This window comes from Paenibacillus campinasensis, assembly GCF_002272015.1.
Taxonomy (GTDB): domain Bacteria; phylum Bacillota; class Bacilli; order Paenibacillales; family Paenibacillaceae; genus Paenibacillus_AQ; species Paenibacillus_AQ campinasensis.
The window spans coordinates 1-45,356 of the sequence record NZ_NPBY01000034.1; the positions used below are offsets into that span (position 1 = coordinate 1).

The window sequence follows — 45,356 nt, forward strand, 5'->3', positions numbered from 1 at the left end:
AAACCATCGGGATCATCTCATCGCACTAGGCTCACTCTCTTCACCGATAGGATAGTGATGCAAGCGGCTCGCACCCTTACGCCATCCACATACTGTACGCAAGGTATCCTGCCGTCCCCCACATCACGATGGCCGAGACACGGTTCAGCAGAGATAGCACTTTTCCCGAGCGATCCAGTCTTCCGGCAGCTCTTCCGGCCAGCCCGAGCCCGATGAACCACAACCAGGAAATCGTAATGCACGCCAATGCAAAAGCGGTCTTGTCCGCTCCCGAATACGTCAGTGAGCTTGTCCCGATAACACCGATGGTGTCGAGTATCGCGTGCGGGTTCAGCAGAGACACCGACATCGCGAACGCCACCTGCTTGCCTGGGGAGAGGGATTCGCGCTTCTCCTCTCCGATGGACGACGGCTTGCTGCGCCACGTTGTTACTCCCATATAGATCAGAAATAAGATGCCGAACAAAAACAGCATCACCCGCAGCCCTTCCAGTTCCAGCACGACAACGGATACGCCCATAATCGCCAGCGTAATCAACAGGGTATCACACAGCGCAGCTGTCAGAATCACCGGCAGCGCCTTGCTGAATTTGGGCTGCACAGCCCCCTGGTTAAACACAAACACATTCTGTACCCCGAGGGGTAGGATAAGTCCGAAAGCCAGAATCAGCCCATGAATCATTGCTTGTAGCATCCTCAATTCCTCCTGCATCATTTGGCTTCATTGTAATGAATCCACTTCACCAAGTCTCCAACCAATTGGTTGACATCCATCCCAACCAATTCGATATAATGGACCCATACGAAGCAGGAAGGGGACTGACTATGCGCTCACCATCCGAATGGGACACATCCTCCCGAATTCCTCTCTATCAACAAATCTATGAAGATATGAAAGACAAAATCATGAGCGGGGAATGGCCGGTCGGGACCCGCATCCCCTCCCAGCGGCAGCTCGCCGCCCAATTTGCTGTCAACCGGAGCACGGTTATCTATGCCCTCGACGAGCTGATTGCGGACGGATTGCTAGAGGCCCGGGTCGGTAAAGGTACCGTCGTTGTGAATAATACCTGGAATGCGCTAGCAGCCGAGCCGCCGCCCGATTGGAACCACTACGTACAGTCTGGCTCCTATCAGCCGAATATTCAAATCATTCAGCAGATTAACGACGCCGAGACGAATGACCGTATGATCCGCCTCGGAACAGGAGAGCTCTCCCCCGAGTTGCTGCCCGCGCAGAAAATGAAGGAGATATTTAGCGAAACCGAGGCAGACGAGCCGTTCACGCTTGGCTACTCGGAGCCGAAAGGCAGCCTCCGCCTGCGGGAGGTCCTAAGCGAGCATCTTCGCGCCAGAGGAATTGAGACGTCTCCGGCCGGCATTATGATTGTATCTGGCGGGCTTCAGGCGCTGCAGCTCATTTCGCTCGGATTGCTTCACCGTGGCTCCACCGTTCTGTTGGAAACCCCATCCTATTTGAACTCGGTCCATGTCTTTCAATCGGCTGGCATGAGCCTTCAAGGGGTTCCGATGGACGATCACGGCATCCGCACAGATACCCTCGCCCGGCTCAAGCGCCAGCATAACGCCGCACTGCTGTATACCATTCCGTCATTTCATAATCCGACGGGTATTCTGATGACGGCAGAACGACGCAAGGCGCTGCTGCAAGTATGCACGCAGGAACGTCTTCCGATTATCGAGGACGATGTGTACCGGGATTTGTGGTTTGATGAAGCGCCTCCCCCGCCTTTGAAAGCACTGGACCGCCAAGGGATGGTTCTTCACATCGGCAGCATGTCCAAGACGCTTGGACCGGGGCTTCGCATCGGCTGGATTGCCGGACCTGAGCCGGTCATCAACCGGCTGGCAGATATCAAGATGCAGACCGATTACGGCTCCAGCTCCCTGTCCCAGTTTGCCGTTGCCCGCTGGCTGGCTACCGGGCAATATGAACAGCATCTGATCGAGATTCGGGCTGCCTTGAAGCAGCGCCGGGACCTCGTTCTTAACCTGTTGGAACAGCATTTTCAAGGGCTCGCCTCCTGGACTGTACCGCAAGGCGGGTTTTACATTTGGCTTCACCTTATGAAGAAGACGCCCATCCGCCACTTATTCGAACAGGCTCTGAAAGAAGGACTTCTTCTCAACCCCGGTCAAGTATATGACCGCCAGGATCGTCAGCATCTTCGGCTGTCCTATGCCTATGCCTCCCTGGAGCAGCTGGAGTTCGGGCTGCAACGCTTGGCTGATCTGATCCAGAAATATTAATCAGGCCATTTCAACTTATAGCCCATCCATCGGATTCATCCCGATGCCCTTGCCGGGAATCCCGCGCGAACCCCCTCCCGGCATCGGGGAGCGATGGAGCCGCATTTTAAGTGAACGACCTTCCATTTTTTATGTGAAAAAAATCTCATATCGCGCTGAATCGCTTGCTGGCAAGGGCTTTCTCCCGCTTCTCCCCCGCCATTCACCCCCGTTTCCGATGCGAAAACGAGTCTGAAATTGTGACGATCCTGGGAACTCTCGTGAAATTTTGAACAAACAATGAACAGTCGGAAAACCGCGCCATAACAATGATTTCTTTCATATCCCTGCTGTTTTGTAACAATTTGAACACATAATCTTAAACACATCGCCACGAATATGGATTTTATTGTTATTTTTTCTATTTTATATGTTTTGCAAAGAAATTTATTACTTCCTAGTATAAGGGTAATCAAACTATTGAATCGAATGAAGCCGTTTCAAGGAAAGGGGTACATCATGAAGAAAAGAGGACCGTTACTTGCATTGTTTTTGAGCGTTGTTTTGCTCTTATCGGGATGCAGCTCGCTTACGGTTCTGGATCCGAAAGGACCCGCTGCCAGAACACTATCGGATACGATCATATTTTCGATTCTGATGATGATCGGGGTCTTGGTCGTCGTTTACGTGCTCTACATTTATATGCTGACGAAATACCGGGCCAGAAAATCTAACGAAGGATATGAGCCCCCTCACGAGGAGGGAAATATCTGGCTGGAAATTACCTGGACTGCGATTCCGATTATTATCGTTGCCATTCTATCTGTTGTTACTGTTAAAACAACCGTTGCTGTAGAGAATGTGCCAGAAGGCTACGAGAGCCAGAAACCGCTGGTTATCTATGCCTCTTCCTCCAACTGGAAATGGCATTTCAGCTATCCTGAGGAAGGCATTGAAACTGTGAACTATGTCAACATTCCTACACATCGCCCGATTGAGTTCAGACTGTATTCCTTCGGTACGATCACCAGCTTCTGGATTCCACAGCTTCATGGTCAGAAGTATGCGATGAGCGATATGATCACCAAGCTGAACATGGTTGCGGAAGAGCCGGGCTCCATGATGGGCCGGAACGCTAACTTTAACGGCGAAGGCTTTGCCCATATGGAGTTTGAGGCGCTGGCCATGTCGGCTCCTGAATATGAGAAATGGGTCGATGACGTAAAAGCGACCGCACCGGAGCTGACCGAGGACGAGTTCAACAAACTGCTGAACACCGCCCATGTCGGCAGAATGACATTTTCATCGACTCATCTTGAGTTTAGCCCTCCGCCAGAAGAAGGCCATCATCATGGCAGCGGCGGCGACCATTCTTCCGACGAAAGCCCGGATACTGAGCATGACGGGCATCATGGACAGGATGAACACGACAACCATGACGAGCAAGATAGTCATGACGGGCACTAAATCCGGCTTGCCGAGGCAAGCCCGGTTCACTTCATACATCCAGAAAGGAGCAAGACCCTTATGAAATGGGACGAATTTTTCGTTACCGGAGATCCGTTAATATACGGGGCCATGGTGAGCATCGTTCTCGTCTCGCTGGCGATCCTATTCGGTTTAACCTATTACAAGAAATGGGGATACCTGTGGCGGGAATGGCTGACAACCGTAGACCATAAGAAAATCGGTGTCATGTACATCATCTGCGCCCTTCTCATGCTGTTCCGGGGCGGCGTTGACGCCCTTCTGATGCGTGCTCAAACCGCAGCGCCAGAAATGAAGTTTCTGGACGCACAGCACTATAACGAGATTTTCACGACGCATGGCGTCATTATGATTCTGTTCATGGCGATGCCTTTCATTTTCGGCTTGATGAACGTGATCGTTCCGCTGCAGATCGGCGCGCGTGACGTTGCCTTCCCTAAGCTGAACGCCATCAGCTTCTGGCTGTTCTTTGCCGGCGCGATGCTGTTCAACATCTCCTTCATTATCGGAGGCTCGCCGGACGCAGGCTGGTCCGCTTATTTCCCGCTAGCCAGCATTGAATTCAGTCCGACGGTCGGCAACAACTATTATTCCTTGTCCCTGCAAATATCAGGGATCGGTACGCTGTTAACCGGCGTCAACTTTATCGTTACGATTCTGAAAATGCGCGCTCCGGGAATGACACTGATGCGCATGCCGATGTTCACCTGGTCGGTGCTAATCACCTGTCTCATTATCATCTTCGCTTTCCCGGTGCTTACGATCGCGCTGCTGCTCATGATGTTTGACCGTTTGTTCGGCTCTCAGTTCTTTACGATGGCCAATGGCGGCATGGATATGCTCTGGGCGAACCTGTTCTGGGTATGGGGACACCCTGAGGTATATATCGTTATTCTTCCTGCATTCGGTATTTTCAGTGAGATTATCTCTACGTTTGCAAGAAAGAATCTGTACGGCTATACCTCGATGGTTATGAGTATGGTTGTCATTTCCGCCCTGTCCTTCCTTGTGTGGGCCCACCATTTCTATACAATGGGTCAAGGCGCAATGGTCAACGGATTCTTCTCCATTACAACGATGGCGATTGCCGTTCCGACAGGGGTCAAAATATTCAACTGGCTCTTCACGCTCCATAAGGGCCGAATCAGTTTCACGACACCTATGCTGTATTCCCTGGCCTTCATCCCGATCTTTACGATCGGCGGCGTGACCGGTGTCATGCTGGCCATGGCCAGTGCGGACTATCAGTACCATAACACGATGTTCCTGGTTGCCCACTTCCACTATGTGCTCATTCCAGGTGCGGTGTTTGCCGTTATTGCCGGCTTCCATTACTGGTTCCCGAAAGTGTTCGGCTTCCGTCTGAACGAACGTCTTGGCAAGATGGCATTCTGGTTTATCGCCATTTCGTTTAACGTCACCTTCTTCCCGATGTTCTTCCTGGGACTGCAAGGGATGACACGCCGGACTTACACCTACTCGGAAGAAACCGGGTTCGGTCCGCTGAACCTGCTGTCCATGATCGGTGCGATCGGTTTGGCGATCGGGTTCATTCTTCTTGTGTACAACATCTACTGGAGTACACGTTACCAGCCACGCGACAAAACGGGCGATCCTTGGGATGCACGCGCGCTAGAATGGTCAACGCCAAGTCCGGTGCCGGTATACAATTTTGCGGTTACGCCTAAAGTGAAAGGCCGCGATGCGTTCTGGTTTGCGAAGAAGAATAATGAACCGCTCTCGGATGAGAAGATTACGAAAATTCATATGCCAAGCAATACCGGAAAACCGTTTGTACTCGGTGTCGCCTTCTTCTTCCTGGGCTTCTTCCTGGTATTCAGCTGGTGGACACCGTCCATCATCGCCGGGATCGCCGTGTTGATCATTCTGGCTACCATGTCCTTTGAACGTGATCATGGCTATTACATTCCGGCTGAAGAAATTGTTCAAACCGAACAGAAACTGCGGGGTGATACGGTATGAAAATAGATGCCACTCAGCCGCTTGAATACGGAACGGAAGAGAATCGAAACCGAATCTTTGGATTCTGGCTGTTCCTTGGAGCTGAAATTGCGCTTTTTGCCACCTTGTTTACCGTCTACTTCGTTCTGGTGAACCGCTATGCCAGCGGTCCTAGCGGAGCAGAAATTTTTGAACTGACACCGGTGCTGCTGGAGACCTTCCTGCTCTTGACAAGCAGCTTCACCATCGGGCTTGCGATCCATGCGATGCGGCTCGGCCTGAAGAAGCAGACCATGATGTTCATCGTTATTACCCTGCTTCTCGGCGCCGCGTTCCTGGGCATTGAGATTTATGAGTTCTTCACCTACGTGCATGAAGGATTGACGCTCTCTACCAGCGCCTTTGCTTCCAGCTTGTTCACCTTGCTCGGCACACACGGTGCTCACGTGGCCTTCGGTCTCTTGTGGGGAAGCGTCATTCTGATCCAGCTCAAGAAGCACGGCCTGGATCACTCGACAGCGAACAAATCGTTTATATTCTCGCTGTACTGGCACTTCCTGGACGTTGTATGGATCTTTATCTTCAGCTTTGTATACCTGAAAGGACTGATGTAATATGTTGAAACAGCTGTTTCCAATCAAGCATGTTGCGGGTTACATTTCTTCCCTCGTCCTTTCGGCGGTAGCGCTGGTCGTTCTGCTCGATATGCCGTTTGCTTCGAAAATGGCCATCCTGGTAGTAACGGCCGTCCTGCAGGCTTCCGTACAGCTCGTGCTGTTCATGCATGCAGGCGAGAGCGAAGATAAAAAATCCGTGTATATCAACATTGCCTACGCTCTGTTTGTCGGATTGGTGACCATCTTCGGCACCCTGTTCATCTTCGTATGGGGCTGGTACTCGTGATCACTGCCCGATCAAATCACTAATCAAGTTAATAAGAAAACGGACCGCGCGAGGCTTGCCTCACGCAGTCCGTTTTTTTGTTGTGCCAGTAGTGCCGGGGGTACGGTCTTACCCGCTCCAAGCACGCACCTCACCTGCTGCGCCCGCGGCGACACGGGCTCCACGCACGGGCTGCACGCTCGCGCAACAGGCGCGGCTAACCATCCTCAAGCGTCTTCTCATCATCCCGATCCGAAGTTAGCGAGAGCCGCTCCAGCTCCCTGCTCGTTCGGGTGTTGATCAGCTGATCCTTCAGCATCTGCACATACACGTCGTCCCGGGCGAGCCATGCTCCATACTGGCGCTTCATATGCCGCTCGGCATCGTGAAACGTAGAGAAACGAAACGGCAGTGACTCCCCGTTCCATTCGATCACCCATTCGCCTGCCTGTGCGTAGACGAACAGCAGGTCCTCCCCCCAGCTTTCGTACAACACGCCGGACTCTGCGCCCTTGACATTGAACTGGTTCCGGACGGCATCGAACCGAATCGGCTCCAGTTCAAACGGCTCCGCCGCATACAAGCGGTAGACTTCCTCCGTTATGGTACAGCCTGCAGCCTTGGCATGTCCACCGCCTCCGTAACGCATGGCCACCTCCGAGACGTCAACATGATCATGAATCGTTCGCAGACTCATTTTACGGCCGCCCATGTTCAGAATTGAGATGTAATCCAGATGCGGGTGGAGATTGCCAAGCTCATTTGCAAGCTCGGAATGATACGATTCGGCATACACAATGCCAACGCAGTATTCATCCACGTACGTCTGAATCATCTCCCGCTGCTTGCGCTGGATATAACGCTCGATTTTCCCTTCTTCCATCTCCAGAATCTTCTCTTCAAATTCGTCAAAATAGAAACCCTGACCCTGGCGCAGGCGCTCCACCATCTTGACCTCAAATTCGTCAATGGACAACATATAGAACAGATCATTGAGCCGCCTGGCCTCCACCCGGTTCACTTCCTCCCACTCCCAGGTATCATACAGCCGAACCAGCTCTACAAACTGGTCCATCGTCTCCGTTGAAGCAATATGTCCGTGTTGAATCAAATATTCGTAGAACAGGGAAGTTGCCGATGCGAGCCGGCCGTCCCGGTGATGGACTTCAACAAGCCCCCATTCATATTGGTTAAAATGCAATGCCGTTTTATGGTGATCAATGAGCTGAACATGACCGCCCTCATCAACAAACACATGCAGTCGCTTCTCGACCTCGGGATTCACCGATAAATCCGTAATGAACAGCATGTCATACGGATGATCCGGAATGGACATTCTGTCCAGATACCGTTCTACCTGCAGGTTTAATCCGTTGACCGAATTATAGCGGACATTGGTCTGGTCACCGAAAGCGCATTTGGCTATAATGCCGCATCCGACACCGTCCAGATCATTGTGCGTGTACAAATGGTACATCCATGCCAACTCCTCGTAATGACGTTCATCCCACAAGATTCCCTCTTATGCCGTCTTTTATCCAAAGGCAGGGGTGGCCCGCTTTAACCGGTATTAACCGGTATTAACCGGCTTTACGTCCCTTCCCTGTCTAGCCTCCAGATCCTTATATCCTACTCTGACTTCTATCAACGGCTGGCACAACAGCGACGCCGGGTTTGTCTTCCTTCCTGCTGCTTCGGTTTGACTTCCATTCAGACCGGACAGAATGGGGTAATGAATTCTATCCACCCGCTTGAACGATGAACCAAGCAGATCATCCAAAGGAGTATGCCCATGCAAAAAAATGCAAAGCGAAGCCTGTGGTCCGGCATATTGTTTGGCCTCGGGTTCGTCGCCTTTATTGACGAATTTGTCTTTCACCAGCTGCTACATTGGCATCATTTCTACGACCGTTCAACGACCAGTGTCGGTCTCGTCACAGACGGACTGTTCCATGCGTTCAGCTGGTTTGCAACGATCGCCTCCCTGTTCATGTATGCCGATCTTCGCAGACGTCAAGCGCTGCACAGCATGCGCTGGATCGGTGGCGCCCTTGCCGGTGCCGGAGGCTTCCAGCTGTATGATGGCATCATTCAGCACAAGCTGATGCGGCTGCACCAGATCCGGTATGAGGTCGATGTCTTGCCCTACGACCTTACCTGGAACATCCTTGCAGCGATCGTTCTCACAGCAGGGCTGTTTCTCATCCGCCGCACCAGAACGTGACGAGAAAGCCGTGCAGCCCCACTCATTATCGCGGAGGTTATAATTATGCATCATGTACATAATGCCCACTCATTGGATTATCACATCCCGGGCACACTCGTGCTTGTCATAGGTGCAGCCCTGCTCGTGGCCTATATTGCAGCTGCGCGGGCCACCGGCCGGCATCTTAAGCGCTGGCCGGTGCTCCGCTCTATCTGCTGGGCGCTGGGCTTGGCCAGCCTTGCCGCATCGCTCATCGGACCAGTGGCTAAGGAGGCTCACCATCAGTTTACCGCTCATATGACCGTACATCTGCTGCTCGGCATGATCGGGCCGCTGTTCATCGCCTTCTCCCGCCCGGTGACCTTGCTCCTGCGCACGCTCCGCACAAGCTCCGCACGGCGGCTAACCCGTCTGTTAAAAAGCCGTTATGTGCAAATCATAAGTCATCCCGTCATGGCGGCTTTGCTGAATATCGGCGGCCTGTGGGTTCTCTACACGACCGATTTATATGCGGCCATGCACGAATCGCGCTTCCTATATACTCTGATTCATATTCATGTGTTTCTGGCAGGGTATCTGTTCACCGCCTCCATCCTTGCCAATGAGCCGGCTCCCCACCGGTACCGGCTCCCGCTTCGGGTCATTGTGCTCATTCTCGCAGCGGCCGCACACAACATTTTGTCCAAGCACCTTTATGCCCACCCGCCTGTAGGTGTGCCTCTAGCTCAGGCAGAGACCGGCAGCATGCTGATGTATTATGGCGGAGATGCCGTGGACATTATGATGATGATCGCCCTCGGGTACCAGTGGTTCCGATCAGTTAGCAGGGAAAGCCCCGGCGGCAATCTCAAGCCGGCAGCCTGAGTATCGGGATGGCTTCCAGCCTGAGTATCGGGATGGCTTCCAGCCTGCCTATTCCGGATAGCCTTGTCCTAGTGCTTATGCCGGTTAAGCCTCTAATTAATCGACCTCTTAATCGACCTCGGTCACAATCGGAATCCGGACGGTAAATGTTGTGCCCGTCCCCACTTCACTATCAACCATAATTCTCCCGCCATGATCCTCCACAATTTTTTGGCATACGGATAACCCAAGACCGGTGCCCTCTTCTTTAGTTGTATAGAAAGGCTCGAAAATTTGGGGCAGATCAGACGGGGGAATGCCCTTCCCCGTATCCGTTACCTGAATGACCGCCACCCTGCTCTCTTCTGTTAAAGAAAACGAAACATGCCCCGTCTTCTCCATCGCCTGGAACGCATTGCGAATCAAATTGATCAATAACTGAATAATTTTGTCCCGGTCCATGTTGGCTTTAATCTCCTGATCCGGCAAATCCAGTGAGAACGTATGCCCATAGGAGGCTGCCTCGGACTCGCACAAGGAGTATACCCGAATCATGCATCCGGACAACGATTCCAGCTTCATGTTGCTGGCATGCGGCTTCGAGAACTGCAGGAATTCAGCCGTCAGTTCCCCAACGCGGGTAATCTCTCCCATAATGACATCGTACCAGGGCTTGATGTTGTAATTTTGAATTTTGGACAGCTGGATAAAGCCTTTGATGGAGGTGAGCGGATTGCGAATCTCGTGCGCCATGCCTGCCGCCAGCTCTCCGATCATCTTCATTTTTTCCGTACGGAACAGCTCGTCCTGCTCTCTTAGCCACACATTCCGACGCATCTGAAAAATCCGGTCCTCCGCCATCGTAATCAGCCCCTGGAACGTTGAAGCTTCATGCGGATAACAGGTAATGCTGTAACATACTTTGACCCCGATCGCGTCAAACTTAAACTTCTCGTCATCGATCACCGCCTGCTCGGTTAATAGAATCGCAAAGCGATCACCCGCATATCTTGAAGCGCCGATTAGATGCTCATCAAATCTGAGCTGAATGGCTTTGGCCATGCTGATCAGAATTTCGTTAGCGGTGGATATATCTTTGCCATTCAATGACTTGAAATTGTTAATGTCAAGCAGAACCAGCTGAAATGGCGTGCGGTACTCTACCAGTTCCTGAACCTTGTTCATATACCCATCATAATTCAGCAGTCCGGTCAAGACATCGTGGAAGGTGAGGAATTGCTTTTCTTTCCATAGCTTGCTCTTCTCATACTCGAGCCGGTGAACGAAGTGGTAGGAGAACACAACGACGAGTGAGGAAATAAAGTCAAATACCGTTACGAGCAGGTTATAGCTGGTTGGCGGCATGTACACCTGCCGGATCAGCGAATATTGAAGCACAAGCAGAACGCTGATCGGCAGCGTTTCCTTTAAGCTCGCTTTTCGGTGGATCAGATGAATAATCAGGATGTAGTACAGCAGCACACACCAGTTCAGCTGGGTGGATAAATGAAACGCTCCCAAGAACAGAAACTGCCCATAACGGAGCCATTTGTACTTCCGGTCCAGAACCATGCTGCCATAGAGAAGGATCGCCGTGAGGACCATGACGGGAATGTTGGAGCTATATCCGAGATATACAGAGGAGATCATAATAAATACCGAAATAACCGGAACAAATAGGAGCTTCATGATATTAAATGACAACAGCACCACTCCTAATTCATCTATCCGCTAGGGAATTGCGCGCTTTCGTTCGATTTCCATTTCCATTGAGAGGAATCTTTCACCAAATATGGTACACTATCTCCTCGGCTCTGAACAGATATAATTCGCAATCCAAGCGAAGATTTTAGGTATACCGACCTATAAAACTAGCAATATCCAAAACACCAATCTCCGTACGTGCCTCCCGCTATCCATCTCCCCCTCTTCCCCGGCTTTTCATCTTCACGAGCCCCACCCATCATTTGGGAAAAAAAATATGAAACTCCGCATACTTAGACAATCATATAGCATCCGGGGTGATCATGATGGGCATCTTAACATCCATGCTGCGCAAAGTGCTGTTCAATCCGTTAAACGAGACGAACAAGGATCAGGACCATAACCATAACGAGGATAAGCCGGAACAGAACGCCTCCGCCGATCTCCAGCACATTCTGGATCAATTCAAGCGAAGTGCCGATCTGATCCATCATCGATACCCGCGTGAAGGCCTGGATGTCATATATTTCAGTCATATGATCAATGAGGACAAGCTTCAACGGGACCTGCTCCCTCCTCTGCTTGCTGCACCGGCGGCCGATATCATACTGAATGAACAATCTCAATTCCAACAGGTGCAAAATGCGAAGGATTGTGTCACAGGAATTCTATCCGGCAACGCCGCCATCTTCTATAACAACGTGGCTTATTTGGCAGATGTTACGCTCCCTGCCTCCCGATCCGTGGAGGAATCCGAGAGCGAGTCCATCATCAATGGTCCCCATGAAGCTTTTAACGAGAATGCGCTCACCAATCTGTCATTAATCCGCAAGCGAGTGCGCAGCTCTCATCTGAAGGTGATTCATTTATCCGTCGGGGAGATAAGCAAGACCGATTGTTATGTCCTGTATATGGAAGATATCGCGAATGAAGATTATTTGTCCGAGCTGATCAGACGAATCAAAAATGTGGAAATCGATGCGATCCATGATACGAACATGCTGCTGCAATGCATCGATGACAATCCCTATTCGATGTTTCCCCAGTATATGACTACCGAGCGGCCGGACACCATCGCTTCCAAGCTCGTATCGGGAAAAATCGTCTGCTTGGTTGACGGAAGTCCGTCTCTGCTCAGCGCGCCATCATCTTTCTTTGAGTTTTTTGCTTCGGCCGACGATTACTATCAACGCTGGGCTATCGGGACGGCTACCCTGTTCTTGCGGTTTATGGCGCTCGTCATTACCGTAACATTTACCGCGCTGTATGTGTCGATTACGTCGTTTCATTACGAGATGATCCCGGAGAATCTTATCCTGACGCTGACCACATCCAGAAGCAGGGTACCTTTCCCCCCTATTATCGAGGCGCTCCTGATGGAGACAACCATTGAGCTCCTCCGGGAAGCAGGCGCCCGGCTGCCGACCAAGATCGGCCAGACGATCGGTATCGTAGGCGGTATTGTCATCGGTCAGGCCGCTGTGCAGGCGGGGCTGACCAGCAATGTTCTGATCATATCCGTCGCCTCCTCGGCGATCGCTTCCTTTGTCATTCCAAGCTACATTATGAGCGCTGCCTTTCGCCTGTTTCGCTTTGGTCTGATTTGTCTGGCCGGTCTCTGGGGGAACCTGGGTCTTGTGATCGGTATCGCCTATATGGTCATCCATCTAAGCGGCTTGACTAGCCTTGGCAGCTCCTATTTGACGCCGGTGGCACCGTTTCAGCCCTACGATTGGAGAGATGTATTCTTCCGGTTCCCATTCCGCCTGCTGAACCGGCGGCCAACGCAGAACCGGGCACAGAATAAGACAAGACAAAAAATGAAAAGGTGACCAAGTTGAAGGAAAAACTCTCCTTTTTTCACGTGATGATCCTGACTTATATGATCCAGACCGGTGTCGTGGTCTTCAGCATCACTCATCTGGAGGCGCTGCATTTTGGAACGAATGGCTGGCTTATGGCGCTGTTTACCTCGCTTGTCGTTCTCGTGAACCTGATGCTGATCGCCATCGTGCACCGGATGTCGAATGGAAGATCCATCTTTGAAATATTGGAGAAGAGCATTCCGAAGTTCATCCTGTTCCCTATTTATTTGGGTCTGGCGGCTCTGTGGTCGATGATCGGCTGTCTCGTAGCCAAAGAGTACGTGCTTATTTTTCAAATGTATGCTTTCCCTACAACCAGTCCGATGGTATTCAAGGTCGCGATTGATATCCTTGCCTTTCTATTAGTGATCAAAGGCGTCTATAACATTTCCAAAGCTTCAACCGTTTTCTTCTTCTCTACAATCTGGATGAATCTGCTCGTGTTCAAAGCGCTGGACGATATTAAACTGGAGCGGCTGACCACCTTTCTCTTTAAAGAGGGCGGGGATATGTTCACCGGCTTTTTGAACATTTATATCGCGTATATCGGCTATGAGCTTAGCCTTCTTCTGTTCCCGTACGTGAACAAAAAAACAAAGCTGATGAAGGCTGTCATGTACGGCCATCTGATTCGAACCTTTTTCTATTTGATGCTCGGGATCGTTTCTTATGGGATTGCGGGCCATAATTTGCTCAAGAAAATGCTGTTTCCCTTACTTGATCTGCTGGCGTATATCAAGCTGCCCTTTATCGAACGGGTCGAGAATCTATTCTATGGGTTCTTCCTGTTCACGACGCTGATCACGCTGGTTATGTACTATTGGGCGGCAGGCGAGAGCACCTTGAGAATTTTTCCGAAACTGAAAAGCAGTGTGCATTATTTTGTGATTATCCTCTGCTCCCTCATCGTCTCGACAGTCCCTGTCGCCCTCGATCAGGTTCTTCGAGTTCTCTATCTGCTCGGATGCGCCCAGATCGTCATTGCTTTCCTGTTGCCGGTTATCCTTATTCTGCTGCTCCTTATCCAACGAAGAAAGGTGGTGAAGCACGGATGAAGAAGGCGATCCTGTGTGTTATTCTGTGTTTCAGCTTGACGGCATCTGGCTGTGCGGCTGACTCGCGTATATTGGAGGATCTCGGCATGGTTCAGACCACGAGCTATGACCTGCTGCCAGACGGCATGCTGAGCATCACCGCCTCTATTCCGATGGCTGACCCCGAAGCCTCTGCCAAGCGGGAAGTCTTGACGGTGGTTGCTGAGAACACCAAGAATGGCCGGATTAAAATGTCCCGAGAAACCCAGCTCATATTGGTCAGCGGACAGATACGGAACGCGCTGTACGGATTGTCGATGGCAAAAAAAGGGATCTACCGCTATATGGATACACTCATTAGAGACCCTTCCATATCGCCGGAGTTAAAGATCAGTATCGTAGAAGGCAATGCCGGGGAGCTTCTGAGGAAGGACTATGACCAGCACCCGAGAACCGGGAAATATATCGACCACCTGCTGGAGAAGGAATCCTCGTGGCAGACCATTCCCCGGGTGACCATCCTTAGCTTCCTGCGGGACTTGTTTGACGATGGCATCGACCCGATCACCCCTATTATCAAAGATATGGGGAACAGCATTAAGATCAACGGCATCGCCCTGTTCCAGGACGATCGCTATGTTGCCAAGATCCCTGCAGATGATACGATGATTTTTGCGTTTCTGAAAGGCAGTTTTAAGGAAGGCGAGATCAATGTAGATCTTTCGGAGAACGGAGACAAGAAGGAATACGCCATGCTCAGCTCGCTTGTCAGCGGAAGAAAGCTAAAGGTGAGTTACCATAATCAGCAGATTAAAGTCCGCTGTGAGATCAAAATTATGTGCTCCATTCTGGAATTTCTCGGTGATCTGGAGATTAGCAATGAACAGGATCGGAATAAGCTGGAGCGCCGCATCTCCGACAAGCTTACCCGTAAAGCGGACAGCATGATCGCGCTGCTAAAGCAGCACAAAGTGGACAGCCTCGGCCTCGGATCGGCTGTGCGCAATAAGATCGGTTACGCCAACTGGAAGAAGATGAATTGGCGCGAAGAATTTCCTCATGTTGAAGTGGAGAATAAGATTAAAGTGGTCATTAAGGATTTCGGGGAAGTTCGTTAGGCTGCGTGAAGAGCGGCAACGCCTCTGCCTTGTGTTCATTACAGGTGCCCCGAATGGATCGTTTGCTGCCGGGACACCTGCGATATCTAGCTGGATTTAGGCTTATCCAGATGGTCGGACAGACGCATCACAGCTTCCTGCAAAGACGCCTGCTGCCTGGCATACATCCGCTCCAGGTCCTGCATCTTCTTCAACTGCTCGGTAAATTCATCGATGTTGGCATGGCAGTCATCCGGCAGCAGCCGGTACAGGCTTGAAGGATCCAGCTGCTCCAGCTCCTGGAGCAGCCTCCGCTCGTGATCCCTGCTCTCCGCCAGCTCGATGGCGGCTGTTCGAAGCGTGGCACAATGCCGGATGCGCGGCTCATCATCTGGAATGGCGGCGAGCGCAGCATCGGAGAGCGAGATGCTGTAATGGCGCATCGCGTCCAGATGGCCGGTATACCGGAATTTCCCCTGCCGGATCAATTGCCGTACCCGGTAGGCAATGAACGTATCAGAAATGTATTGATCGGCCTTTCCGATCACCTCCCCGATCACCCGTGCCGATTTAAGGAACCTGCCGTCCCTGGCTCCGATGGCATCCGCACACGCAAGTATGAAAGCATCATAATGGGACTCCTCGACCGTACACAGCTGTCCGTCCAGAACAATGCGAAGGCAGCCATCTTCAAGCAGCAGGCGCTCCCAGTCTGCACGAAGGTCCGACTTCGCCTGCAGCGTCAGCTTCACAGGTCCGTCTTCTAGGAGCGGCTCAAGCTTATCCGGCACGATCTCACCGGTCCGCCTGTAATCGATCTGCGGGTACAGATCGGACAACATACGCCCGGGATTCACAACGAAGACCTCGGCCTCATCCGGAAGCAGTGTCATTAGACGTCGCAACCCCAGCTGTTCGGAAGCGGAGTCGCTGGCCCAGATGACGCATTCGGTATCCTTCCATTGATCGGGCCAGGTTAGCCAGGCTGCTGTCGAATCAATCAGCATCAACCTCGTCCCATCATGTTCCTCCTCCGATACGGCGAAGCGGGACAGCAGCCAATGATGACGCTCCTGGAGTTCCGTTCCCTCACGCCCTCTCGGCAGCGGGCCCACCATGAAATCATCCGGCAGGGCAATCACCATTTCCCCCTGACGGTTCCGATTCCGCAGAGCCAGCCGCAGCGATCCGGCTGCCGATTCATCAAACGTTACATGAACCCGGGCTATCGCGCTCCGATGAAGCGGGGATTCCAGCAGATAGCGCTCATTGCCGAAGCCCCATTCCTTATCAAACCCGTTCAGAAACAGCTCCATCAGCTGATGCCTGCCCGCAGCCAGCATGCGTCCGGTATCCGTATTCATGCGATCTTTAAGCTTTAGGAGCTTCTCACTGAAATGATTGATGGCTGTACTCTTCTCATGCCGATATTGATCCCGGGTCATCCCTTCTCTTACCGGTATAGCCGGATCGTATATCCCCTGTCCTTTCCATCCCGAATATGCAAAGGTTCTCGCGATCCCGATAACGCCCAGCGCATCCAGTCGGTCCGCATCCTGCACAATGGCGCCCTCCAGCGTCTTCATCGCCTGCCCTGAACCCCCGGCAAACGACATCGTCCCGATAATGTCCAGCACATGCTCCCGGTCCGCTGGTGCTGTTCCCGCTTCTTCAAGCCAGCGCTGGACTCGGTGTAATCCTACCTCCTTCGAAGCATTCAGCTTCTCATCCGCCACATCATGCAGCAGCGAGGCCAGCTCGCATAGGTAGGCATCTGCCCCCTCCATCACCGAGAGCAATCGTGAAAGACGGGTGACGCGCATAACATGCCACCAGTCATGACCGCTGCTGTCCTGTTCATGTACAGCCCGGGCAAAACGTGCCGCCTCCCGAATGATTCGTTCCTGGTTTGCGTTTCGCACGTGGCAACCTCCCTTCTTCTCCATCAAGCGAATCATCATTCTGTCATACCTAATCCATCACTGTTCTGAACCGGATCAATTCCCGCCTGCCTCCCTGGACAGCATCAGATCAAGGGACAATCCCTGTAAGCCATACAAGTAATCCTGCTCCCAATCGCTAAGTATGAATGCCGGAAGATGCTCACGCGGAATATAGGCCTGGCTTGCAGCCTCCAATTGCGCCAGCAGCCCTTCATTCGCCTCATGTCTGGACAAAATGACCCCGTGCGGATTCAGCACAGCCGCAAAAACCGCAATCAGGCGTGCAACAGCATCCACCGACAGATCTCCGTCCGGGAAGCGCGGGTGAGGATGGGACGCCCGCATCGCTTCCCCGAAGTTATATTGATCGTATAGAGGCACAAATGACACTTCCCCGGAGAAAAAAGAGCTGCCGCGCATGATGTTCCCGTCCAGCATAATCCCCGAGCCCGGCCCGTTCTGACCGAAATACAGATACACCAGCGACGGCTGGAGCTCGCTTCGCTGATGTCTCGCCATATAGTAGCCGTATACGGCTGCGTTCATATCGTTCTCGATGACGGTAGGCAGCTGGAAGCGCTGCTCGCAGTGTGCTTTCAGATCCAAATCATGAAATTGTTCATATTCCGGAATATAAATTAGCCGTCCATTGTTCACTGCAGCAGGCACGCCGACGGAAACCGCTGATATTTGGGGATGTTTGTTCACCAAAGCTGCAATCAGGGCATCAAAGTCTGTAATATCCGCTGTCAGCACACTCGCAGCATGACCTTGATCCTTCACCTCGCCGGCACAATTAAAGACGATATAACTCGTTTCCGTTCGCTCCAGGAACAGAGCCAGACCAAGCATAACCTCCGGATTGTAACTGTACCGGTTCGCTCTTCTGCCGCCGCTTGAGTCATCCAGTTGCACCGGGAGGAGCTCACCCGCCTTCTCCATCTGCCCGAGAAACTTGCTGACCGTCGGGAAGCTGACCCCGAGCCTGTCGCTGAGCTCCGCCTTTGTAGCGCTTCCAAGCTCGAGCAGCGCGGACCGCAAATTTCTCAGAATCGTTCTTCTAACTGCCTTCGGGTCTGCGATAGATCCGTTCAACACTTGTCCCCCTCCAACATATTAAATCCGTTTAATAAGGTGAGCCGAGTGTATCATATCGTTCTTGCTCCGTGCAAGTAAGCAGGGGCTGTCTCCATGAATACCGGTATCATCCTTGAAGCCCCTTCGAAACTTGCTTGCACCTTCCCTGACACAGCTTAGAGCATACCTGGGTGCCAGCTGACTGGCACCGCTAAGCAAGGCATGTGATCTCCGCTGTGACGGGACGTGATAGACGATGTCCGTTATGGCTGTTGAGCTAACCTGCTTAGGCAGCCGACGAGATTGGCAGCCGTTTCCTCATATTGGACGAGCAGACGCTCCTTGGGCCATATCGCCTCATCCCGCTTCAGATCACCTGAGATCAACAGCAGCATCCACAGTGAGAATATCACGGAGAAACGGCAGTAGTCCCGGATAAATGTCTCCAGCTCCCAGCTGCGGCCATACGGTATTGAAAAGCTGACATACACGCTTAGCAGCGTCTCGCGCTCCGCAGGCGTCACCGATTTCGGAAACATCGGATGTGTCATATCGATCAGATGGTAGAGATCCCAGAATGGCGAGTTCAGATGCGCGTGCTCCCAGTCGATAATGTACAGACGCCCGTTCTCGCCCTTCGCATAATTGCCCAGATGCAAATCGCCGTGAGACAATACCCTGATTGATGACAACGCCTGACCGGACACATAACCATCGATCCAATCATCGAGCGTCCACGCCCATCCGAGCTCTGCAAGCAAAGAAGCGGCCTTCTCCCGCTTCAGCAGAAGATCAGACGCCATGCTGGCAATCGACGGCTTGGGCCCTTGGCTGTTTAACCCGCTCCAATGCTGTTCCGGGAAGGAATGCCACCAAGCCATTTGCTGCACGACCTCGGTCGCCAGCTCCACACTATACTCATGCCGCAGCAGTCCAAGATCCTCGAATATTGTCCAGCCGTCTTCCCCGGCCCCTTCCCCCGATGAGGCCAGCAGCAGCGGGAAAATCGAGGGAAAAGAACTCAATACATGCCGATATATCCACGCCTCCCTGTCGATGCTCTCCCGATTGGTGAGCGGTTTGAAGACGTAGCTCTGCTCTGGCCCTGGATAGAAACGCTCTACCCATCGGCCATTCATTCCTTGATATAACGGCTCCCTCTTCCACAACCCTTGCCCGTTTAGCGTTCCATCCGGAAGGACGTAACTGCTCAGGTCTTCCATAATCCCCTCTCCCAACCTTACAACGTGCTTACACCAACCGTCTTGTTCCGCGACCCTGGATACACCGGTGCTTACGCCTGAACCGGCTTCTCATAAATGTTGAACTCCCCATTCGTCCCAACAAAGCGATACCCGTTCCCACTGTAAAATGCATTCAGCGTTGGATTGTTAGCAATACAGTCCAGCCTTACCCGATCCTTACCCTCAAAACGGATGCCGGCGTCGCACCAGCGGAGGATCGCTTCGCCAAGTCCGGAATTCGCATACTGGCGATTGATGGCCAGCCTGTGCAAGTACAGGGCCCGATCTTCGGGATGCGCCTTGTCGCCCCACAGGGAGTAATCCCACTGGCTTGGCTGTTTCATCAGAATGACCATGCCGGCAACCTGTTCCCCGTCCATCGCCACAAATACCTCGCCGCGCTCGATTGCGCTGGGGGTATCATGGGAGTCCTTGCCTTCAAGCAGTCCGCTCCATTGATCGGAGCCTTTGCTTTTCAGCCAGCGGGCCGTTTCCAGCAGCAGGCCCATGACCGCCTCCGTATGCTCCGGCTGTGCCTGCCGCATCGTCAATGAATGATGAATGTTCGTCTCTTGTATCGTAAATGATATCTTCATTCGATTGTGTTCACTTCCATCTCGTCAAGAATATGTCCATCCAATTTGAAATTCGTCGATTTTAAATATATACCGATTATCATGGAATTGATTTCCGTGGTCAAGCTCTGCCAGGAGAGACAACCTGTTTATTTACTGTTGACTGTATATTGGACTGATCTTATGTTCTATTATAAGAAGATATATACTATGCGCTACCCCCGCCGGGGCCAATACAATAAGGAAAGTGGGCCCTTAGTAACTTCTAATGAGGATTCATGAAAGGAGCACAGATCTACAATGTTGGCTGTTGATATGGAAACGATACGCAAGCAGTTGCCTGTCTGGGTGGAGGTCAGCAGGCCTCATGCAGCACATGGAAAGGTAGCCTCGTATATCCCTGAACTGTCCAAAGCACCTGCAGACGCGCTTGGAGTCACCATTCTAACGAAGGACGGGGAGTCTGCGAGCGCGGGCGACTGCGGCATGCGCTTTACGCTCCAGAGCATTTCCAAAGTGTTCACGCTCATTCTGGCTCTCATGGATCACGGGGAAGATGAGGTGTTCAGCAAAGTCGGCATGGAGCCGACCGGCGACAACTTCAACTCCATGCTGAAGCTCGAGCTGGTGCGTCCAGGCATTCCCTTCAATCCGCTGATTAACGCCGGGGCCATTACCGTCTCCTCTTTCATTCGAGGCAGAGACCCCAAGGAGAAATCCGAACGAATCCTTCAGTTTTTCAAGGATCTGACCGGCAACCCTGGCCTCGATTACGATCTTCAGGTGTATCGCTCCGAATCCGAGACCGGAAATCTGAACCGCTCCATTGCCTACTTCCTGAAGGAGAACGGCGTTCTGAATGGGGATGTTGAAGAGGTGCTGGACGTCTATTTCCGCCACTGCGCCATCCTTGCAGATTGCTCCGATCTTGCCCGAATGGGCCTCGTGCTTGCGCACAACGGGGTTGACCCGATGACGGGCCAAACGCTCATTCCCCGCAGATATGTGCAAATCGCCAAAACCTTTATGACGACCTGCGGCATGTACAATGCATCCGGAGAATTCGCCATCCAGGTCGGCCTCCCTGCTAAAAGCGGGGTGTCCGGCGGCATCCTGTCACTTGTTCCCGGATACTGCGGCATCGGCGTTGTCGGACCTGCGCTGAACGACAAAGGCAACAGCCAAGCTGGTGTACATCTTATGGAGCATATGTCACGTGAGCTGGACTGGAGCATGTTCTAGGATGGTTCAGGTTATATCACAATAAAAGGTCCGGGAAACAGCGCTCCTACATGAGCCTGTTCCCGGACCTTTGTACACATCCTACCAACCCCGCGCTATTATAATGACATTCTGCTCAATAGAGGATTACCTGATGCTTTCCCCAAGCTGCACTTCTCCGGTTTCCTGGTTCCAATAGAGAGGGATACCGAGCTTCTCGCAGATCAGTTCCAGCGGATACATCGTGGAATTGGCCAGATACGGAAGTTCAAGCTTCTCTTTGGTCGCTTTCCCGTTCACTAGCAGTACCGGCGGATTGCTTTTCTTAACCGCAATGGTCTTTCCCTTATAAGAAAAAGAGATCACCGGATACCTCTGATTGTTGGCCTTCGGATCCGGATTTGACTGCCCAATTTTCGTGGTGACGCCCAGCGACTGAAATACACTGGTAAACGGTACGTACAGCTCTCCGTCAATGACGGCAGATGATGCATAGAACCGGACGTTCTCCCCGTTCACCTTCCAGGTCATGGCTGGGAGCACCTGGGCTGCGCTGTTGCCTTTGAGCTGCTGTGATCCGGCGACAGTTCCCATTCCCGAATAGTAACCGTCGCCCCATGCGAGCAGCTTTCCATCCTCGCTGACCGCGTAGCCGGTTTGGCTTGCCGAGCCCTCGATGGCCTTGATACCGGTGAGTCCTTTGACCTGAAACGGCTTCGCTGTAGGTACCGTGTTGTAGTTCCACTGCCAGACGGTCCCGTCGCTTTTCAGCATATACAGACGTTGGTAGCCTGTCTTGATCTCTTTAATCTGTTTCATGCCGATCACATCTTTCACAGCTGCAGGCGGCTTGTTGCTATCAGCGTTCCAGTGAAGAACGGTACCATTGCTATGGAGGAGGAACACATCTGAATATGACACTGCTATTCTTTCAATTGAAGAAGCTAGAGGTTTTACTTCCCTCAGCTCATTCTCTGTACGATATCTGTCATAAAAGCTGTTGTACATATTCAGTGTCCCTACGTTCCCGTCCTCATCCAGCACAACCGCTTCATATCTGGCCATCACGGCCTCCCGAACATCTGAGAAGCCCTTAAGGCGAGTGAGCCGGATATCGAAGGCTTGGTGATCCCGGAACGACGGATACCACAGCGTCGCTGTGCCGTCCTTATGAATGACAATGGAGCCGAATGCCTCGGAATAAGCAAGCCGCTTAACATTGTGCAGCTGCGTTAATTGAATCGGATCTCCCCGTTTTTGAAACGGCAGGTGTGCGTCACCGTTCATATAAGGTGTATAGAAATCTCCCCATGCCCACACCTCACCGTCCTTGTTTAGAGCAAATGAAGTGCTGCCTCCGGCCTGAACCTGAATAATGTCCGACAATCCTTCCACGGTCTTGGGAACGAATTGATGAATGGCCGTCCCATCCCCAACCTGTCCGAATTTGTTGTAACCCCAAGCGGTGACAGAGCCGTCACTCCAAGCGGCAACGCCATGACCATTTCCGCCAGCAGCACTTACAGGCTGTACGGTTGGAGCGGCTTGCGCATGGGTCTTCCAGCCGATAGAACCTACCGTCACCGCAAGCAGAACCGCCAGAACACCTTTCGCCCAATGTTTTGCAGTTTTCAAATATAACAATCCTCCATTCCGCCATTAACTTGTACTCTCGTTCTACCAAACGATGAAAAAGGGAAAATGTTTCATTCCTTCGTCATTTTTCCTAATCGATGATCATTCTTTATGCCCGTGCGATTGGCACTAAAATCCTCGCAATGCCTTAATATTCCATATCATGGAAAGTAATAATGAAGCAAAAATAGTTCCATGTGAGCAGGCCGTGCCAGCCGCGGCTGAAGCGCTTCAGACACCTAAGAACTTGGCCTCATCTCTTTTTCTATGTTCGATGCTATAATAAGCCCGGTTAAATCCATAAAGAGAAAGGTTCTCGCAAAAGAATGGAGGGAAATGGATGAATGTGAAAAAACGTCAAATGCTCATAGTCCTGCTGACTGCTCTTCTTTTGGCCGGATTTCAGGCTCCTGCACATGGAGAAGCGACCGGAGTTCGGGCAACCTGGGTGTGGCAGACAGAATTCATTGCAGATCGCGGAGAGCAGCTTATTGCATTTGCAAAAGATGAAGGAATCAACCTCATTTATTTACAAATTCAGCGCCAGCTTCCAAAACCAATGTACGAACACTTTATCCAGCAGGCTCACGAGAACGGAATTGCCGTCCATGCCCTGGGAGGAGATCCTAGATGGGCGCTTGCGGAGTATCGTAACGATATGCTGGACTTTGCCGATTGGGTTACCAGCTACAATAGGGAGGCAGCTGCCCGATTTGACGGTATCCACCTCGATATCGAACCCTATGTGCTTGATCAATGGGAAGATCAGCATCCGTCGATCATCGAATCCTGGCAGCGCAATTTGACCGCATTTCTGAACACCATATCCGATGCCGGACTGGAAACGGGAATAGACATCCCATTCTGGTTTGACTCTTTCACCCTGGCGGATGGGACCGGACTAAACGAATCGCTGATGAACGATTTTGACTACGTTACGGTGATGGCTTACCGGAATCAGCTCGATTCAGCGAACGGAATCATATCTCTGGTTCAATCTGAGCTGGAGCTTGCCAGTCGGCTAGGACATCGGGTGATCGTTGCCGTCAATACCAAAGAGATGCCGAAGGAGCCTCATACCTCCTTCTATGGACTCGGGAAAACGTATATGAATCAGACGCTGCTCGAACTGCAGCATGAGCTCAGCTCTTTCCCTTCCTTCGCTGGGCTGGCGATCCATGACTACCGCAGCTGGGAGAGTATGCCCCATTCAGAGGATAGTGGACCGAATCAGCCGCCTGATAATGAAGCGCCTGCTCCTATTCCAGATCCTGTTCCAGAACCGGCCCCTGATCCGGGAACCGGGGAACCTGTTCCAGCCCCTGACCCCATCGAGCATGCTGGGCCGATAAGAGGGACTTATATATGGGAAGCAGAACAGGCGGTACATGAGAGCCAGGAAATTCTTGAATTCGCCCGTGAGAAGAATCTGAATTTAATGTACGTCCGGCTGGACCTTGAACAGCCGTTCAGCGCTTATTCTTCGTTTGTCCGAGATGCGGCCGAGGCCGGAATTGAAGTTCACGCCTTGGGCGGTCATCCGCTATGGGCGCTTGAAGAGAACCGGGACAGAATGATGCGGCTTGTCCATTACGTCAAGGACTATAACCGGAATGTGGACAGCCTTTCCCGCTTCCACGGCATTCATCTGGATATCGAGCCTTATGTGCTTCCTGGCTGGAGCAGCCATACGCCGGATATCATTTCCCAGTGGACATCCAATATCGATGCTTTTGTCCGCGAAATGAGGCGTGACTCGGAGTTGAAGTCCAGCATGGACATGGCCGCATGGCTGGACAAACACGCGGTACCCGGCGAGAACCTGTCCCTGGCCAAATGGATGATCAGCCGGATGGATCATGTATCCGTCATGGCCTTCCGCGATACGGCCGAAGGCTCGAACGGGATCGTCAGCATCGCCCGGGAAGAAATTGCATATGCAGATGAGCTGGGAAAGTCCATTCTCCTTTCGGTCGAAATGAAGGAAAGTCATGAAGGCAATCATATTACGTTCTATGAAGAAGGCGCTGCCTATATGGAAGAGGAGCTTGCCAAGCTGCCCGGACTTTTGCAGCACTCGTCCTCTTATTCAGGCATCGTCGTTCATGCCTATGATTACTGGAAGAATGCGAGACCCTGAGCTAATGCTTTAACAGCTTGCAAATCGTTTAGGCAACAATCCTCCCCCTAGGGAGGGTTGTTGCCTTATTTTATCGCCCTGCTCGTATAGGCCCTCCTCTGCAAGGGAATATTACCCATGACTTATGAGCATTAACGTATGTGTTCATAAACATCATTATCGACAGAGGGAAGCGTATTCGAATGAAACATATCCATATATGGACGATTGTTCTCTTTATCTCTTTAGGCAATATGTATATCGGGACCGATACCGTCTATGCGGATCCCTCCCTGCCGATCATAGCGGAAGATCCAGAATACACCATTGATATCTATCCCTCTCACCACAAGCTTGTCGTGTCAAAGCAGGGCAAGATAATAAAAACCTACCGGGTTGCCGTAGGAAACCCATCCACGCCAACGCCAGTAGGAGAATACCTCATCACTTATAAAGGCAAAAATTGGGGACCCTCTTACGGGCCTCGCTGGCTCGGGCTGAATGTTCCATGGGGACATTACGGCATTCACGGCACGAACAAGCCCTATTCCATCGGCCAGCATAGAAGTCATGGATGCATCCGCATGTATAATCATGAGGTCATAGAACTGTTCGATCTCGTCCCCATTGGCACTAAAGTTACTATATTCGGCCATGTGCTCGGAGATTGGATGCAGAGTCCAAGAAACCTTGCTGCAGGCGATATCGGAGGAGATGTACAGCTCGTCCAGAACCGCTTGAAAAGTGCCGGTTATTATGACGGTATGTGTGACGGCAAATTTGACGCTAATACCACAGCAGCACTAAGACGGTATCAACGGGACCTCGGCCTCCCCGAAAACGGTGTTGTCAGCTCCAAAGTCTATCAGGAATTAGGGCTGATCGAATAATTGCCTTATCGCTGCATCATCTTCGTATTAAAGCATTAATAAGATCGCCCACGCTCACATTGCCTATCTCCTCAGCCAGCCGATCCGCCTCTGTCCTTCTCCGAAGAGAGCCTGCAAGTACAATGGCCACCTTCTGGTCCCGGTCGACCAGGACGGATTCAACCTCCAGCGCATTGGTCAGAATACCCACGATCACGGCGATTTCCTGTGGAGACAGATTGGGGAGCGAGGTTTTTTTTTTGCTTTTTGCTCTGCTTCTACCGTTATTTCCGTTGTTGCCGTTCTTGCCATTTATTCTCACGGGCTCCCCACCTCCCCACTACACGATAACGATAGGACTGCCTGCTCCTCCAAGGATGCTTGATCCGCCCAATCCCCCGATCAGGGATGCCAGGATTACAATGACAACGATAAGCGTAACGAGGCGTTGATTGTCTTCTTCATTCATGATCGATCCCCTCCAATTGCATGGATGGTTCTTCTTATTATATGAACGCGGGTTTTTTGGTGTTCCACAGGCTTGTGACATCACCGGATTCGACTTCATGCCTGCTCGTTTGACTGGTGTTGTTTTTATCGCTCCGAACGCTTGACATTCCGTTCCCTCCTGTCACAATAGAGAGGAAGTGCTGCACTACATACTTTAATTAGGAGGATCCCACACATGAGAACGATTACACTCGGAAGCAGCTCACTTGAAGTTCCCGCGGTCGCCGTAGGGTGCATGCGGATCAATTCATTGGATAAAACAGAAGCGGAACGCTTCGTACGCACAGCGATGGAGGAAGGCGCCAACTTCTTCGATCATGCTGATATTTATGGAGGCGGTGCCTGCGAAGAAATCTTCGCAGATGCTGTTCAGATGAATCCGACCGTTCGCGAGCAGATGATTCTGCAATCCAAATGCGGTATTCGGCAAGGGATGTTCGATTTCTCCAAAGAGCATATTCTCGCTTCGGTTGACGGCATTCTGAGCAGACTGAAGACCGATTACCTGGATGTGCTGCTGCTTCATCGCCCTGATGCGCTCGTTGAGCCCGAGGAAGTAGCTGAAGCATTCGATCAGCTGGAGCGTTCCGGAAAGGTTCGGCATTTCGGTGTCTCCAACCAGAACCCGATGCAAATCCAGCTGCTCCAGAAGTCGGTCAAACAGCCGATTGTAGCCAACCAGCTGCAGCTTAGCATCACCAACGCCACCATGATCTCCAGCGGCATTAACGTCAATATGGAGAATGCGTCGGCTGTCAACCGCGACGGCAGCGTGCTTGACTTCTGCAGGCTGCATGACATCACTATCCAGCCTTGGTCTCCGTTCCAGTACGGATTCTTCGAGGGTGTCTTCCTGGGCAGTGACAAATTCCCGGAGCTGAATCAGAAGATCGACGAGCTGGCCGAGAAATACAGCGTCACCAATACCACGATCGCCATTGCATGGCTGCTCCGCCATCCGGCCAACATGCAGCCGATTATCGGGACGATGAATACCGAGCGTCTGAAAGACTGCATTAAGGCTACTCATATCACCTTGACGCGTCAAGAATGGTACGAAGTATATCGCGCAGCGGGTAACATTCTACCGTAACAAGCTTGTACGGGCATGTTAACAGGTTCCTATCATAAACAAACCTCCAAGAGCGCCAATCTGGAACAGATTGGCCTTGCTCTTGGAGGTTTTTTTCACATATGGAGAAAGATCATGGCCAGCACGAGAAACTGCACCGCTCCGGCAATTTCGAGTATGCCAACCTTCATCGGCTTGATGACCTTCCCGGAAAGCACCAGCGCGCGCGCCAACGGAAACAGGAAAGCCAGCGTCAGCCAGGGATAGCCGAGCAGGAACGGAACGAGCAGAATCACAGCATGATAAGCTTTGGAGTAGTATGTATACCGCCTGTTCTTCCGCTCGCGGAACACCGATTTCACGAACAATGCCGTCCCCGTAAAGTACAGAAAGTTTAACAACACCACAGCTGCGAGTCCGGCATCAAACCCGCCTCCCCCCAGCATGTAGGCAGCAGCCCCGCCTGTGCAAAACAGCAGTATTGCACAGATATCATTAAAGAGCGCACGCTCCTTCTTCCGGAGCACATGCCATATGTTAACCATGATGAACAGCAGCAAGACCGGAGCATACCCGAACAGCCACGGCTCCTGCAGCACAACCGGGATGAGCATAATGACCGCCGCAGCGCCATAGCCAATCCCCCATCTGATCCAGCTTCTTTGCCTGCTCCCCTTCTTCAGAGCCTGCAGCAGTGGGTACGACGCCAGATAGAGCAGCAGCCAGGCCAGAAAGAGCGGCACGTGAAGCAGGATCGGCTGTGCCGCCATCGTGCCGATCATATAAGGCACGGCAAGCATAGCCCAGCCTCCATGCTCGCGGGGGATTACAATTCTCGACTCCTTCATACCTTCGCCACCTTTCCACTACGATTTGAACGCTGGATCAAGGTTTAGCCACGCGGTCTTCCATGGCTGAAGCGCCTGGCGTGCGGTCTGTAATATCGCTGAAGGTGCCTACATAGTGCACGATTTCCCCCGTCTCATCCTTCACCACATTGATCGTCAACAGCTCCAAATACTGTTCCCCGTTCTTTCTCCGGTTCCAAATTTCACCCTGCCAGCTGCCCTTCTCCATTATCTCCGCCCACATCGACTGGTAGAACTGCGGCGATTGCCTTCCGGATTTAAGCAGACTTGGGTTTCTGCCAAGCACTTCCTCTTCCGCATAGCCTGTTAGTCTTGTGAAGGCAGGATTTACAGCATAGATACGCCCTTTCGCATCCGTGACCAGAATGCCCTGGCCGGTAGAGTTGAACACCTGGGAGGTCACTGCGAGCTTATCCTGATAATACATCCACACAACCAGTACAAAGCTGGCTAGTGCAACCTGGGACAGCGCCATGAAGCCGATTGAGTATTGGCCGGTTGCCGAATGAATGAAGGAAAGCATCAGCGGCGGGAAGAATCCCCCCAGGCCGCCCATCATCGACACGATACCATTGACAATGCCCGCCTGTTTATTGAAATAAAGCGGCACCAGCTTGAAAATAATGCCGTTGCCAAGCCCAGCGCATACCGCGATGGTTAAGCATCCAACCGTGTACAGCGCGATGGACGGCGAGAACGCCAGGAGAACCGCCGCCAAGGTCATGCCGATAAATACCCCCATCAGCAGAAACAGCGGCTTGAATTTATCCGCAAGCCAGCCGCCCACCGGACGGAGGAAGGTGGCGATCAGGATGAAACCGGCTGTTCTCAGCCCTGCATCCACCTTCGACAGCTCGAAATGACTGACCAGAAAGTTCGGCAAATATACGGTAAAGGCCACGAATGAACCGAACGTAATAAAGTAAAACAGCGAGAAATACCAGAGCTTATCATTTCTATATACACCCTTGATCTGCTCCATCACCGGGGTTTTCACCCTCGGCTCCTTCCGGTCGCCCAGTACGGCGTTTAATGCCGCAAAGACGAGCAGCAATATCAAGTACATTTGGATTGTAGCCGACCATCCGATCTGGGTAGCGATGACCGGTGCAGCAAATGTCGTGATGGCCGTTCCCAGGTTGCCCATCCCGTAAATGCCGTTAACCAGTCCCAGCTTTTCCTTCGGATAGTATTTGGGCAGAGAGGTAACCCCTACCGAGAATACCGCGCCGCCAATCCCCAGGAACAGGCCGCCGATTACCAGGTGCGTTACACTTGAAGCCGTGCTGATGAAATACACCGGAAACAGCAGCAGAATAAAACTGACAATAAACACAATCCGTGCCCCTACCACATTGGCGTAATAGCCAAGCGGAATCCGCAAGACGGACCCGAGCACAACCGGGATGGCGGTCAAGATGGCGATCCGGTCAGCCGGGATGGCGATATCCTCCCGAATAAAGGGCAGCAGCGCCGAGATGATCACCCATACCATAAACCCAAGCACCAGATTCATCGTTTGCAGCGGCAGCTGCAGCTTCTTGATCATTCTAATCACCTTTTCTGTGCATAATGAATGGCTCTTACGATTGATCCCCGTTTTCATTGTAAGTGCACTTATTCACAAAAATAATAGGGAAGTTCCCTGAACCTGAGCAAGGAACTTCCCTATTATGATGAATGGATAACTTCAAGGCGCCGAAACCTCTCCCCCTGCCTGGCGGAGGAAATCAAAAATCAAGCAGCTTTTTTTTCAGCGCATATTCAACCAGCTCCGGCCGGCTCTTCAAATTGAGCTTCTCCATAATTTTGGCCTTATGCGCTTCCACTGTCTTGACGGAAACATACAGCTTCTCGGCGATCTCCTTGTTGCCGTAACCTTTGGCGATCAGCGGCAATATTTCGACCTCTCGCCTGGACAGGCTGTTGAACGGATCCTGCTCGGCGCTCTCGCTGTCCTTTTTGATGAATTCCCGCACCAGGGAGGTCGCCATCTGCGGATGGATATAGGTGCCGCCTGCATGAACCATGCGAATGGCCGAGACAAGCTCGTCGTCCGGTGCATTTTTCAGTACATAGCCCGCTGCGCCGTTCTTCAGAACATGGAACAAATAATCTTCGTCATCATACATCGTTAAAATGATAATTTTCGTGTCAGGAAACTCGCTGCTGATTTTGCCGGTGGCGATCAGTCCGCTTTCCCCGGGCGGCATGCTTAAATCCATCAGCAGCACATCCGGCCGGTGCTGAGCCACCATCGCATAAGCCTCCAGACCGTCCGCTGCCGTCGCTACCACTTCCATGTCTTCCTGATAGTTCAATATCATCGTAAATCCGCTCCGAACAACAGCATGATCGTCCGCAATCACAATCCTCATCATCCCACCTCCTGCTGCTCTGCCCGGGACAGCGGAATGCTGAGCTGAACCGTCGTTCCTTCCCCGAGTGCCGAACGAAGCATAAACTGGCCGCCCACCAGCTCGGCGCGTTCGCGCATCCCATACAAACCGAGGCCGGTTCCCTTCGCCTCGTCAATGACCATATCAAAGCCTACGCCTTCATTGCGGACCGTCAGCAGCAGATGGCCGTTCTCTTCGCACAGCCGTACGTACACTTCATCCACACCCGAGTACTTCAGGGCGTTCAGCAGCGCCTCCTGGCACACCCGATAAACGACCGTCTCCAGCTCGCTGCCGTACCGGGCCGCCGCAAGCTCGGCCGAGAACTTCACCAGCAGACCGTAATTTTTCTCCAGCCACTTGAAATGAGAACGGAAGGCTGCTTCGAGGCCCAGATCATCCAGGGAGGAAGGGCGCAGCTCTACCGACAAGTGCCGGATATCATCCAGAAGCCGTGTCAAAGACTGCTCGGTATGCTGCAGCTTCTTCAGCACATCCTCCCCGACATCCATATATTTAATGACGCGCAGATCGACCAGCGAACTGAGCAGCTCCTGAGCCACGCTGTCATGCAGCTCGCGGGATATTCGCTTGCGCTCGTCCTCCTGCGCTTTAATGACATATTTAAGCATATGATTGCGCTGCAGCATCTCCTGCGTTTTCTGCTGCTTGGTCAGATCCAGAAGCATCAACACCCGCCCCCCCCGAGCCTCATCAATCGTATGGTAGCTGGCGGCAAACGGAACGACACCCCCGTCCCTAGTCTTGAGAAACACCTGAAAAGAAGAAAATTCCCCCTGCGGATAATCCAGATAGCACCGGGCACAGGAGATCAGTTCCTGTTCATCGGTATAGCCTTCACAGGTTTGACAGAAGGAGGGATCTGCCCCTGTGCGGATCTGCTCAATGACTCGCGGGTCGATAATCTGCTCCGCCGCAGGATTCATATCGATCACCTTGCCCTCCTGGTCGATGAAGATCATCGCTTCCATGCTGTTCCGGTACAGCTTGTTCATCAACTCGCCTAGCCGTTCTCCGCTCAAAGCGTTCAAGGCTGCGACACCTCCCTGATTTGAAAAGCGCCCAATGAGGCTCCGAGGCTGTTCTGGAATCGGGCAAAGGACGCCTCATCCAGTTCGTTCTCCTTCCGGAAGCCGACCAGAAGCACGCCAATGACGCGGGATCCCTCCCATAAAGGCAAGGCGCCAAGACTCCGCAACTGTTCTGATACAATGATCGGATAATTGAATAAATCCTTGGCTTCGATATCGGCACTGACATTTTGAATCAGCATCGCTTTCCCGGTTTTAAATACGATCCCGGCGACGCCTTTGCCGGAATGGAGCACGATCCGCTTGTACCGGTCGTTCCTGTTCCCCGAAACGTACTGCCATGTAAGCACAAACCGGTCTTCAGCCGGCTGCACGAGCGCCAATGACACAAAGTCGAATTGAAACCTGCTCCGAATGCCGTCAATCTCCTGCTGATAATGAAATGAATGGAGATTCGTCATGGTCATACCCCTAACTCCTCTGATGTAGAAAAGAAGGCCGCGATCAGCCTTCCCTTTAGCTACATGTCATATTTACGGTGCTTTCTATACAGAATATATCGTCTGCCGATATAATTCAACGGCACACTCCACACATGAACAAGCCGGGTGAACGGCCACAGTGCAAAAATGAACAGGCCTGCGGTGATGTGAATTTTAAAAGACAGCGGCACATCGGTCATCAAGCCCGGGTCCGGCCGGAGAATAAAGAGCTGGCGGAACCATACCGACACCGACTCCCGGTAGTTGAAATCCGGCTGCAGCGCATTGGTGACGAGCGTGCTGTACATGCCTGCCGCCACAATGAACAGCAGCAGCACGTTAACGATCATGTCCGAGGCGGAACTGAGCTGTCGCACATTCTTCATCGTGAATCTGCGGAAGGTGAGCAGCACCATCCCGGCCAGTGTCAAAAACCCGAAAGCCCCACCGATATAGACGGCTCCGATGTGATAGAGATGCTCGTTCACCCCGATCGCTTCCATCCAGGACTGGGGAATGCCAAGCCCCGCTACATGGCCGGCAATTACCGGAATGATGCCCATATGAAACATGAGGCTGCCTGCCTTCAGTCTTCTTTTCTCGACGAATTCGCTCGACTTTGCCGTCCAATGGAATTGATCTGTCCGGTAACGGTAAATGTGACCAACAACGAAAACCGAAACACAAATATAGGGGAAAATCACCCACAATAACTGATCTATCATCCTCATGTGCCCTGCGCCTCCTGAATGACACACGCCTTAAATGTATCGCGCAGTCCGTTGATAAGATGGAAGTACGGGCTGGCCGCCTCCTTCAGAGCCTGCTGCAAGCGGTAGGTGCCGTCCTCCATAACCGCCAGCATCAACCCCAGGATGTTCGCGGCTTCCTGCTCGTGCCCCCGCCAGTCGGCGGCTGACAGAAACTCGCACATCAGCGGCAAATAGTCCGACAGCTCCGTACCTTCGATCTCAAGGCCGAACAGCTCATAGGCCTCTTTAAGGCGGACCAGCAGGGAGCCTCGCTCCCGGCTGTCCTCATATTGGTAGTACGTCATATATAATGTCGTTTTCTTTTGGAAATCAAAGGTCTGCACATACATCTCTTCAATCTGCTCCATGCTGTATGTCTGCATAGCCTCCCAGTACTGCTGCAGTGCAGGGTAAGCAGGATGTCCGGCAATCAGCGCTTCGGCCCAGACCGATGGATGGTAGTCGATCTTTTCCGGATAGGACAGCTGCCGGGCATAAAAGGCGAACAACGCTTGTTGTTCATGCAGCTTCTCGAGATCAATCACGCCATATCCCCCCGTAGAAGTTTTCTTCGTACTGTGTCTTGCCGCCTTTTCCGAAACCTTCAGGTCCGCAGCCCGAGCAGCCGAGACCGAAGCCTTCGTCCCCCTGCGAACGATATACGTCCATATACGCTTCCTTATGGGAGGTAGGGATGACAAAGCGGTCTTCGTACTTGGCGATTGCCAGCAGCCGATACATCTCTTGGACTTGATGCGAGGTAAGCCCTACCCGTGCCAGCCGGCGTTCATCGAAGTCTGCACCGGAGGAGACCGCACGCATCATGGAGCGCATCATGGCCATTCTTTGCAGCGCCTCCTTGACCGTGTTCGTATCCCCGGCGGTCAGCATGTTTGCCAAATATTGAATCGGCGTCCGCATCTCTTCAATCGCCGGGAAGATCAGGTCCGGATTCGAGATCGAATCCTTGCCTTCAAACACATTCATGATCGGACTGAGCGGCGGAACATACCATACCATCGGCAGGGTCCGGTACTCCGGATGCAGCGGAAACGCCAGCTTGTATTCAATCGCCAGTTTATAGACCGGCGACTTCTGCGCGGCTTCAATCCATTCCTCCGGGATGCCGTCGGCCCGTGCCTGCTCGATGACAGCAGGGTCGCTCGGGTCCAGAAACAGATCGCACTGGGCCTGGTACAGATCCTGCTCATCCGGCATGGACGCTGCTTCCTGAACGCGGTCCGCGTCATACAGCAGCACGCCGAGATAGCGGATGCGCCCGGTACAGGTTTCAGAGCAGACCGTCGGCAGTCCCGCTTCGATTCTCGGAAAACAAAAGGTGCATTTCTCCGCTTTGTTCGTTTTCCAGTTGAAATATACCTTTTTGTATGGACAGCCGGTCATGCAGTAGCGCCAGCCCCGGCAAGCCTCCTGATCGACCAGCACGATCCCGTCCTCATCCCGCTTGTACATCGCTCCGGATGGACAGGAAGCCACACAGCTCGGATTCAGGCAGTGCTCACACAGCCGCGGCAAATACATCATGAACGTCTGCTCGAAGTTGAACTTGATCTCTTCCTCGATCTTCTCAATATTCGGATCGCGCGGGCCTGTCACATGGCCTCCCGCCAGATCGTCCTCCCAGTTCGGTCCCCACTCCAGATCCATCGTATCTCCGGTTACCGCGGATTTCGGGCGGGCAACCGGCTGGTTATTCTTCTCTCCGGCATTCGTCAGATGCTCGTAATTGTAAGTCCACGGTTCATAATAATCCTTCATCTCCGGCATGTCAGGGTTGTGAAAAATGCTGCCAAGCGCGATTTTGGACAGCCTGCTGCCGGATTTCAGCTCCAGCTTGCCGTTCTTAAGCGTCCAGCCACCCTTGTACTTCTCCTGATCCTCCCAGCGAACCGGATAGCCGATCCCCGGCTTGGTCTCCACATTGTTGAACCAGATATACTCTGCTCCGGGCCGGTTTGTCCAGGTGCTCTTGCAGGTTACACTGCAGGTATGGCATCCGATGCATTTGTCCAGATTCATCACCATGGCCACTTGCGCTTTAATCTTCAAGCCAATCCACCTCTTTCATTTTGCGGACAGCCACGTATACATCCCGCTGGTTTCCGATCGGTCCGTAATAGTTGAATCCATAGCTGAGCTGGGCATAGCCCCCAACGACCTGCGTCGGCTTCACATGGATTCGGGTCGGGGCGTTGTGGCTCCCGCCGCGGTTTTTCGTTATCTCAGAGCCCGGGACGTAGATGTGTTTGTCTTGGGCATGGTACATGTACATTGTCCCTTTCGGCATCCGGTGACTGACCACAGCTCTCGCGGTGACCACGCCGTTGCGGTTGAATACCTCCAGCCAGTCGTTGTCCTCAATATGATGGGCCGCTGCGTCTTCATTGTTCAGCCATACCGTAGGGCCGCCCCGGAACAGCGTCAGCATGTGCAGATTGTCCTGATACGTGCTGTGGATGTTCCATTTCCCGTGCGGGGTCAAATAGCGCAGCACCAGCGCCTCACTGCTGCCGCTAATCTGCCGGTCCCGAGGGCCGAACACCATCGGCGGAAGTGTCGGTTTATACACTGGAAGCGCCTCGCCAAACTGCAGGAAAATCTCATGATCGATATAAAAATGCTGTCTGCCGGTCAGCGTACGGAAAGGGACGAGACGTTCGATATTCGTTGTGAATGGAGAATATCTTCTGCCCATCTTGTTGGATCCGCTGAATACCGGTGTCGGGATGACCTCACGCGGCTGCGCCGTAATGCTCTGGAATGTGATGCGTTCCGCCGCCCGGTCTGCCGAAATATCCTTCAGCTGCACGCCGGTATCCTGTTCGCACGCCTCCCAGGCACGCTGGGACACCCTGCCATTCGTAGCTGACGATATCGACAGTATGACCTCAGCCGCATCCCGTGCCGTATACAGCTTCGGAAGCCCCTGCTTGATCGACCCGTCCTCGTAGATGCCGTTCACCCGCTTCAGTTCCTCGTATTCCTCCGCAACGGAAAAGCTGACGCCGTGCGCGCCCACCTTGCCTTTGGAAAGAAGCGGCCCCAGCGAAATGAACTTGTCATACACTTTCGTATAATCGCGTTCCACAATCGTCAGATTCGGCATCGTCTTGCCCGGAATTGCCTCAATTTCACCCTTGCGCCAATCTTTCACCATCCCGTAAGGCTGAGCGATCTCACTTACGGAATCATGCGCGAGCGGGGTGGCCACAAGGTCTTTGTGTACGCCGGGCAAATGCTCCTTCGCCATCTCCGAGAATGTCGCGGCAAGCGTTCTATAGATGTCCCAGTCCGACCTCGATTCCCAGAGCGGATCGACAGCCGGATTGAACGGATGCACAAACGGGTGCATATCGGTCGAGGACAGATCCGTCTTCTCATACCAGGTCGCAGCCGGAAGAACAACGTCGGCATACATCGGAGTCGCCGTCATGCGAAAATCAAGGGCAACCAGCAGATCCAGCTTGCCTACCGCTTCTTCCCGCCAGACCATCTCCTTCGGCTTCTGCTCCTCGTTCGGAGCGGAGAGCAGGTTATCCGATGTTCCCAGCAGATGTTTCATGAAATATTCCTGCCCCTTGGCCGAGCTGGATATCAGGTTGGAGCGCCACACAAACATCGTGCGCGGGAAATTCTCCGGCGCATCGGGGTCCTCGGCCGCAAACGTTGTTTTACCGGACACAATCTGCTCATAAGCATGCTTCACAATGTCCTCGTTGCTTGTTTTTCCCTGCCGGTTCGCCTCCTCCGCAAACGCCAGAGAACTCTTATTGAACTGCGGATAGGACGGAAGCCAGCCGAGCCTTGCGGCCAGCACATTATAGTCTGCGGGATGGCTGTAACGTATATCGCCGCCTGTTGGCGATTTCAAGGACTCGGTATCCATCTCCTCATACTTCCATTGATCGGTAGCGAAGTAGAAGAACGAAGTTGCGTTTTGCTGCCGCGGCGGCCCCTGCCAATCCTTAGCGAAGGCTACGGTCGACCAGCCCTCAATCGGGCGGCATTTCTCTTGACCGACATAGTGGGCCCAGCCGCCTCCATTGACCCCTTGGGAAGCGGTAAGAATGACCAGGTTCAGGATAGAGCGATAGATCGTGTCGCTGTTGAACCAGTGATTGATCCCTGCGCCCATGATGATCATGGAACGCCCGCCTGTATCCAGTGAATTTTGCGCAAACTCCCGGGCAATCTGGACCACGATGGAGGCTTTCACACCCGTAATGCTCTCCTGCCAGGCAGGGGTGTACTTCGACGTCGCATCTTCATAACCGCCGGCCTCCAGCTCGCTTCCCGTTCGCCGGATACCGTACTGGCTCAGCATCAGGTCGTACACGGTGGCTGCAAGACACTGCGTTCCGTCAGCCAGCTGAATGGTTTTGGCAGGAATCATCCGTTTGAACGTACCGCCGCCATCGTGATCAAAGTATGGAAAATGAATCGTTTGATAGCTTCCGCCATGAGGCTCAACCGAAAGCGAAGGCGAGATGACCGAGCCGTCCTCGCGCTCCAGAATCAGGTTCCACGGCTTCCCTTCCTCCCAGCGCTGACCCATCGTTCCGTTCGGCACCAGGATTTCCTCCGTCGTTTCATCGATGAGAACCGGCTTCCACTCAGCATGCGGCGGCGACGTTTCCCACAGATCGCTTGCCCGCAGGAAGCGGCCTGCTTTATAACCGTCCTCGAACTCCTCAAGCAGTATTAGAAACGGCATATCCGTATACTGTTTGGCATAATTCAGGAACATCGGCTCCTGACGCTTATGGTAATATTCATCCAAAATGACATGGGTCATGGCTTGGGCAATGGCTGCATCGGTTCCAGGGTTTGGCGCCAGCCAGTTGTCGGCAAACTTCACATTCTCGGCGTAATCCGGGGCAACGGAGACAACCTTGGTTCCCTTATAGCGAACCTCGGTCATGAAATGTGCATCCGGCGTGCGCGTCAGCGGCACATTGGAACCCCACATCATGAGATAGCCGGCGTTATACCAGTCGCTCGATTCCGGAACATCGGTCTGCTCTCCCCAAATTTGTGGAGAAGCCGGCGGCAGATCGGCATACCAGTCGTAAAAGCTCAGCATCTCGCCTCCGAGCAAAGAAATGAAACGGGCACCGGAGGCGTAGCTGATCATCGACATTGCCGGAATTGGCGTGAAGCCTGCGATACGGTCCGGTCCGTATTTGCGTATCGTATATATCAATTGGGCGGAGATCAGCTGGGTCGCATCCTGCCAGGACACCCGGACATGACCGCCCTTGCCTCGCGCCGCTTTGTACTGTCTTGATTTCGCGGGATCCTCCACAATGCTGGCCCAGGCAGCGACAGGATTACTATGCTGCTTCAGCGCCTCATTCCACAGACGCCACAATCGGCCGCGCATATACGGATATTTCACGCGCAGCGGGCTGTACTCATACCAGGAGAACGACGCGCCGCGCGGGCAGCCGCGAGGCTCGAATTCCGGCATGTCCGGCCCGCAGGAAGGGTAGTCGATCTGCTGGTTTTCCCAAGTAATAATGCCGTTCTTCACGAACACCTTCCAGCTGCAGGAACCGGTGCAGTTAACCCCATGCGTCGTTCGCACCACCTTGTCATGCGACCAGCGGCTGCGGTACATGTTCTCCCATTCCCGGCTCTTCTCCTCAAGAATGGACCAATTGTCCGAATAGCTTTCCACCCTTTTGAAGAACCTCAGTCCCTTGTTTCGTTTCATAGGACGCTCCACTCCTTCTGCTTGAATGACGATGATTGGCGGGGAATCAATGCGTCGTCCATTCGTATAATCTTATTATGAAGAAGCGGCCCCCTCCCCTCCTATTAGGGAAACTCCTATATCGCTTGGCGAACTCCCTTGTTTTGCGGATGAATGCCTGTCCCCCTGATCCATCGGGATAACGGTGCTAAGCTTGAAGAAGGGCTGACATGGGGGCATGGGCGCATGGGTGCAACCGGGCATTCTGGCAATCGGGCATTCTGGCACGAAAAAGACCCCGCCGATGGCGAGGTCTCTACTTCTACTCGTGAAATCTATAACTGATACGTGTGCGTTCCAGCCACACCGCGGTATCAAACTCCTCGATTTACATCGCAGCGCGAACGTTTCGGAATAGAATATTGTTCTCCAGATGAATATGGTCATACGTATCTTTCTCCAGAAGGGATAAGCGCTGATAGACAAGACGGTAAGTGCCGCAAGCATCTGCTGGCAGTTCATAATCGCTGGTGACTTCCCGCATTTCTTTCAACAGTTGACCAGCCGATTCGTGTTCATCCTCCAGCTCGGACAGATGCGGTTTCAGCGCCGCCGCCGTTTCCGAACCCGGCCCGCTTACAAATTGTGTGATTAATGGGAACACCACCTCATCCTCATCCTGGGTATGATCCAGCAGCTCTCGCTTCAAATCCGAGAACAGCTCCTGTACCCGAAGCAGCTCCGGATGTGCACCTCCATGAACACGCGCCAGCTTCGTAACATAGGGCACCAGCGCAGGCAACTCTTCCATTAGAAAAGCGTGATGCTTCTTCTGGATATGGTCGATCAGCTCAAGCGCTGTCAGTTCGGCCGGACGATGCTGCTGATATTCCGCAAATTTCCGCTCCACAAGCTGTGCTTGCTCCAGCACTTTAACCGGGTCCAGTCCCCGGCCAAGGGCGGCCTCTTCCAATGAAACTTGTCCGCCACAGCAAAAATCAATCCGAAGCTGACGGAATACATCGGCGGTCTGTGGTACGGCTGTCACAATATCAGATACTTGCGTTTGAAGTGTTAATGTACTCATGTTTCACTCCCCCATTCCTGTTGCAATCGTCTTGCTTACCATCAAGTATATAGAAGGAGGTGTCTCCGCTTGTGATTGCCGTCATACCAAATTCAAACGATCTGTGACAGCGGCACCACCTTCGCGGCCATGATCACATTCGCTGCATAATAAAAAAAAGCATTCCCCGACGATCTGTCGGGAAACGCTCCTTGACTTGCGTTATATTTCGTTATAATCAATTTCCAAGAATTGCGTCACTTCCTGCTCCCACCGCTCTTTTACAAACGCCACATGATTCGGGTGAACATTGTAAGCTTCATAATCAGCTTCACTGTCAAACACCATGGAAAAGCCGAAATGATAGGTATTCTTGGGGCTGATCTGCCGGAATACTTGAAAATTCTTTACGGTAGGAATCGCGCTGAGCGCAGTCCGCCCATCCTCCAAAAAGCGCTGCTCTTCTTCTGAACCCTGCTCATGCTTTAATGAAAATATAACGGAATGAATGATGGCATTACTGCTCATATCGAACATCCTTTCTATATTTTGAGTTGTTACTATTATATGGTATAGTGCTGTAAATGAACATCCAGTGATTAGGAGATTCATAGATTTCGTTCATTGCGGATAGGAGTTCGATAGGATGGAGTATCTCAAAAAGGAACTGATTCTCAATCTCACAGTCATCTCGGCCGCGATCGCTGCCATTCTCGGAGCCATTGGCGCGGAGCTAAGTATAAGCAGCTCGGAATTCAGCAATCGTGATGATTGAGACCGGTATCTTTCGACGCGTCCTAACAGATAGGACGAATCCGATCTGTTATAATCGGCGGATTCGAACCGCCGCGGTTTTAAAGCCAGGCATTTTACAATTCGGGTCAAGCTCGGGGCGGGTAGCCCGGTTGACATTTTGGATGCCGCCCCAATGCATCGGCACGAACAGGGTATCCTCACGGATATGCTCCTTGATTCGGCTTCTCACCTTGAAGCTGCCGAACTCCGATTGGATCAGCACCCATTCCCCATCCTGGATGTGATAGCGCTCTGCCGTATAAGGATGCAGCTCCACGAAATTCTCCAGCTCTCGTGCAGCAAGCGACGGGCTTCTCCGGGTCTGTACTCCGGTCAGGTAATGATACAGGACCCGTCCGTTTGTCAGAATAAGAGGATACGCCTCGTTCACACCGGCCCAAGCTGGACCTTGATCAGCGGTGAACACCGCTTTTCCATCGGGGTGGGCAAACTTATCGCGGAAGAGCAGCCCGCTGCCTTCCTCCTCCGTCGAAGGACACGGCCAGTATATCCCTTCCTCCCGGCGCAGCCGGTCGTACGTGATCCCATAATAGTCCGCAATCCCTCCCTTGCTCGCCAGTCTCAGCTCGTTGAAGATCGCCTCAGCATCCTTGTAACGAAAATACCTGCCCTTGCCCAGCGCCTCTGCAATCGAGCAGAGGATGTCCCAATCATGCCGAGCCTCACCCGGTGCCGGACGCGACGCTTCTCGCAGCAGCACCCTGCCTTCCAGATTGGTCAGCGTCCCTTCATTCTCCATGTAGGACGTCACTGGCAGCACCAGATCGGCCATGCGGGCTGTTTCGGACATGAGCATATCGGCCACCACCAGAAAATCAAGTTGTTTAAGTGCTTCGGCAACCAGCTCTGCATTCGGATTGGATACGATTGGATTGGAGCCCATCACGAACAAGGACTTTATCACGCCCTGATGCACCAGCTCCATCATCTCGTAGGCAGACACCCCTTTCCCCGGCAAGCTGGAAGGCTCCACTCCCCATACGGAAGCGATGTAGGCACGGTCCGCTTCATTCTCAATGGATCGGTAGCCCGGAAGCTGGTCTGCCTTCTGGCCATGCTCCCGTCCTCCCTGGCCATTGCCCTGGCCGGTAACGGCCCCGTAGCCGCAGCCTTCCCTCCCGATTTTGCCGGTTGCAAGCACCAGATTGAGGAAATGACGAACCGCCAGATGGCCATCCGTTTGCTGTTCAACGCCCCTGGCTGTCAGCACCATGCCCGTCTCTGCCATGCCAAAAGCGCGGGCAGCTTCCCGGATCATCCCCGGCTCCACCCCGCATCTTGCTGCAGCCACATCCACATCAACCTTCGCCATGTATGCGAGCAGATCGTCATAACCATTCGTTCGGCTGCGAATGAACGCTTCGTCAATCAGCCCCTCCTCCATCACGACTTTCAGCAGAGCGTTCGCAAGCGATAGATCCGTTCCCGGACGGATCTGCAGATGCAGATCCGCCGCTGCTGCGGTCGCCGTTCTCCTCGGATCGATGACAATCAGCTGTGCACCTGCCTCCTTCGCCTCGTTGAAATAAGGCATCAGGGTGGGCTGACACTCGGCAATGTTGGTGCCCGCCAGAATGATGCACTTCGCCAGTGGAATATCCGCCAGCCGGAAGGTTAACCCCCGGTCCATGCCGAATGTTTTGACACCGGCAGACGCAGCAGCCGACATGCAGAAGCGGCCGTTATAATCGATATAGCGGGTGCCGAGCGCCACTCTGGCGAATTTCCCCAGCAAGTATGCCGTTTCATTGGTGAGTGAACCGCCGCCGTACACGCCCAGCGCATCCGGACCGTGCAGCGCGGAGGCCTCCTGAAAACGGCCGGCGATTTCCGCAATCGCCTCATCCCAGGTGCAAGGCACAAGCTCCCCGTCTCTGCGGATGAGCGGATGCTGCAAGCGTTCCGAGTGCAGCGCATGCTGGTGGGCGTTCATTCCCTTCACACAGGCTCGCCCCTGGGAGGCTGCGTTCGGCACGCCCTCCACACTGAACGCTGCCCGCCGCTGACCGGCAATGCTTTCGGAAACCTCCTCCACCGATATTTTGCACTGTACGCTGCAGAATGGGCACTGTGTAGCCGCTTCGGGCCGTGTGCCTGCATAGGCAAATGTTTGTCTCTGTTTCACTCTCCACACCTCTTCCTATCATTGATGGAGTTTCCTATATGACACATGTTTGAATCGTAGTCAGTGAATCATCCAAGCACCTTCGCCTCATAACGATGGCCTGACGCCAGGTTCGCATCATACCGCTTGCTGTTTCCGATCAGCTTGTCGGCAAGCTCTTGCTGCAGGCATGCATCCAGCACATGTTCCCGGATCGGTACGATGCCTTCGCGATCCACCCATTGCCACAGCGGCTCGCCAAACCGGCTCTTCTGGCGATACCACTGCAGACAAGCCGAGGCGAGCCGCACCGCCTCCCCCGCCTCTTCTGCCAATCCGACAAGCTGGGCTTCTCGTACAGGATGCTGCGCATGTCCGCCCAGATACACCTCCCAGCCAGCGGGAGAAGCTGCGATGCCGATCCCCTGCACGAGGACGCTGACGGCGCCATGCGTGCTCTCCGCTATGCCCGCCGTCACCGGATAGGGCAATGACAGATTCGCCCAGTCCCTCATCAGCTGTTCCTCGATCCAGCGCATCCCCCTTTCAACATCGGCGTCCGTCCGCTCCGCGGGGTCCCCGGTCCGAATGTGCACACCGCGATAACTCGTATCCTCGGGTGCCGAGTCGGAAGCGCCAACAGACTGAACGGTCTCCGGATTCCCTATACGATCCACAGCAGCCAGTTCAGCATAATAGCGCACAGCCGGACGGCATATGCCGCAGCCAGCAGGATTCGCAAACCCCAACGCTCCCATCAGGTCGGATATGGAAGCCGGTGCCTGCAGCATCGCTTCGTCAATAGCTTGACGCAAGGCCGCATGGCTCAGGTCTGTGCAGCGGCATACAGCTTTAGCTGACGAGCGGTCTGCAGTGTTCGACCTCGACTTCTGGCTCCGTTGTCGTTGTCCCCCTGCCTTCGCCAGCTTCACTAGCGCTGCGACCGCTGGTGCGCAGCCTCCGCAAGAGCCGGAAGCCTTCGTGCTCGCTTTCACCTCGGCGACCGTCTCAAGTCCGTCAGACAGAATGGCCTGCATAATGATCCCTTTGCTGACCCCGTTGCAGGAGCAGACTGTCTCATGTTCCGGCAGAGCATCTGCTGCAGCCTCGGCTGCGGTCATCCCTCCCGCCTCCTCCCGGATCAGCTCGGATACAGGGGCTGCACGCTTCACCAATCCCAGAAGAGATGGGCCTTCCGATGGATCACCGAACAGAATAGCCCCTGCCACTATGCCATGCCGCATCGTGACCTTCTTATACGTCCCGTCAATCATGTTATAGGATTGCATGGCCGTATCGATATTCTCCCCGCCAATTTCACCGACAGAGAAGACGTCTACCCCGGACACTTTCAATTGAGAATACGGAATAGACCCGGTATAAGGCGGCGTATCCATCCCGCACAGCACCCGGGCCAGCACCTTGCCTTGTTCATACAGCGGAGCAACCAGCCCGTAGCTGATTCCGCGATGCTCGGCGCACTCGCCCACCGCATAGACATCGGGGACATTCGTTCGCATATAATCATCCACAACTATAGCCCGCCGGGTATGAATGCCGCTTCTCATCGCAAGCTCGATATTCGGCCGGATTCCGACTGCCATCACAACCATATCCGCATCGAGGATTGCGCCGTCGGAGAAACGAAGTCCCTTGACCTTCGCTCTTCCTGTAATTCGGGTGGTCTCCCGGGACAGATGAAATCGCATCCCCTGTTCCTCAAGCTGCTTCTGCAGCATACGGGCCGACATCGCATCCAATTGACGATTCATTATATAAGGAGCGTTATGAATGACATCGACCTCGAGGTTCAGATTCAGCAAGCCGCGAGCCGCCTCCAGCCCCAGCAAACCTCCGCCGATGACAGCCGCTTTGGAACTGGTGTTGGACAATTCCTTCATCTTGACGCAGTCATCCACCGTTCGAAATGTCAGAACGCCTGCTTTATCCGTCCCGGATATCGGCGGGATGAAGGGTGTCGAGCCGCTTGCCACAATAAGTGCATCATAACTCTCCTTCATCCCGGAGACGGTCTCTATATAGCGGGATTGTGTATGGATAAAGGATACCGTCTCACCAGCGTGAAGCCGGATTCCGTGCTGGTCGTACCAGGACCAGTCATTCAGAACAATGTCCTGAAAAGCATGCTGCCCCTCGAGAACTTTGGATAACAGGATACGGTTATAATTGGGGCGCGGCTCGGCACCAAACACGATGATTTCATACCGTTCAGGCGCAAGCTTCACGATTTCCTCGATGCACCGGACCCCTGCCATACCATTGCCAACTACAATCAACTTCTTTCTCTTGTTCATGCGGCCGCCTCCACCCTGTGTTAATTCGATGTCAGAAAATATAAAAGCCCTTTTCCGTTCGTTCAGGAAAAGGGCGCCGTTGCCTCAAAGCCGATACACCATTGTATCCGACTCTCACATATCATTTAACTTATATGAATTCAGTATAGCTCAAGATTTATATATGTCAATAATTCTAACACATAATCC

The 45,356-nt window shown here is 52.9% G+C and carries 38 protein-coding genes; 15 read left to right on the top strand and 23 right to left on the bottom strand.

Translation table 11 applies throughout. The features are described 5' to 3' along the window. Positions 1-76 precede the first annotated feature (76 nt). Entirely contained in the window at positions 77-694 is a 618-nt protein-coding gene (locus tag CHH67_RS11375) for a LysE/ArgO family amino acid transporter (protein ID WP_095265303.1), read from the bottom strand. A 131-nt stretch (positions 695-825) separates the two neighbouring features. Between CHH67_RS11375 and pdxR the strand changes: the two genes are divergently transcribed. The 5 genes from pdxR to qoxD all read left to right on the top strand — a co-directional run bounded on the left by pdxR (position 826) and on the right by qoxD (position 6,603). Then, positions 826-2,271, top strand: coding sequence for a MocR-like pyridoxine biosynthesis transcription factor PdxR (gene pdxR, locus CHH67_RS11380; RefSeq protein WP_095265304.1), 1,446 nt, complete (start codon positions 826-828; stop codon positions 2,269-2,271). A 498-nt stretch (positions 2,272-2,769) separates the two neighbouring features. Continuing rightward, positions 2,770-3,717: a cytochrome aa3 quinol oxidase subunit II gene (gene qoxA / locus CHH67_RS11385; RefSeq protein WP_095265305.1), complete on the top strand. Its 948-nt coding sequence runs from the start codon at positions 2,770-2,772 to the stop codon at positions 3,715-3,717. A gap of 60 nt (positions 3,718-3,777) precedes the next feature. Continuing rightward, positions 3,778-5,721: a cytochrome aa3 quinol oxidase subunit I gene (gene qoxB, locus CHH67_RS11390; protein WP_095265306.1), complete on the top strand. Its 1,944-nt coding sequence runs from the start codon at positions 3,778-3,780 to the stop codon at positions 5,719-5,721. Next, positions 5,718-6,314, top strand: a complete 597-nt coding sequence (gene qoxC, locus CHH67_RS11395) for a cytochrome aa3 quinol oxidase subunit III (RefSeq protein ID WP_095265307.1) — start codon at positions 5,718-5,720, stop codon at positions 6,312-6,314. Before qoxB ends, qoxC begins: the two co-directional genes overlap by 4 nt. 1 nt (position 6,315) lies before the next feature. Beyond that, a complete protein-coding gene (qoxD, locus tag CHH67_RS11400; RefSeq protein WP_095265308.1) occupies positions 6,316-6,603 on the top strand; it encodes a cytochrome aa3 quinol oxidase subunit IV in 288 nt (95 codons plus the stop codon). Between the two features lie 196 nt (positions 6,604-6,799). Here the strand turns inward: qoxD and CHH67_RS11405 are convergent, their stop codons facing one another. Beyond that, positions 6,800-8,059, bottom strand: coding sequence for a DHH family phosphoesterase (locus CHH67_RS11405; protein WP_095265309.1), 1,260 nt, complete (start codon positions 8,057-8,059; stop codon positions 6,800-6,802). Positions 8,060-8,374: 315 nt separating this feature from the next. Between CHH67_RS11405 and CHH67_RS11410 the strand changes: the two genes are divergently transcribed. Together CHH67_RS11410 and CHH67_RS11415 are read left to right on the top strand one after the other, a co-directional pair. After that, entirely contained in the window at positions 8,375-8,806 is a 432-nt protein-coding gene (locus CHH67_RS11410) for a DUF2243 domain-containing protein (RefSeq protein ID WP_413773628.1), read from the top strand. 45 nt (positions 8,807-8,851) lie between these two features. Then, the gene (locus tag CHH67_RS11415; protein ID WP_141235799.1) at positions 8,852-9,652 is read left to right on the top strand and encodes a cytochrome c oxidase assembly protein; all 801 of its coding nucleotides are present in this window, start codon (positions 8,852-8,854) and stop codon (positions 9,650-9,652) included. Positions 9,653-9,760: 108 nt separating this feature from the next. Here the strand turns inward: CHH67_RS11415 and CHH67_RS11420 are convergent, their stop codons facing one another. Beyond that, positions 9,761-11,335: an ATP-binding protein gene (locus CHH67_RS11420; protein ID WP_095265312.1), complete on the bottom strand. Its 1,575-nt coding sequence runs from the start codon at positions 11,333-11,335 to the stop codon at positions 9,761-9,763. Between the two features lie 344 nt (positions 11,336-11,679). Here CHH67_RS11420 and CHH67_RS11425 point away from each other — a divergent pair, with 344 nt between their 5' ends. The 3 genes from CHH67_RS11425 to CHH67_RS11435 are packed head-to-tail and all read left to right on the top strand — an operon-like array spanning position 11,680 to position 15,352. After that, positions 11,680-13,167, top strand: coding sequence for a spore germination protein (locus CHH67_RS11425; protein WP_244908164.1), 1,488 nt, complete (start codon positions 11,680-11,682; stop codon positions 13,165-13,167). Beyond that, on the top strand, positions 13,164-14,255 hold the full coding sequence (locus CHH67_RS11430) for a GerAB/ArcD/ProY family transporter (protein ID WP_280523033.1): 1,092 nt from the start codon (positions 13,164-13,166) through the stop codon (positions 14,253-14,255). Before CHH67_RS11425 ends, CHH67_RS11430 begins: the two co-directional genes overlap by 4 nt. Beyond that, positions 14,252-15,352: a Ger(x)C family spore germination protein gene (locus CHH67_RS11435; RefSeq protein WP_095265315.1), complete on the top strand. Its 1,101-nt coding sequence runs from the start codon at positions 14,252-14,254 to the stop codon at positions 15,350-15,352. Before CHH67_RS11430 ends, CHH67_RS11435 begins: the two co-directional genes overlap by 4 nt. An 86-nt stretch (positions 15,353-15,438) precedes the next feature. Here CHH67_RS11435 and CHH67_RS26735 read toward each other — a convergent pair whose 3' ends face one another. From CHH67_RS26735 to CHH67_RS11455, 4 genes are all read right to left on the bottom strand, one after another. Then, entirely contained in the window at positions 15,439-17,253 is a 1,815-nt protein-coding gene (locus CHH67_RS26735; RefSeq protein ID WP_342351955.1) for a DUF3658 domain-containing protein, read from the bottom strand. 75 nt (positions 17,254-17,328) lie between these two features. After that, a complete protein-coding gene (locus CHH67_RS11445; protein WP_095265317.1) occupies positions 17,329-18,369 on the bottom strand; it encodes an ROK family transcriptional regulator in 1,041 nt (346 codons plus the stop codon). Between the two features lie 245 nt (positions 18,370-18,614). Continuing rightward, a complete protein-coding gene (locus CHH67_RS11450) occupies positions 18,615-19,574 on the bottom strand; it encodes a phosphotransferase (RefSeq protein ID WP_095265318.1) in 960 nt (319 codons plus the stop codon). Positions 19,575-19,645: 71 nt separating this feature from the next. After that, positions 19,646-20,191, bottom strand: coding sequence for a GNAT family N-acetyltransferase (locus CHH67_RS11455; protein WP_095265319.1), 546 nt, complete (start codon positions 20,189-20,191; stop codon positions 19,646-19,648). 279 nt (positions 20,192-20,470) lie between these two features. On the opposite strand from CHH67_RS11455, the gene glsA reads away from it, so the two are divergent. Continuing rightward, entirely contained in the window at positions 20,471-21,412 is a 942-nt protein-coding gene (gene glsA / locus CHH67_RS11460) for a glutaminase A (protein WP_095265320.1), read from the top strand. Between the two features lie 126 nt (positions 21,413-21,538). On the opposite strand, the gene CHH67_RS11465 is transcribed toward glsA, so the two are convergent. Next, the gene (locus tag CHH67_RS11465; protein WP_244908166.1) at positions 21,539-23,026 is read right to left on the bottom strand and encodes a stalk domain-containing protein; all 1,488 of its coding nucleotides are present in this window, start codon (positions 23,024-23,026) and stop codon (positions 21,539-21,541) included. A gap of 340 nt (positions 23,027-23,366) precedes the next feature. Between CHH67_RS11465 and CHH67_RS11470 the strand changes: the two genes are divergently transcribed. Further along, a complete protein-coding gene (locus tag CHH67_RS11470; protein ID WP_095265322.1) occupies positions 23,367-25,166 on the top strand; it encodes a hypothetical protein in 1,800 nt (599 codons plus the stop codon). A gap of 233 nt (positions 25,167-25,399) precedes the next feature. Then, positions 25,400-26,035: a L,D-transpeptidase family protein gene (locus tag CHH67_RS11475; RefSeq protein ID WP_230875777.1), complete on the top strand. Its 636-nt coding sequence runs from the start codon at positions 25,400-25,402 to the stop codon at positions 26,033-26,035. A gap of 16 nt (positions 26,036-26,051) precedes the next feature. On the opposite strand, the gene CHH67_RS11480 is transcribed toward CHH67_RS11475, so the two are convergent. Continuing rightward, positions 26,052-26,336, bottom strand: a complete 285-nt coding sequence (locus tag CHH67_RS11480; RefSeq protein ID WP_196426448.1) for a hypothetical protein — start codon at positions 26,334-26,336, stop codon at positions 26,052-26,054. A gap of 18 nt (positions 26,337-26,354) precedes the next feature. Further along, a complete protein-coding gene (locus tag CHH67_RS27040) occupies positions 26,355-26,483 on the bottom strand; it encodes a hypothetical protein (protein WP_255222942.1) in 129 nt (42 codons plus the stop codon). Positions 26,484-26,699: 216 nt separating this feature from the next. Here CHH67_RS27040 and CHH67_RS11485 point away from each other — a divergent pair, with 216 nt between their 5' ends. Then, entirely contained in the window at positions 26,700-27,617 is a 918-nt protein-coding gene (locus CHH67_RS11485; protein ID WP_095265324.1) for an aldo/keto reductase, read from the top strand. 95 nt (positions 27,618-27,712) lie between these two features. Here CHH67_RS11485 and CHH67_RS11490 read toward each other — a convergent pair whose 3' ends face one another. From CHH67_RS11490 to CHH67_RS11540, 11 genes are all read right to left on the bottom strand, one after another. Then, positions 27,713-28,444 (bottom strand): YwiC-like family protein, encoded by a 732-nt coding sequence (locus tag CHH67_RS11490; RefSeq protein ID WP_095265325.1) that lies wholly within the window; start codon positions 28,442-28,444, stop codon positions 27,713-27,715. A 37-nt stretch (positions 28,445-28,481) separates the two neighbouring features. Continuing rightward, the gene (locus CHH67_RS11495; protein ID WP_095265326.1) at positions 28,482-30,014 is read right to left on the bottom strand and encodes a nitrate/nitrite transporter; all 1,533 of its coding nucleotides are present in this window, start codon (positions 30,012-30,014) and stop codon (positions 28,482-28,484) included. Positions 30,015-30,195: 181 nt separating this feature from the next. After that, positions 30,196-30,843, bottom strand: coding sequence for a response regulator transcription factor (locus tag CHH67_RS11500; protein WP_095265327.1), 648 nt, complete (start codon positions 30,841-30,843; stop codon positions 30,196-30,198). Further along, a complete protein-coding gene (locus CHH67_RS11505; protein ID WP_425320441.1) occupies positions 30,843-31,880 on the bottom strand; it encodes a PAS domain-containing sensor histidine kinase in 1,038 nt (345 codons plus the stop codon). The genes CHH67_RS11500 and CHH67_RS11505 overlap by 1 nt, the downstream gene beginning before the upstream one ends. Positions 31,881-31,912: 32 nt before the next feature. After that, positions 31,913-32,383 (bottom strand): GAF domain-containing protein, encoded by a 471-nt coding sequence (locus CHH67_RS11510; protein ID WP_095265329.1) that lies wholly within the window; start codon positions 32,381-32,383, stop codon positions 31,913-31,915. A gap of 53 nt (positions 32,384-32,436) precedes the next feature. Continuing rightward, positions 32,437-33,129 carry a respiratory nitrate reductase subunit gamma gene (narI, locus tag CHH67_RS11515; protein WP_095265330.1) on the bottom strand — a complete coding sequence of 231 codons (693 nt, stop codon included), beginning with the start codon at positions 33,127-33,129 and terminating at the stop codon, positions 32,437-32,439. Beyond that, positions 33,126-33,695 carry a nitrate reductase molybdenum cofactor assembly chaperone gene (gene narJ / locus CHH67_RS11520; RefSeq protein WP_095265331.1) on the bottom strand — a complete coding sequence of 190 codons (570 nt, stop codon included), beginning with the start codon at positions 33,693-33,695 and terminating at the stop codon, positions 33,126-33,128. Before narJ ends, narI begins: the two co-directional genes overlap by 4 nt. After that, complete coding sequence (gene narH / locus CHH67_RS11525) at positions 33,688-35,220, bottom strand: nitrate reductase subunit beta (protein WP_095265332.1); 1,533 nt, start codon at positions 35,218-35,220, stop codon at positions 33,688-33,690. Before narH ends, narJ begins: the two co-directional genes overlap by 8 nt. Then, on the bottom strand, positions 35,210-38,887 hold the full coding sequence (locus CHH67_RS11530) for a nitrate reductase subunit alpha (protein WP_095265333.1): 3,678 nt from the start codon (positions 38,885-38,887) through the stop codon (positions 35,210-35,212). The genes narH and CHH67_RS11530 overlap by 11 nt, the downstream gene beginning before the upstream one ends. A gap of 367 nt (positions 38,888-39,254) precedes the next feature. After that, the gene (gene ric, locus CHH67_RS11535; RefSeq protein ID WP_095265334.1) at positions 39,255-39,953 is read right to left on the bottom strand and encodes an iron-sulfur cluster repair di-iron protein; all 699 of its coding nucleotides are present in this window, start codon (positions 39,951-39,953) and stop codon (positions 39,255-39,257) included. A 201-nt stretch (positions 39,954-40,154) separates the two neighbouring features. Further along, positions 40,155-40,460, bottom strand: a complete 306-nt coding sequence (locus tag CHH67_RS11540; protein ID WP_095265335.1) for a Dabb family protein — start codon at positions 40,458-40,460, stop codon at positions 40,155-40,157. Between the two features lie 118 nt (positions 40,461-40,578). On the opposite strand from CHH67_RS11540, the gene CHH67_RS27045 reads away from it, so the two are divergent. Continuing rightward, complete coding sequence (locus CHH67_RS27045) at positions 40,579-40,707, top strand: hypothetical protein (RefSeq protein ID WP_280523034.1); 129 nt, start codon at positions 40,579-40,581, stop codon at positions 40,705-40,707. A 48-nt stretch (positions 40,708-40,755) separates the two neighbouring features. Here the strand turns inward: CHH67_RS27045 and nasC are convergent, their stop codons facing one another. Together nasC and nirB are read right to left on the bottom strand one after the other, a co-directional pair. Further along, positions 40,756-42,882, bottom strand: a complete 2,127-nt coding sequence (gene nasC / locus CHH67_RS11545; protein WP_095265336.1) for an assimilatory nitrate reductase catalytic subunit NasC — start codon at positions 42,880-42,882, stop codon at positions 40,756-40,758. Positions 42,883-42,941: 59 nt separating this feature from the next. Then, positions 42,942-45,167, bottom strand: a complete 2,226-nt coding sequence (gene nirB, locus CHH67_RS11550) for a nitrite reductase large subunit NirB (protein ID WP_095265337.1) — start codon at positions 45,165-45,167, stop codon at positions 42,942-42,944. Positions 45,168-45,356: the final 189 nt, after the last annotated feature.

What these genes read in the sequence shown, in the direction of transcription:
- CHH67_RS11375 (WP_095265303.1), bottom strand. Translation starts at nt 694, where the DNA reads ATGCTACAAGCAATGATTCATGGGCTGATTCTGGCTTTCGGACTTATC.
- pdxR (WP_095265304.1), top strand. Translation starts at nt 826, where the DNA reads ATGCGCTCACCATCCGAATGGGACACATCCTCCCGAATTCCTCTCTAT.
- qoxA (WP_095265305.1), top strand. Translation starts at nt 2,770, where the DNA reads ATGAAGAAAAGAGGACCGTTACTTGCATTGTTTTTGAGCGTTGTTTTG.
- qoxB (WP_095265306.1), top strand. Translation starts at nt 3,778, where the DNA reads ATGAAATGGGACGAATTTTTCGTTACCGGAGATCCGTTAATATACGGG.
- qoxC (WP_095265307.1), top strand. Translation starts at nt 5,718, where the DNA reads ATGAAAATAGATGCCACTCAGCCGCTTGAATACGGAACGGAAGAGAAT.
- qoxD (WP_095265308.1), top strand. Translation starts at nt 6,316, where the DNA reads ATGTTGAAACAGCTGTTTCCAATCAAGCATGTTGCGGGTTACATTTCT.
- CHH67_RS11405 (WP_095265309.1), bottom strand. Translation starts at nt 8,059, where the DNA reads ATGTACCATTTGTACACGCACAATGATCTGGACGGTGTCGGATGCGGC.
- CHH67_RS11410 (WP_413773628.1), top strand. Translation starts at nt 8,375, where the DNA reads ATGCAAAAAAATGCAAAGCGAAGCCTGTGGTCCGGCATATTGTTTGGC.
- CHH67_RS11415 (WP_141235799.1), top strand. Translation starts at nt 8,852, where the DNA reads ATGCATCATGTACATAATGCCCACTCATTGGATTATCACATCCCGGGC.
- CHH67_RS11425 (WP_244908164.1), top strand. Translation starts at nt 11,680, where the DNA reads ATGCTGCGCAAAGTGCTGTTCAATCCGTTAAACGAGACGAACAAGGAT.
- CHH67_RS11435 (WP_095265315.1), top strand. Translation starts at nt 14,252, where the DNA reads ATGAAGAAGGCGATCCTGTGTGTTATTCTGTGTTTCAGCTTGACGGCA.
- CHH67_RS11450 (WP_095265318.1), bottom strand. Translation starts at nt 19,574, where the DNA reads ATGGAAGACCTGAGCAGTTACGTCCTTCCGGATGGAACGCTAAACGGG.
- CHH67_RS11455 (WP_095265319.1), bottom strand. Translation starts at nt 20,191, where the DNA reads ATGAAGATATCATTTACGATACAAGAGACGAACATTCATCATTCATTG.
- glsA (WP_095265320.1), top strand. Translation starts at nt 20,471, where the DNA reads ATGTTGGCTGTTGATATGGAAACGATACGCAAGCAGTTGCCTGTCTGG.
- CHH67_RS11470 (WP_095265322.1), top strand. Translation starts at nt 23,367, where the DNA reads ATGAATGTGAAAAAACGTCAAATGCTCATAGTCCTGCTGACTGCTCTT.
- CHH67_RS11475 (WP_230875777.1), top strand. Translation starts at nt 25,400, where the DNA reads ATGTATATCGGGACCGATACCGTCTATGCGGATCCCTCCCTGCCGATC.
- CHH67_RS27040 (WP_255222942.1), bottom strand. Translation starts at nt 26,483, where the DNA reads ATGAATGAAGAAGACAATCAACGCCTCGTTACGCTTATCGTTGTCATT.
- CHH67_RS11485 (WP_095265324.1), top strand. Translation starts at nt 26,700, where the DNA reads ATGAGAACGATTACACTCGGAAGCAGCTCACTTGAAGTTCCCGCGGTC.
- CHH67_RS11490 (WP_095265325.1), bottom strand. Translation starts at nt 28,444, where the DNA reads ATGAAGGAGTCGAGAATTGTAATCCCCCGCGAGCATGGAGGCTGGGCT.
- CHH67_RS11495 (WP_095265326.1), bottom strand. Translation starts at nt 30,014, where the DNA reads ATGATCAAGAAGCTGCAGCTGCCGCTGCAAACGATGAATCTGGTGCTT.
- CHH67_RS11500 (WP_095265327.1), bottom strand. Translation starts at nt 30,843, where the DNA reads ATGAGGATTGTGATTGCGGACGATCATGCTGTTGTTCGGAGCGGATTT.
- CHH67_RS11505 (WP_425320441.1), bottom strand. Translation starts at nt 31,880, where the DNA reads ATGAACAAGCTGTACCGGAACAGCATGGAAGCGATGATCTTCATCGAC.
- CHH67_RS11510 (WP_095265329.1), bottom strand. Translation starts at nt 32,383, where the DNA reads ATGACCATGACGAATCTCCATTCATTTCATTATCAGCAGGAGATTGAC.
- narI (WP_095265330.1), bottom strand. Translation starts at nt 33,129, where the DNA reads ATGAGGATGATAGATCAGTTATTGTGGGTGATTTTCCCCTATATTTGT.
- CHH67_RS11530 (WP_095265333.1), bottom strand. Translation starts at nt 38,887, where the DNA reads ATGAAACGAAACAAGGGACTGAGGTTCTTCAAAAGGGTGGAAAGCTAT.
- ric (WP_095265334.1), bottom strand. Translation starts at nt 39,953, where the DNA reads ATGAGTACATTAACACTTCAAACGCAAGTATCTGATATTGTGACAGCC.
- CHH67_RS11540 (WP_095265335.1), bottom strand. Translation starts at nt 40,460, where the DNA reads ATGAGCAGTAATGCCATCATTCATTCCGTTATATTTTCATTAAAGCAT.
- CHH67_RS27045 (WP_280523034.1), top strand. Translation starts at nt 40,579, where the DNA reads ATGGAGTATCTCAAAAAGGAACTGATTCTCAATCTCACAGTCATCTCG.
- nirB (WP_095265337.1), bottom strand. Translation starts at nt 45,167, where the DNA reads ATGAACAAGAGAAAGAAGTTGATTGTAGTTGGCAATGGTATGGCAGGG.